The organism is Agrobacterium tumefaciens str. B6, from assembly GCF_001541315.1.
Lineage (GTDB): Bacteria > Pseudomonadota > Alphaproteobacteria > Rhizobiales > Rhizobiaceae > Agrobacterium > Agrobacterium radiobacter.
The window spans coordinates 1-57,671 of sequence record NZ_LMVK01000001.1 but is presented as its reverse complement, the minus strand read 5'-3'; the positions used below and the strand labels follow the sequence as shown (position 1 = coordinate 57,671).

The 57,671-nt window shown below is 59.3% G+C and carries 50 protein-coding genes, 1 tRNA gene, 1 other RNA gene and 1 riboswitch (1 of these 53 running past the window's edge); of the genes, 26 read left to right on the top strand and 26 right to left on the bottom strand.

Annotated features, from left to right (window positions below):
• From ASB65_RS00260 to polA, 5 genes are all read right to left on the bottom strand, one after another.
• Positions 1-369 carry the 5' end (the start) of a tripartite tricarboxylate transporter substrate-binding protein gene (locus ASB65_RS00260; protein ID WP_060723017.1) on the bottom strand. 615 nt of this gene lie to the left of the window's left edge, so only the first 369 of its 984 coding nucleotides appear in the window; the start codon lies at positions 367-369; its stop codon lies beyond the left edge, outside the window.
• A 197-nt stretch (positions 370-566) separates the two neighbouring features.
• Positions 567-1,913, bottom strand: coding sequence for a sigma-54-dependent transcriptional regulator (locus ASB65_RS00255; protein WP_003507208.1), 1,347 nt, complete (start codon positions 1,911-1,913; stop codon positions 567-569).
• A complete protein-coding gene (locus ASB65_RS00250) occupies positions 1,910-3,712 on the bottom strand; it encodes a sensor histidine kinase (RefSeq protein ID WP_060722720.1) in 1,803 nt (600 codons plus the stop codon). The genes ASB65_RS00255 and ASB65_RS00250 overlap by 4 nt, the downstream gene beginning before the upstream one ends.
• Before the next feature lie 186 nt (positions 3,713-3,898).
• The gene (gene rpmF, locus ASB65_RS00245) at positions 3,899-4,084 is read right to left on the bottom strand and encodes a 50S ribosomal protein L32 (RefSeq protein WP_003507205.1); all 186 of its coding nucleotides are present in this window, start codon (positions 4,082-4,084) and stop codon (positions 3,899-3,901) included.
• Between the two features lie 266 nt (positions 4,085-4,350).
• Positions 4,351-7,350, bottom strand: coding sequence for a DNA polymerase I (gene polA, locus ASB65_RS00240; protein ID WP_060722719.1), 3,000 nt, complete (start codon positions 7,348-7,350; stop codon positions 4,351-4,353).
• Positions 7,351-7,765: 415 nt separating this feature from the next.
• Here polA and ASB65_RS00235 point away from each other — a divergent pair, with 415 nt between their 5' ends.
• Both ASB65_RS00235 and ASB65_RS00230 read left to right on the top strand, forming a co-directional pair.
• On the top strand, positions 7,766-8,200 hold the full coding sequence (locus ASB65_RS00235; protein WP_035213110.1) for a MarR family winged helix-turn-helix transcriptional regulator: 435 nt from the start codon (positions 7,766-7,768) through the stop codon (positions 8,198-8,200).
• Positions 8,201-8,366: 166 nt separating this feature from the next.
• On the top strand, positions 8,367-9,758 hold the full coding sequence (locus tag ASB65_RS00230; protein WP_060722718.1) for a dipeptidase: 1,392 nt from the start codon (positions 8,367-8,369) through the stop codon (positions 9,756-9,758).
• Positions 9,759-10,158: 400 nt separating this feature from the next.
• On the opposite strand, the gene ASB65_RS00225 is transcribed toward ASB65_RS00230, so the two are convergent.
• Positions 10,159-10,368 (bottom strand): cold-shock protein, encoded by a 210-nt coding sequence (locus tag ASB65_RS00225; RefSeq protein ID WP_003492998.1) that lies wholly within the window; start codon positions 10,366-10,368, stop codon positions 10,159-10,161.
• 477 nt (positions 10,369-10,845) lie between these two features.
• On the opposite strand from ASB65_RS00225, the gene ASB65_RS00220 reads away from it, so the two are divergent.
• From ASB65_RS00220 to ASB65_RS00210, 3 genes are all read left to right on the top strand, one after another.
• Complete coding sequence (locus ASB65_RS00220; protein WP_003507196.1) at positions 10,846-11,304, top strand: YbaK/EbsC family protein; 459 nt, start codon at positions 10,846-10,848, stop codon at positions 11,302-11,304.
• A gap of 146 nt (positions 11,305-11,450) precedes the next feature.
• Positions 11,451-13,745, top strand: coding sequence for a transglycosylase domain-containing protein (locus ASB65_RS00215; RefSeq protein WP_060722717.1), 2,295 nt, complete (start codon positions 11,451-11,453; stop codon positions 13,743-13,745).
• Between the two features lie 290 nt (positions 13,746-14,035).
• A complete protein-coding gene (locus tag ASB65_RS00210; protein ID WP_003507192.1) occupies positions 14,036-14,764 on the top strand; it encodes a sugar transferase in 729 nt (242 codons plus the stop codon).
• A 96-nt stretch (positions 14,765-14,860) separates the two neighbouring features.
• Here ASB65_RS00210 and ASB65_RS00205 read toward each other — a convergent pair whose 3' ends face one another.
• Entirely contained in the window at positions 14,861-15,436 is a 576-nt protein-coding gene (locus ASB65_RS00205) for a c-type cytochrome (RefSeq protein ID WP_003507191.1), read from the bottom strand.
• 149 nt (positions 15,437-15,585) lie between these two features.
• Between ASB65_RS00205 and ASB65_RS00200 the strand changes: the two genes are divergently transcribed.
• Together ASB65_RS00200 and ASB65_RS00195 are read left to right on the top strand one after the other, a co-directional pair.
• Positions 15,586-16,341, top strand: a complete 756-nt coding sequence (locus ASB65_RS00200; RefSeq protein ID WP_003507189.1) for a 3-deoxy-manno-octulosonate cytidylyltransferase — start codon at positions 15,586-15,588, stop codon at positions 16,339-16,341.
• Positions 16,342-16,352: 11 nt separating this feature from the next.
• The gene (locus ASB65_RS00195; RefSeq protein WP_003507188.1) at positions 16,353-17,216 is read left to right on the top strand and encodes a prephenate dehydratase; all 864 of its coding nucleotides are present in this window, start codon (positions 16,353-16,355) and stop codon (positions 17,214-17,216) included.
• A 15-nt stretch (positions 17,217-17,231) separates the two neighbouring features.
• On the opposite strand, the gene nudC is transcribed toward ASB65_RS00195, so the two are convergent.
• Together nudC and ASB65_RS00185 are read right to left on the bottom strand one after the other, a co-directional pair.
• Positions 17,232-18,194, bottom strand: a complete 963-nt coding sequence (gene nudC / locus ASB65_RS00190) for an NAD(+) diphosphatase (RefSeq protein ID WP_003507186.1) — start codon at positions 18,192-18,194, stop codon at positions 17,232-17,234.
• Positions 18,194-18,622: an HIT domain-containing protein gene (locus ASB65_RS00185; protein ID WP_035213077.1), complete on the bottom strand. Its 429-nt coding sequence runs from the start codon at positions 18,620-18,622 to the stop codon at positions 18,194-18,196. Before ASB65_RS00185 ends, nudC begins: the two co-directional genes overlap by 1 nt.
• A gap of 65 nt (positions 18,623-18,687) precedes the next feature.
• Between ASB65_RS00185 and ffs the strand changes: the two genes are divergently transcribed.
• The 3 genes from ffs (at position 18,688) to ASB65_RS00170 (ending at position 21,089) form a co-directional block, all read left to right on the top strand.
• Positions 18,688-18,784, top strand: an RNA gene (gene ffs, locus ASB65_RS00180) — signal recognition particle sRNA small type.
• A gap of 79 nt (positions 18,785-18,863) precedes the next feature.
• Positions 18,864-20,741 (top strand): DNA polymerase III subunit gamma/tau, encoded by a 1,878-nt coding sequence (locus tag ASB65_RS00175; protein WP_060722716.1) that lies wholly within the window; start codon positions 18,864-18,866, stop codon positions 20,739-20,741.
• Positions 20,742-20,765: 24 nt separating this feature from the next.
• Positions 20,766-21,089, top strand: a complete 324-nt coding sequence (locus tag ASB65_RS00170; RefSeq protein WP_003507179.1) for a YbaB/EbfC family nucleoid-associated protein — start codon at positions 20,766-20,768, stop codon at positions 21,087-21,089.
• A 66-nt stretch (positions 21,090-21,155) separates the two neighbouring features.
• On the opposite strand, the gene ASB65_RS00165 is transcribed toward ASB65_RS00170, so the two are convergent.
• Entirely contained in the window at positions 21,156-21,791 is a 636-nt protein-coding gene (locus ASB65_RS00165) for an MOSC domain-containing protein (RefSeq protein ID WP_060722715.1), read from the bottom strand.
• A gap of 37 nt (positions 21,792-21,828) precedes the next feature.
• Between ASB65_RS00165 and recR the strand changes: the two genes are divergently transcribed.
• Together recR and ASB65_RS00155 are read left to right on the top strand one after the other, a co-directional pair.
• Complete coding sequence (gene recR, locus ASB65_RS00160; protein WP_003507177.1) at positions 21,829-22,434, top strand: recombination mediator RecR; 606 nt, start codon at positions 21,829-21,831, stop codon at positions 22,432-22,434.
• 38 nt (positions 22,435-22,472) lie between these two features.
• On the top strand, positions 22,473-23,738 hold the full coding sequence (locus tag ASB65_RS00155) for a lytic murein transglycosylase (protein WP_060722714.1): 1,266 nt from the start codon (positions 22,473-22,475) through the stop codon (positions 23,736-23,738).
• A gap of 159 nt (positions 23,739-23,897) precedes the next feature.
• On the opposite strand, the gene ASB65_RS00150 is transcribed toward ASB65_RS00155, so the two are convergent.
• Positions 23,898-25,526: an MFS transporter gene (locus ASB65_RS00150; protein ID WP_060722713.1), complete on the bottom strand. Its 1,629-nt coding sequence runs from the start codon at positions 25,524-25,526 to the stop codon at positions 23,898-23,900.
• Between the two features lie 287 nt (positions 25,527-25,813).
• Here ASB65_RS00150 and rimP point away from each other — a divergent pair, with 287 nt between their 5' ends.
• The 9 genes from rimP to ASB65_RS00105 all read left to right on the top strand — a co-directional run bounded on the left by rimP (position 25,814) and on the right by ASB65_RS00105 (position 37,034).
• On the top strand, positions 25,814-26,410 hold the full coding sequence (rimP, locus tag ASB65_RS00145; protein ID WP_003507173.1) for a ribosome maturation factor RimP: 597 nt from the start codon (positions 25,814-25,816) through the stop codon (positions 26,408-26,410).
• A 64-nt stretch (positions 26,411-26,474) separates the two neighbouring features.
• Positions 26,475-28,091: a transcription termination factor NusA gene (gene nusA, locus ASB65_RS00140; RefSeq protein WP_060722712.1), complete on the top strand. Its 1,617-nt coding sequence runs from the start codon at positions 26,475-26,477 to the stop codon at positions 28,089-28,091.
• Positions 28,088-28,789 carry an RNA-binding protein gene (locus ASB65_RS00135; protein ID WP_003507171.1) on the top strand — a complete coding sequence of 234 codons (702 nt, stop codon included), beginning with the start codon at positions 28,088-28,090 and terminating at the stop codon, positions 28,787-28,789. The genes nusA and ASB65_RS00135 overlap by 4 nt, the downstream gene beginning before the upstream one ends.
• A 102-nt stretch (positions 28,790-28,891) precedes the next feature.
• Complete coding sequence (infB, locus tag ASB65_RS00130) at positions 28,892-31,639, top strand: translation initiation factor IF-2 (protein ID WP_060722711.1); 2,748 nt, start codon at positions 28,892-28,894, stop codon at positions 31,637-31,639.
• A 75-nt stretch (positions 31,640-31,714) separates the two neighbouring features.
• Positions 31,715-32,131, top strand: a complete 417-nt coding sequence (gene rbfA, locus ASB65_RS00125; protein WP_003507167.1) for a 30S ribosome-binding factor RbfA — start codon at positions 31,715-31,717, stop codon at positions 32,129-32,131.
• A 3-nt stretch (positions 32,132-32,134) separates the two neighbouring features.
• Positions 32,135-33,082 (top strand): tRNA pseudouridine(55) synthase TruB, encoded by a 948-nt coding sequence (truB, locus tag ASB65_RS00120; protein ID WP_003507165.1) that lies wholly within the window; start codon positions 32,135-32,137, stop codon positions 33,080-33,082.
• Between the two features lie 163 nt (positions 33,083-33,245).
• On the top strand, positions 33,246-33,515 hold the full coding sequence (gene rpsO, locus ASB65_RS00115) for a 30S ribosomal protein S15 (protein WP_003492949.1): 270 nt from the start codon (positions 33,246-33,248) through the stop codon (positions 33,513-33,515).
• 279 nt (positions 33,516-33,794) lie between these two features.
• Positions 33,795-35,942, top strand: coding sequence for a polyribonucleotide nucleotidyltransferase (gene pnp / locus ASB65_RS00110; RefSeq protein ID WP_003507162.1), 2,148 nt, complete (start codon positions 33,795-33,797; stop codon positions 35,940-35,942).
• Positions 35,943-36,017: 75 nt separating this feature from the next.
• A complete protein-coding gene (locus ASB65_RS00105; protein WP_020812795.1) occupies positions 36,018-37,034 on the top strand; it encodes a class I SAM-dependent methyltransferase in 1,017 nt (338 codons plus the stop codon).
• 17 nt (positions 37,035-37,051) lie between these two features.
• Here ASB65_RS00105 and ASB65_RS00100 read toward each other — a convergent pair whose 3' ends face one another.
• Positions 37,052-37,996 carry an AEC family transporter gene (locus ASB65_RS00100; protein WP_060722710.1) on the bottom strand — a complete coding sequence of 315 codons (945 nt, stop codon included), beginning with the start codon at positions 37,994-37,996 and terminating at the stop codon, positions 37,052-37,054.
• 484 nt (positions 37,997-38,480) lie between these two features.
• Between ASB65_RS00100 and ASB65_RS00095 the strand changes: the two genes are divergently transcribed.
• Positions 38,481-39,473, top strand: coding sequence for an adenosine kinase (locus tag ASB65_RS00095; protein WP_003507158.1), 993 nt, complete (start codon positions 38,481-38,483; stop codon positions 39,471-39,473).
• Here the strand turns inward: ASB65_RS00095 and ASB65_RS00090 are convergent.
• Complete coding sequence (locus ASB65_RS00090) at positions 39,466-40,005, bottom strand: SH3 domain-containing protein (protein WP_003507156.1); 540 nt, start codon at positions 40,003-40,005, stop codon at positions 39,466-39,468. The genes ASB65_RS00095 and ASB65_RS00090 overlap by 8 nt on opposite strands.
• Positions 40,006-40,179: 174 nt before the next feature.
• Between ASB65_RS00090 and ASB65_RS00085 the strand changes: the two genes are divergently transcribed.
• Complete coding sequence (locus ASB65_RS00085; RefSeq protein WP_020812792.1) at positions 40,180-41,184, top strand: 2-hydroxyacid dehydrogenase; 1,005 nt, start codon at positions 40,180-40,182, stop codon at positions 41,182-41,184.
• A 45-nt stretch (positions 41,185-41,229) separates the two neighbouring features.
• Positions 41,230-41,919 carry a hypothetical protein gene (locus tag ASB65_RS00080; protein ID WP_060722709.1) on the top strand — a complete coding sequence of 230 codons (690 nt, stop codon included), beginning with the start codon at positions 41,230-41,232 and terminating at the stop codon, positions 41,917-41,919.
• Between the two features lie 64 nt (positions 41,920-41,983).
• Here ASB65_RS00080 and ASB65_RS00075 read toward each other — a convergent pair whose 3' ends face one another.
• The 3 genes from ASB65_RS00075 to recF are packed head-to-tail and all read right to left on the bottom strand — an operon-like array spanning position 41,984 to position 44,374.
• Complete coding sequence (locus ASB65_RS00075) at positions 41,984-42,460, bottom strand: GNAT family N-acetyltransferase (protein ID WP_060722708.1); 477 nt, start codon at positions 42,458-42,460, stop codon at positions 41,984-41,986.
• Positions 42,457-43,224, bottom strand: coding sequence for a molybdopterin-synthase adenylyltransferase MoeB (locus tag ASB65_RS00070; protein WP_060722707.1), 768 nt, complete (start codon positions 43,222-43,224; stop codon positions 42,457-42,459). The genes ASB65_RS00075 and ASB65_RS00070 overlap by 4 nt, the downstream gene beginning before the upstream one ends.
• Positions 43,225-43,246: 22 nt before the next feature.
• The gene (recF, locus tag ASB65_RS00065) at positions 43,247-44,374 is read right to left on the bottom strand and encodes a DNA replication/repair protein RecF (RefSeq protein ID WP_060722706.1); all 1,128 of its coding nucleotides are present in this window, start codon (positions 44,372-44,374) and stop codon (positions 43,247-43,249) included.
• 152 nt (positions 44,375-44,526) lie between these two features.
• Here recF and ASB65_RS00060 point away from each other — a divergent pair, with 152 nt between their 5' ends.
• Entirely contained in the window at positions 44,527-45,630 is a 1,104-nt protein-coding gene (locus ASB65_RS00060) for an alpha/beta hydrolase (RefSeq protein WP_003507145.1), read from the top strand.
• Positions 45,631-45,660: 30 nt separating this feature from the next.
• Here ASB65_RS00060 and nrdF read toward each other — a convergent pair whose 3' ends face one another.
• From nrdF to ASB65_RS00020, 8 genes are all read right to left on the bottom strand, one after another.
• Positions 45,661-46,635, bottom strand: coding sequence for a class 1b ribonucleoside-diphosphate reductase subunit beta (nrdF, locus tag ASB65_RS00055; protein WP_003507143.1), 975 nt, complete (start codon positions 46,633-46,635; stop codon positions 45,661-45,663).
• Between the two features lie 16 nt (positions 46,636-46,651).
• Complete coding sequence (nrdE, locus tag ASB65_RS00050; RefSeq protein ID WP_080868373.1) at positions 46,652-48,838, bottom strand: class 1b ribonucleoside-diphosphate reductase subunit alpha; 2,187 nt, start codon at positions 48,836-48,838, stop codon at positions 46,652-46,654.
• A complete protein-coding gene (nrdI, locus tag ASB65_RS00045) occupies positions 48,826-49,224 on the bottom strand; it encodes a class Ib ribonucleoside-diphosphate reductase assembly flavoprotein NrdI (protein WP_003507140.1) in 399 nt (132 codons plus the stop codon). The genes nrdE and nrdI overlap by 13 nt, the downstream gene beginning before the upstream one ends.
• A gap of 12 nt (positions 49,225-49,236) precedes the next feature.
• Complete coding sequence (nrdH, locus tag ASB65_RS00040; RefSeq protein WP_003507138.1) at positions 49,237-49,458, bottom strand: glutaredoxin-like protein NrdH; 222 nt, start codon at positions 49,456-49,458, stop codon at positions 49,237-49,239.
• 310 nt (positions 49,459-49,768) lie between these two features.
• Positions 49,769-49,993, bottom strand: a riboswitch (cobalamin riboswitch).
• A 133-nt stretch (positions 49,994-50,126) separates the two neighbouring features.
• Positions 50,127-50,756, bottom strand: a complete 630-nt coding sequence (locus ASB65_RS00035; RefSeq protein WP_060722705.1) for a nucleoside triphosphate hydrolase — start codon at positions 50,754-50,756, stop codon at positions 50,127-50,129.
• On the bottom strand, positions 50,753-51,535 hold the full coding sequence (locus ASB65_RS00030) for an ATP-binding cassette domain-containing protein (RefSeq protein WP_003507135.1): 783 nt from the start codon (positions 51,533-51,535) through the stop codon (positions 50,753-50,755). Before ASB65_RS00030 ends, ASB65_RS00035 begins: the two co-directional genes overlap by 4 nt.
• The gene (locus ASB65_RS00025; protein WP_060722704.1) at positions 51,535-52,617 is read right to left on the bottom strand and encodes an ABC transporter permease; all 1,083 of its coding nucleotides are present in this window, start codon (positions 52,615-52,617) and stop codon (positions 51,535-51,537) included. The genes ASB65_RS00030 and ASB65_RS00025 overlap by 1 nt, the downstream gene beginning before the upstream one ends.
• Before the next feature lie 228 nt (positions 52,618-52,845).
• A complete protein-coding gene (locus tag ASB65_RS00020) occupies positions 52,846-53,868 on the bottom strand; it encodes a sugar ABC transporter substrate-binding protein (RefSeq protein ID WP_003507133.1) in 1,023 nt (340 codons plus the stop codon).
• A 262-nt stretch (positions 53,869-54,130) separates the two neighbouring features.
• On the opposite strand from ASB65_RS00020, the gene ASB65_RS00015 reads away from it, so the two are divergent.
• Positions 54,131-55,363, top strand: a complete 1,233-nt coding sequence (locus ASB65_RS00015; RefSeq protein ID WP_060722703.1) for an ROK family transcriptional regulator — start codon at positions 54,131-54,133, stop codon at positions 55,361-55,363.
• 58 nt (positions 55,364-55,421) lie between these two features.
• Here ASB65_RS00015 and recQ read toward each other — a convergent pair whose 3' ends face one another.
• Together recQ and ASB65_RS00005 are read right to left on the bottom strand one after the other, a co-directional pair.
• On the bottom strand, positions 55,422-57,230 hold the full coding sequence (recQ, locus tag ASB65_RS00010) for a DNA helicase RecQ (RefSeq protein WP_060722702.1): 1,809 nt from the start codon (positions 57,228-57,230) through the stop codon (positions 55,422-55,424).
• A 219-nt stretch (positions 57,231-57,449) separates the two neighbouring features.
• Positions 57,450-57,526, bottom strand: a tRNA-Met gene (locus ASB65_RS00005).
• Positions 57,527-57,671: the final 145 nt, after the last annotated feature.

Here is a 57,671-nt window from a genome sequence, read left to right as displayed (position 1 = left end):
GGTGACGAGACCAACATATTCGAAGGCGTTCAGCGTGTCATAGGCGAGCTTGCGGTAGAGCGTGGCGCTGGTGGCCATGCCGATATGGTGGAGAAGGACGGTGTAACCGTCCGGATCGGACGATGCCACACGACCAGCACCCAGCGTGCCGCCTGCGCCGCCGACATTTTCGACGATGATCTGCTGACCGAGATCCTTGGACATGGATTCAGCAACAAGACGCGCGACCGTATCCGTCGGGCCGCCGGCTGCAAAGGGCACGACCATGGTGATGTTGCGCTCTGGATAGTTCTGAGCGGATGCGGACAGCGCAAAAAGGGAAACGGCAGCGGCGGCAGCAAGGCCGGTGACTGTCTTCAGTATTTTCATCGATTCCTCCCGGATGAAAATGTTCGCCACTTCAGCCGCGCATGCTCCTCCATGGCGACCGGGGTGACATATTTGCGATCCGGGATTGCCGTTCAGCAATGGCGGTATTGCACCGGGATGCGCTTTTATCGCTATCGCGAGAGGCAATGGGTGGATTTCGACCCATAAGCACCTATTCATGGGTGGAAATCCACCCACTACACCTCGGTCATGTGCCGGTGCAGCCCGTATTTCTGCATTTTTTCATAGAGCGTTTTGCGCGAAATGCCGAGCGCCTCATAGACGGATTTCAGATTTCCGCCGTGAGCGGCAATTGCATGTGCGATCAGGCTTTTTTCATAAGCCGCGACCCTTGCAGCAAGAGCCGCTTTTCCGTCAGCCTGAAACGGCAACGACCCTTCGGAAACATCGCTTTCCAGGCCGAGAACGAAACGGTCTGCGGCATTGCGCAATTCACGCACGTTGCCCGGCCACTCACGAAGGGAGACGGCCGAGAGCAGATTTTGCGGCACCTCCATGTCTTCCCGCCCGTAGCGCGCAGCAGCTTCCCGCACGAGATGCAGGAAGAGGAGCGGTATATCGGCACTGCGCTGCGAGAGAGATGGCACGAGAAGTGTAGCCACGTTGAGCCGATAAAGAAGATCGGCACGGAACCGGCCAGCCGCGACTTCCTGTTCCAGATCCACCTTGCTTGTGGCGATGAAGCGAACATCGAGTTCGACCGTTTCATTCGAGCCCAGACGGGTAATCACCCGTTCCTGCAGGACACGAAGGAAGCGGCCCTGCAATTCGAAGGGCATGGAGCCGATCTCGTCCAGCAGGATCGTGCCGCCGCGGGCATGTTCGAACTTGCCGTAGCGCGGGCGAAGCGCGCCGGGAAACGCACCCGCCTCATGACCGAACAATTCGCTTTCGATCAACGTCTGCGGGAGGGCGGCGCAATTGATCGCAACGAAGGGCCGGTTGCTTCTGGCACTGATATCGTGAAGCGCGCGCGCCACGACCTCCTTGCCCGCGCCGGTATCGCCAACGATCAGCGTATCGGCGTCCGTCGCGCCAATCGCGCGGATGCGGTATCGCAGATCGACCATGATCTGGGTTCTGCCGGGCAGACGTGTTTCGAGATCGTCGTGCTTGCCCGCCACCGCCTTGAGGCGGCGGTTTTCCAGCACCAGCGCCCGCCGGTCATTCGCCCTTTTGATGATGCCGGCGAGATATTGCGGCGTGAACGGCTTTTCGATGAAATCATAGGCGCCGTTGCGCATGGCGTTGACCGCAAGCTGCACATCACCATGGCCCGTCATCAGGATGACAGGTATTTCCGGATCGAGCTCGCGCACCTTCTGCAGCAACGTCATGCCATCCATGCCAGGCATCCTGATATCGCTGACCACGACGCCATCAAAGCTGTAACCGATGAGTTCGAGCGCATGCTCGGCACTCGCGAGCATGGTGACGGCAAAGCCGGAAAGCTCCAGCGCCTGCGCGGTGGAAAAGCGCAGCTCCTCCTCGTCATCAATCAACAGAACCCGCGACATGGTCATTCCGCAGCCGCCTCCACGCGCCAGGCGGCGGCTGGCAATTCGATCTCGAACTCCGCCCCGCCCTCTTCATGGTTTCTCACCCGCAGCTGACCGCCAAAATCCTTGATGATGTTGTAGGAGATGGACAGGCCAAGGCCCAGGCCGCGTCCCACACCCTTGGTGGTGAAGAAGGGATCAAAAATGCGCTCCGAAATCGCCGCCGGCACGCCGGGACCACGATCGCGGATGAAAATCGATACCATCTGGCCATGCTGGACGGCTTGCAGCGCAATATGGCGATCCTCGCGCCCTTCCACAGCATCGGCCGCGTTGGAGATGATGTTGACGAGCACCTGCTGCAATCTCACCGGGCCGGCTTTCACCGCAAGCTGCACCGGCCCGAGATCAACATCCAGCACCGCATCGGCGGCCTTCAACCGCGCACCGACAATTTCGAGCGTATCCCGAAGCACCGCCTCCAGACCCACCGCTGCCATTTTTTCGTTGGGCTTGCGGGCGAAATTCCTGAGATGCTTGCTGATCGACGCCATGCGGTCGATAAGGCCTGAAATACGCCTGAGGTTTTCCGTCACCTCTTCCAGCCGCCCGCGCTCCACGAGAAGCGAAGCATTTTCGGCATAGTTCTTGGCCGCGGCAAGCGGCTGGTTGAACTCATGCGACAGTGCCGCCGACATCTGCCCGAGGGCTGCAAGCTTGCCGGCCTGCACCAGATCGTTCTGCATCTTGCGCAGCTGTTTTTCCGTCTGGCGGCGTTCGGCGATTTCGTGTTCGATCTCCTGGTTCACCCGCGCCAGATCGGCAGTGCGCTCCTCCACCCGGCGTTCCAGTTCCGCCTGCGCCTCTGCCTGATGGATCAGCCGTTCGCGCAGACGCCGCCGTCTTTGCAGCATGGCCGCAATCACGGCGGCGGCCAGACACAGGCACAGGATTATCGCGATCATCGCGGTCTTGACCTGCGTCCTGAGCGAACCTGTATCCATCAGCACGCTGACCGTCCAACCGGCATCGGGCATGGGCTGTGACAGGAGCATATATTCCCTCTCGCCGTCGTCCTGGACGATCGTCATCAGCTGATGCGAACCGAAATTGCCGTTTTTCAGCGGCAGTTCCTTGAGGGTGGCATTGGCATACCGGCGGGAAGCCTCCGTTCGTGCCAGCCGTTCGGGCGTCAGCGGCATCAGACCGGAATAAAGCCATTGCGGCGTTCCGGTCATGAAGATGATGCCCTCAGGGTCCGAGACCAGAATTCGGTTCTCACCATCGCCGAATGAGGCCTCTATGCCTTCAATATCGACCTTGAAGACGATGACGCCCTTGATTTCCTCATTGAAGAGGATGGGCGCGGAAAAATAATAGCCGCGCTTATGGGAGGTGGTGCCAAGCGCGAAGAACCGCGACTGCAAGCCCTTCGCGGCATCCTGAAAATAAGGGCGGTAGCTGAAATTCTCACCAACGAAACTCGTCGGACCATCATAGTTGCTGGCGGCGATGGTCTCCCCGTCGAGCGTGATGATGTAGATATCGGAGGATTCCAGCAAGGTGTTAATAGATTTGAGGTAGACATTGGCGCGCTGGCGCAGTTCGGCATCCTTGGGATGTGCGACCAGTTCCTCAATGTCGTCGTGATCGGCGATCAAGGCGGGCAGCGGTTCGTAACGGTTCAAAAGCCCGCCGAGAGCGGAGACAGCCAACCGGAGGGTCGTGCGGCCCTGCTCGGACATTTCGCCGAAATAGCTTTCCGCAATGATGCCGCCGCCTCTCGTCACGGCGCCATAACCGAGACCGAAGCTGAGAAGCATCAACAAAATCCAGCGATATTTCACCGAAGCTCCCCTCCTGTTGCAGGCATCAAACCTGCTCTCCCTAAAAGAGTGTAGGTGGAGCGGCCGAATTTTCCAAGTGAGCGGAAAAGGCAGCCAGACAGTCCAAAAAACAAAAAACCGGCCACGAGGACCGGTTTTTTGCAAAGATGATTTCAGAAAAGCTTATGCGCTTTCCTTCGGCGTCAGAACCTGACGACCGCGATACATACCGGTCTTCAGATCGATATGGTGCGGACGGCGCAGTTCGCCGGAGTTCTTGTCTTCAACGTAGGTCGCAGACTTGAGACCGTCAGCCGAGCGGCGCATGCCACGCTTGGACGGGCTTGTTTTTCTTTTTGGTACAGCCATTTTTGTTACTCCACTTAAGCGGCGAAACAACGGAACCGGCCAGAACCAAAGGCCGAATGTCGGATGTCTCGATATCGGAAATTTGGCGCGCTTATACATGCCCAAACGGGCTTTGACCAGCCCTGACGCGCATTTTTTCCGATTCAGCGGAATAAGCGCAACAAGCGATCGTCAGGCATCGCAAATCATGGCTCACGTCTTATCGAAAATGACGCGCTCCTTGAAGTGGTTCATGTCCCGGAATTCACAGAAAGCCGGTTCGCCGATCAGTGCGCCTCATCCCAATTGTCGGCCGCGCGAGCATCCACTTTCAGCGGCACCTTCATCGAAATCGCCGGCATGGCCGCGTTTTCCATGACAGAGACGACGACGGGCAAGGTCTTTTCGATCTCCGCTTCCTCGACTTCGAAGATGAGTTCGTCATGCACCTGCAACAGCATGCGGGCGGAAAGTTTTTCCGCCTCCAGCGCGGGCTCGATGCGGACCATGGCACGGCGGATGATATCGGCAGCCGAGCCCTGGATCGGCGCGTTGATGGCCGCGCGCTCGTTGAATGCTTTTACCGAAGGATTGGAAGAGCGAATTTCCGGATAATGCGCGCGGCGGCCGAAAATCGTTTCGACATAACCGTTTTCGCGGGCGAAGGCCTTGGTCGCCTCCATGTAGTCGCGAATACCGGGAAAACGCTCGAAATATTTCTTGATATAGTCGCCTGCTTCGGAGCGGGCGATGCTGAGCTGATTGGCAAGGCCAAAAGCGGAAATGCCGTAGATGATGCCGAAGTTGATGGCCTTGGCGCGGCGGCGCACTTCCGACGGCATGCCTTCGACAGGCACGCCGAACATTTCCGATGCCGTCATCGCGTGAATGTCGATGCCGTTTTCGAAGGCGTTGCGAAGCTGCGGAATATCGGCGACATGAGCCAGCACGCGCAGTTCGATCTGGCTGTAATCGGCCGACAGAAGCTTGTGACCCGGCGTGGAGATGAAAGCCGTGCGGATCTTGCGCCCTTCGGCAGTGCGGACCGGGATGTTCTGAAGGTTCGGTTCCGAGGAGGACAGGCGTCCCGTGGTGGTGGAGGCGAGCGCATAGGATGTGTGCACCCGCTTCGTTTCGGGATGGATATATCCCGGCAGCGCATCCGTATAGGTCGATTTCAGCTTCGTCAGCTGCCGCCAGTCGACAATCTTGCGCGGCAGTTCGATACCTTCCGCCGCGAGATCTTCCAGAACCTGCGCCGATGTCGACCATTGGCCGGTCTTGGTTTTGGAACCACCCGGCAGGCCCATCTTGCCGAAAAGGATATCACCGAGCTGCTTTGGCGATCCGATATTGAAACGCTCGCCTGCCAGCTCGTAGATTTCCTCTTCGAAGGACGCAGCCTTCTGCGCGAGTTCGCCGGAAAGGCGCGAGAGGATCTGCCGGTCGACGGTGATGCCGCGCTCTTCCATATGTGCCAAAACCGGCACGAGCGGGCGCTCCAGCCGCTCATAGACGCTGGTCAGACGCTCGGCGGCGAGCCGCGGTTTCAGGGCTATCCAGAGCCGCAGCGTGACATCAGCGTCTTCCGCCGCGTAGGCTGTCGCCTTGTCGATATCCACAAAATCGAAGGTGACGCTCGACTTGCCCGATCCCGCCACGTCCTTATAGGCGATCGGCGTGTGGCCGAGCCAGCGCTCGGACAGCGAATCCATGCCATGCGTGGCTTTGCCGGCCTCGAGAACATAGGAAATCAGCATCGTGTCGTCGAAGCTCTGCATGACGACGCCGTGGCGTTTCATCAGCAGATAATCATATTTGAGGTTCTGGGCGACTTTCAGGACAGCTTCATCTTCGAGCAGGTCCTTCAGGCGCGCCAGCGCCTCGGCAAAGGGCACCTGCCCCTCCGCCATTCTGATGCCATCGCTGAAGAGATCGCCGCCGGAGCCGGTCTTGTGCGTCAAAGGAACATAAGCGGCCCGGATATCGGTGCCCGTGGCATCCTTGCCATTATCGGCAATGGCCAGCGAAAAACCGACAAATTCGGCCTGCATCGGATCGAGCGAGGTCGTTTCCGTATCGAAGGCGACAACGCCCGTCTCCCGGGCCGCCGCAATCCAGCGGTCGAGCGTCGGAAGATCCCTGATCGTTAGATAGGCTGTCGTATCGATCTTGGCGGCGGAAAAAAGCGCCTGTCGCGCTGCGGCCAGATCGGCGGGCGCGCTGCCCTCCCCCGTTACTTTTCTTGCCGGAGCGGCGGGCGAAGCCGCGGCGCCAGCGGTGTTAGTGGCCACTTCACCAGCCTGAACGGCAGGGGCTGGCGCATCAAGATCGGGACCATGGGCATCGGCACCCCATTGCACTGGCACATTGGCAGGGTCGATGGCAGAAGCGTCGGTTTCGGTCGCCTCGGCCACCCGGCGTGTCAGCGTCGTGAACTCCATCGCCTTCAGGAAGGCGATCAGTTTCGGCCCGTTCTGCGGTTCGAGCACCAGAGCTTCAAGCGACTGCTCCAGCGGCACATCAGTCCTGAGCGCCACAAGCTGTCTGGAAAGGCGGGCAAGTTCCGCATTGGCGATGATATTCTCCCGCCGCTTCTGCTGCTTGATTTCGCCAGCACGGGTCAGGAGGGTATCGAGATCGCCATATTCCTCCAGCAACTGCGCCGCCGTCTTCGGGCCGATGCCGGGAATGCCGGGCACATTGTCGGTGGAATCGCCGGTCATCGCCTGCAGGTCGATCATCTTTTCAGGGCCTACGCCCCACTTCTCGATGACATCAGGAATGCCGATCTGCTTGTCCTTCATGGCGTCGTACATGTGTACATTGGCCGTGACGAGCTGCATCAGATCCTTGTCGGAGGAGATGATGGTGACATCGGCGCCGATCGCTTCGGCCTGCCGGGCATAGGTGGCGATGATATCATCAGCCTCGAAGCCTTCCGTCTCGATGCAGGGAAGGTTGAAGGCCCGCGTCGCTTCGCGGATCAGGCCGAATTGCGGCACCAGATCTTCCGGCGGTGCGGTGCGGTTGGCCTTGTAGAGATCATAAAGCTCGTTGCGGAAGGTCTTCGATGAATAGTCGAAAATCACCGCGAAATGAGTAGGCGTCACGCCGACATCGGTATTGCGCGCATCCCTCAAGAGCTTCCACAACATGTTGCAGAAGCCGGAAACGGCGTTGACCGGCAGCCCGTCCGACTTGCGGTTCAGCGGCGGGATTGCATGGAAGGCCCGGAAAATGAAACCGGAACCGTCAACGAGGAAGAGATGATCGCCTTTTTTCATGGGTAGCATGGATAGCGCGGGGCCGTTTTGACGTCTACCGAAACTTCGCACAACGCACCGTAAAGAGCGGGGAATGGGGCTCCAGCACAGACCTGCAAAATTCACCTGAACGTTACCGATTTGTAATCCGCCCTTCCCTTGAAAAGCCGCATTTGCAGACACATTTCATAAGGGACGGCGCCTGATCACGCCGTAGTCTGATAGCTGGCTCGTCCCCCGCCGCGTCAGACCGGACAAAGGCCTTTCCCCCTCTCCGGGCCTTTGTCCTCCAATATGACCGCCATGGCCGACCCCTCCCGGCCATGGCGGTTTTATTTTATGCGCCGTTTCGGGCTGGCCTAAACATATCATGCGATATATATCGCGCTATTGAATTGCCGGGCTGAGCCGGCCGTGATGTTTTATGGGCGGAAAAATGGGTTTTTCCCGGGACGAATCGGCGATCTATCTCGCCTCGAAAATGGCGCGGGAATTCACCATGGCGCTGCAGAAAAGAGCCGCCGCCCTGGGTTTCTCGCCCGGACAATTCCCCATTCTCATCGAACTTTGGCATGAGGACGGCCTGACGCAGCGACAATTGCTTGATAGAATCGATGTCGAACAGGCGACGCTCGCCAATACGCTCTCACGCATGGAACGCGACGGGCTGATCATCCGCAAATCCCATCCAAGCGACCGCCGTGCCCAGATCATCGAGCTGACACAGCGCGGCAGGGATCTGGAAGCCAATGCCATTGCAGCTTCCGAAGCTACCGAAGATGCACTGCTCAAGGATTTCCGGCGTTTCGAGAGACAGCTTTTGCTGGAATATATGCGCCGGGCGATCGAAAGCGCCAAAAAAGCGAAATAGCATTTACAGCCCGAAACCACTTCGCACTTTCCCTGAACTGCTCTATCGTTCCGGCGGCCGCACGTTTGCCGATTCACGACGCGCCGGCCCCCTTGTTTCCCGCGATGCGCGATGCCCGGATGTTTCGTCTTATCGCCGGGTCACGACAGACATGACAGGATCAGCGATGACAGACGTTTCCCCCATTCTTTCCACCGCCGACGACAATCTCACCTCCAGCCTTGAGCGACTGTTCGAGCTCGTACGCATTCCGTCGATTTCGACGGACCCCGCCTACAAGGCGGAATGCCGCAAGGCGGCGGAGTGGCTGGTCAGGACGCTTTCAGCGCTCGGCTTTACGGCCTCCGTGCGCGATACGGCCGGCCACCCTATGGTGGTGGCGCATCATGATGCGGCCACCAAGGACGCGCCGCATGTGCTTTTTTACGGCCATTATGACGTGCAGCCGGTTGATCCGCTCGAGCTCTGGGAAAACGATCCGTTCGAACCCGCCGTAAAGGATATCGGCGCCGGCCGCCAGGTGATCACGGGACGTGGTACGGCAGACGACAAGGGCCAGCTGATGACCTTCGTCGAAGCCTGCCGCGCCTATAAGGCAGTGAATGGCGGCCTGCCGGTGCGTGTCACCATTCTTTTTGAAGGCGAAGAGGAATCCGGCTCGCCGTCGCTGAAGCCTTTCCTCGAAGCCAATGCGGAAGAACTGAAGGCCGATTATGCGCTGGTCTGCGATACCGGCATGTGGGACCGGGATACGCCAGCCATTGCTGCGGCCCTTCGCGGCCTGGTCGGCGAAGAAGTCGTCATCACAGCAGCCGACCGCGATCTGCATTCCGGTCTGTTCGGTGGGGCGGCGGCAAACCCCATCCACATCCTCACCGATATTCTCGCCGGCCTGCATGACGAGACCGGCCGGGTAACTCTTTCAGGCTTTTATGACGGCGTGGAAGAAACCCCAGCCAACATCAAGGCCTCCTGGGAAACGCTGGGCCGCACGGCCGAAGCCTTTCTCGGCGAAGTAGGCCTTTCGGTTCCCTCGGGCGAAAAGGGTCGCTCCGTGCTTGAGCAGACCTGGGCGCGGCCGACGGCGGAAGTCAACGGCATTATCGGCGGCTATACCGGCGATGGTTTCAAGACCGTGATCGCCGCGAAAGCCTCCGCCAAGGTGTCTTTCCGTCGCGTCGGTGAGCAGGACCCTGCGGCCATTCGCGAAAGCTTCCGGGGCTATGTGCGCTCGAAAATACCCGCCGACTGCTCCGTGGAGTTCCACGAACATGGCGGTTCACCCGCCATCCAGCTGTCCTACGACTCGCCCGTACTGACCAAAACCAAAAATGCGCTTTCGGAAGAGTGGCCAAAGCCCGCCGTCGTCATCGGCATGGGAGGCTCGATCCCGATCGTCGGCGATTTCCAGAAGATGCTGGGAATGGATTCGCTGCTTGTGGGCTTCGGACTTACCGATGACCGCATTCATTCGCCGAATGAAAAATACGACCTGCAGTCGTTCCACAAGGGCATCCGCTCCTGGGTCCGCATTCTCGACGCACTCGCGGCAAAATAATCCGGAAAAAGAGGAGGCGCCGAATATTCGGCACCTCCTCGGTACATAAACAAAAAGGCCGGGCAAGCCCGACCTTTCAATCCGTTTTTCGTCAATGCCAGTACATCCGTGGTCAAAGCGTTCAAACGGTCTGATGCTCCAGAGCGCGCCAAAGATATCGACGCTGCTTTCCGGCTCAGGATCGGCTGCTTTGGTTAATCTTTGGTTAACGCAACAGCAGCGGCACTTTTAAAAGCGCCATTCCCGGCAGTTCCGATCCGGAGCACTGTTGAACCCTATATTGGTATGTCGTCCGGCTTTTTCAAGAGTGGCCGGCCCAGTCCCTTCCTGCAAAAGAAAAAGGCCGGAAAAATCCGGCCTTTCCATTCATGCGAATGACCCTTTCGGGCCAAAGCGCTTATCAGGCAGCAACGAGGTTGCCTGCGGACATCTTGCCCGAGCGACGATCCTGCATCAGCTCGTAGGAGAGCTTCTGGCCGTCGTTGAGGGCGGTCAGACCAGCGCGCTCAACAGCGGAGATGTGAACGAATACGTCCTGCGAACCGTCGTCAGGCTGAATGAAGCCGTAGCCCTTGGTTGCGTTGAACCACTTTACTGTACCAGTCGCCATAACGATTTCCTTCCGTTGGCAATTGTATTTGCACTGCGAGCAGTGCGGACTTAGGTCGAATTTGAAGGAAAGATCGTCGTGTGCACCCAAAAAGGCGCCGAAGCTCTGGTCGTCAAACAAATATCGATGGCCGAACACCTAGGTTGGCAGGGGCGAAAAGTCAAGTTTCTTTGAAAAACGCGGCGATCTTTGTGAGCCGCCGGCCACCCAAATCCGTTGGAAACAGGGCCCTAAACAGCAAAAACCCGGCGCGGGAGGAGGTGCGCCGGGTTCTTGAAACTGACTGACAACTGGGAGGAGGAGTATTGTCAGTCCAATCGGGCGACGCTGGGAGGAGGAGTGCGTCGCTTCGATGGTTTGAAGATACAGGATATCAGCTTAAAAAACAGACGTTTCATCGCAGCGCAGCATTGCGCATAATGCATAGCTACTTCAGGGTGACTTGAAGCTTCTCCGCGTAACGCCTAATAAATACGCATGTCTATCGAATCCGTCAGAGCCTTCTTCACCGAAAAGTCGCCCGAAGTGACCGTGATTGAAACGGAAGCGAGTTCAGCGACGGTGGCGCTGGCCGCCGAAGCACACGGCGTCGACCCCGACCAGATTGCGAAAACGATCTGCCTGAAGGCGGGCGACACCATTCTTCTCGTCGTCGCCGCCGGCACGAAACGCCTCGACAACCGGAAATTCCGCGATCATTTCGGAGCAAAGCCGCGCATGCTTGGACCGGATGAGGTGGTTGCGGTGACCAGCCATCCCATCGGCGGGGTGTGCCCTTTCGGCCTGCCCTCGACCCTCCCGGTGTTTTGCGACATATCGCTGAAAAACTATCGTGAGGTAGTTCCCGCGGCCGGCGCCACCAATGCGGCGGTGAAGATTTCACCCGATGTGATGGCCGAACTGACGGACGCGGAGTGGGTCGACGTCTGCCAATGACGCTGATTTGATGCGGCCGGGACTTAACCCCGCCTTAAATTGCCGCATTTAAACTCTTCATCCTGGATTAAGGATCGCGCAGGCATAGAAGCCTGAAACCCGAATGGGATGCGCGCGGTTTCGCGAATAGGAGCGACTTCGGCTGGATGGCAGGCAAGGGTAAATCACGCGAACGGGTAGAACCTTCCTTCGGGGATTTCCATGAGTCCGGTGACGACCTGCGCCTTGACGCCAGCGAGCGCATCAGCGGAACCACAAAGCAGCAGGCCAGGAAACCGAAGCCGGCATCCGGCCGCACCAAATCCAGCAAAAAAGAAAAGCGCACCCGCAGTTCCGGCCGTGGCGCGACGGGCTTCCTCCGCTCCCTCGTTTATTGGTGTATCGTACTCGGCATCTGGGGCGGCATCGGCGTTGCCGGTCTTGTCCTCTATTATGGCGCGCGCATGCCGAGCGCCAGCAGCTGGTCCATTCCCGAACGCCCGCCGAATGTGAAGATCGTTTCGGTGAATGGCAGCGTGCTTGCCAATCGCGGCACCACCGGCGGCGAGGCGCTCGCGCTGGAGGACATGTCACCCTATATTCCGCAGGCCGTGATGGCGATCGAGGACCGGCGGTTCTATTCGCATTTCGGCGTCGATCCGCTGGGTCTTGGACGCGCTATCGTAACGAATGTCCTGACGGGGCGAACCGTGCAGGGCGGCTCGACGCTGACACAGCAGCTGGCAAAAAACCTGTTCCTCTCGCCGGATCGCACGCTGGAGCGCAAGGTTCAGGAAGTGCTGCTGTCTTTCTGGCTGGAGCATGAATTCACCAAGGACCAGATTCTCGCGATGTATCTCAATCGCGTCTATTTCGGCTCCAATGCCTATGGCGTCGAGGCGGCCTCGCGGCGCTACTTCAACAAATCCGCGCGCGACGTCAATCTGGGCGAAGCGGCAATGCGGGCCGGGCTTCTTAAAGCGCCCTCGCGCCTTTCGCCGGCGCGCGATCCGCAGGCGGCGGAAGAGCGGGCGCAGGTCGTGCTGCAATCCATGCGCGATGTCGGCTTCATCACGGACGACGAAATCAAGACCGCCATGTCGCAGCCGCCAACCAAGGCGAAACGTTTCTGGTCCGGCGCCGAACATTACGCCGCCGACATGGTGCTGGAGGAGGTGCGCAACCTGGTTGGCGAGGTGAAGCAGGATATCGTCGTCGACACGACGATCGATCCCAATCTCGAGCGCGATGCCGAAAAGGCGCTGACCCACGTGCTGCAGGGCGACGGCAAGAAACAGGGCGCCTCGCAAGCGGCCCTTGTTTCCATTGATGGCACGGGTGCAATCCGGGCCGTGGTAGGCGGGGCTGATTATGCCGAAAGCCAGTTCAACCGCGCCGCCAAGGCAAAACGGCAACCCGGCTCCGCATTCAAGCCCTTCGTTTACGTCGCCGCGCTCGAATCCGGGCTTACCCCCTATACCATCCGTAATGACGCGCCTGTTCGTATCGGCAACTGGACCCCGGAAAATTACGAGAAGAAATATCGAGGCGAAGTGACACTCGCCACCGCGCTCGCCAATTCGCTGAACACCATTGCCGCGCAGCTGGTGATGGAAGTGGGTCCTGATCGTGTGACCCAGGTGGCGCATCGCATGGGCATCGAATCCGAGCTGCAGAACAATGCCTCCATCGCGCTCGGCACCTCGGAAGTGTCGCTGATGGAGCTGACGGCCTCCTACGCCCCCTTCATGAATGGCGGCTACAAGGCGACGCCGCATATCGTCAAACGCATCACCGACGCCGATGGCAAAGTGCTTTACGAAAACAAATACGACAATCCGCCCCGCGTTCTGAGCGAAGAGATCGCCGCGACCATGAACAGCATGCTGTCGCGCGTCATCACCGAAGGTACCGGCAAGGCGGCAAGGCTGCAGGGCTGGCAGGCGGCTGGAAAATCCGGCACGACGCAGTCCTTCCGCGATGCACTTTTTGTCGGCTACACAAGCAACCTGACCACCGGTGTCTGGTTCGGCAATGACGACGGCACATCAATGAAAAAGGTCACCGGCGGCGGGCTTCCGGCAAAGGCGTGGAAAGATTTCATGACCGCCGCCCATTCGGGGCTTTCACCCTCGCCGCTCTTCGGGCTTGGCGCAGGCGGCGTGCCGCCGCTTGGGGAAATGCAGCAGCCGGCACCGGAAAACCCGCCCTCCTCCATCGGCGATATCATTTCCAATGCGCTCGGGGGCGGGACGCCGGATACGCGCGCCTATCCCCAAGCCCCCATTGCGCCGAACCCGAATCAGCCGGATGTGCCGATGCCGCCGGCAAATATCCCTTCCCGCGATATCGAGCCCGGCTATTCAGCCGGCAACGGGCCTGTACCACCCGCCGATATCGGCGGTCAGGCGCCATCCGGACCAAAGCAGACGACCCTGCTCGATATTCTGATGGGAAACTGACGGCATAGCGTGGCCGGCAGGCGCTGATCTCACGGCCGGTGACGATGACGTCATTGTCGCGCTAAATTCCCGATTTAGCAGGATTTGGCTCCATGGAGACTGGTCGTCTCGGCAGCTACGAGCGGAGAGGATGCTCGCCCTGCAACATCCGCGTGCAGTCGCATTAACCGTAGATTGCCATTTGCTCCGGAGCGGTTACATTTCGGATGACTTTTTACGGTAAATGAATTATTAATCGTTCATATAAATTAATTTTCTTCTATCAAAATAACTTTTCAGGGCTTTATATTATGCTGGGTACTAAAGGCTCATCGCATGCCGTTTTTTACGGTGCCTCCTATTCCGCAGCCACAACTTTCGAATCGTCGGAAACGCAACCTTCCTCTTCGGAAAAAACCGTCTCCGCATTTTTGCGCGGCCAGTTCGCGCTCAAAAGAACGATGGATATTGCAGGGGCGTCCATCGCCCTTGTCGCGCTCGCGCCGGTGTTGCTCACCGTAGCGGCTCTGGTCAAACTCGATAGCAAAGGGCCGGTCCTGTTTTCGCAGGTCCGCTGGGGTATGAACGGGCGGAAAATCCGTGTCTATAAATTCCGCTCCATGAGAACCGACCTTTGCGATGCCACCGGTGTGGCGCAAACGGTGAAGAACGATCCCAGAATAACCCGGATCGGCGCGATTCTTCGCCGCACGAATATCGACGAACTGCCGCAGCTTCTGAATGTGCTGAAAGGCGATATGTCGCTGGTCGGGCCCCGCTGCCATGCCATCGGCATGCTGGCGGCCGGCCGTCTTTATGAGGAACTGGTGCCGCACTACCATATGCGGCACCGGGTGCGGCCGGGCATTACCGGCCTCGCACAGATGCGGGGATTACGCGGCCCGACGGATCGCAGCGACAAGGCGCGCGCCCGAATCGTCTCCGATCTTTATTACGTCGACAATTTTTCGATCTGGCTTGATATCAGGATCATGGTCGGAACGGTGATTTCCGAATTGCGCGGCGGCAAGGGTTTCTGATTTTTCAGACGCCATTCCCGCAGCTGCAGTCCATCCGTTATAAAAACAAAAGCCCGGCAGCGATGCCGGGCTTTTATCATGAAATCATCATGACAATCAGTTTGTCGGCGCGGGAGCCGCTGCCGGATCCGGAAGCGGTGCCGGGTTTGCCGAAAGCGTGCGCAGATAAGCGATGAGATCGGCGCGTTCCGTCTCCTTCTTCACACCCGCAAAACCCATGGCCGTGCCGGGAACGTGTTTCTTGGGGGATTCGAGGAAGTAGCTGAGATGATCGTAGTCCCAATGCACGGAACCGCCCTTGGAGAAATCCTTCATCCCGGCGGAATAGCTGAAACCTTCATGGCTGGCGATCGGCCGGTTGACGATATCGAAGAGATTGGGGCCGACCTTGTTTGCACCACCACTCTCTCCGGTATGACAGCTCGTACACTTCTTGAAGACTGTTTCGCCCTTGGCGGCATCGGCGCTGGCAAGCAATTGCGCGATCGGCGTCGCCGCGGCAGCGGCTTCACCGCCACCCGCTTCGCCGCCGCTCTCTGCCGCAGCAATGGCGAAACCTTCCTTTTCGGGCGCAGGCGCATGGAAAATGCCCTCAGACGCAATCGACACCGACATCAGGACGAAAACCGTGCCAAGCAACGCCCCAACGCCCATATTTACATAAGAATTCATCTATATGCGCTCCCTCGCATCCGCTTGATATAACGGGCATCTTGAAATTGCTCGAAAGCTATGGCTTTTGCACAGCCTGCGCAACTTGAATAATGCTCCCCACACCGTGACGTTTTGACACTTTTCGGGCGGGATTTGAAGGGTGTCGGATGAAGAATCGGGAATTCGAGAAAGCTGTCGTCCTCATACCGGCGCGGATGGCATCCACACGCCTGCCAGGCAAGCCGCTCGCCGACATAGGCGGCAAGCCGATGATCGTGCAGGTTGCGCTGCGGGCACGCGAGGCCGGTGCGGAACGAATCGTTGTTGCCGTTGATGACGAACAGGTGTTTTCGGCCGTGCAAAATGCCGGTTTCGACGTGATGATGACCCGCGACGACCACCAGTCCGGCTCGGACCGCATTTTCGAAGCGCTGCAAAAGGCCGACCCCTATGGAAAGGCGGAATATGTCATCAATGTTCAGGGCGACCTGCCGACCATTGAGGCGGAAACGATCCGCGCTTCGCTGCGCCCACTGGAAAATACAGAGGTCGATATTGCGACACTGACGGTCGAAATCACCGACGAGGAAGAAAAAACCAATCCGAACGTGGTGAAAGTGGTGGGCAGCCCGCTTTCCGAGACGCGATTGCGCGCGCTTTATTTTACCCGCACCACCGCACCCTATGGCGATGGCCCGCTTTATCATCACATCGGGCTTTATACCTATCGCCGCTCTGCGCTCGAGACATTCGTGAGCCTGCCGCCCTCGCCGCTTGAAAAACGCGAACGGCTGGAACAGCTGCGCGCACTGGAAGCGGGGATGCGCATCGACGCTGAAATCGTCCGTTCCGTGCCGCTCGGCGTCGACACGCCGCACGATCTGGAAAAAGCCCGCAAAATTCTCGCAAGCAGAACCCTCTAACGGACAGTCCCATGACCTTGAGCACAAATCGTATTGCCTTCCAGGGCGAATTCGGCGCGAATTCCGACATGGCCTGCCGCGACATGTTCCCGGATATGGAGCCTTTGCCCTGCCCGACCTTCGAGGATGCCTTCAACGCCATTGAAAATGGCGAAGCTGATCTCGGTATGATCCCGATTGAAAATACACTGGCCGGCCGCGTTGCGGATATTCATCACCTGCTGCCGGAATCGCGTCTGCACATCATCGGTGAATATTTCATGCCGATCCGCTTCCAGCTGATGGTGATGCCAGGCGTGAAGAAGGACGAGATCCGCACCGTCCACAGCCACATTCACGCGCTTGGCCAATGCCGCAAGATCATTCGTTCCAACGGCTGGAAGCCCGTCATCGCCGGCGATACGGCAGGCTCCGCAAGGCTCGTGTCCGAACAGGGCGACCGCAGCATGGCGGCCCTTGCGCCACGTCTTGCCGCCAGCCTCTACGGTCTCGATATTCTCGCTGAAAATGTCGAGGATTCGGAAAACAACGTCACGCGCTTCGTGGTGCTTTCCCGCGATGAAAACTGGGCCAAGCGCCAGTCGAGCGATGAAATCGTCGTCACCACCTTCGTTTTCAACGTTCGCAATATTCCGGCAGCACTTTACAAGGCCATGGGCGGCTTTGCGACGAACGGCATCAACATGACGAAGCTCGAAAGCTACCAGCTCGGCGGCAAATTCGTGGCGACGCAGTTTTATGCCGATATTGAAGGCCACCCCGATGACGAGCCGGTGCGGCATGCGCTGGACGAGTTGCGTTTCTTCTCGGAAAAAGTCCGCATTCTCGGCGTCTACAACGGTCACGCGATGCGCGGCAAGCTCAACCAGAGCTGAGCCTGCCGCAGCCCATTATTTTAGCCATTCCACCCAGTCGCGCATCAGCCGATGCGCGATGGCTCCCATTGGCGGCGCGGAAAAACCTTCACCCGTCGGGGCCTCCAGCATCTTTGCGACCTCTTCCCGCGTGAACCAGCGGCAATCCTCAAGCTCGATCTCGTCACGCGCGATCTCAAAAGAGAGCGCCTCGGCATAACAGCCTATCATCAGCGTATGCGGCATCGGCCAGGGCTGGGAGGCGTGATACCGCACACGACCGATTTCAACGCCGGATTCCTCATGCGTTTCGCGGCGGACGGCCTGTTCGATGGTTTCGCCCGGCTCCACGAAGCCGGCAAGGCAGGAATACATGCCCGGCGCAAAATGCGCACCGCGGCCAAGCAGGCAGAGATCACGCTCGATATCGATGGTCATCATGATGACAACGGGATCGGTGCGCGGAAAAATAGTGTGGCTGCAGGCGCCGCAGATGCGCTTGTAGCCGCCGATTCGCAGCTCCATGGTTCCGCCGCACTTACCGCAAAAGCGATTGTCACCATTCCAGTGCGTCAGGCTGACTGCCTGCGCAACCTCGCTCAGCAGTTCCTCGTCGAGAAGATGATCGCGATAAAGCGTGCGGGCATCGGCCAGCTTGTAATGGCTCGCCAGCTGATCCTCGGCCACGGCGACCGGCACCGCAATTCTCGGCTCGCCGGTTTCGCGGTATCCGAGCAGCACGGCATTGTCGAAATCCGGCTGCAATTCGGCCAGCTCATAGGCGGAAAACAGGGGATCGATGACCTGCTCATCATGTTTCAGGACCAGCCGGTTGCCCGAGAAGGCAAAAATATGGGTGCCATCGACTTTCAGTGCATCGGCAACACACTCCTCCGTCCGCTTTTCGGCGAAACGGTCGAGGGCATTTTTGGAAAAGGCCGTCAGCAGGCTTGCTTCAGGATGGGGGGCAGTGGTTTCAAAAATTTTCATGGAAATCATCAGAGCGCGCCGGAGATTTTTTTCATCAAAGTTTCCTTTTCGCCCGCAGCATAGGGCACCGCCGTTCCGTAACCCCAGATGGGGCCGGGCCAGCAGGTGTCGCCTTCATTGCGGGCGATAATATGGACATGCAATTGCCGGACGATATTGCCCAAAGCACCGACATTTATCTTGGTGGCCCCCGTGATCTCCTTCAAGGCGGACGCGACGAGATTGGTCTCGAATGTCAGCACGGCCTGATCAAGCGGGGTGAGATCGAACAATTCGCTGACGCCGTCTCGCTGCGGCACCAGCACCAGCCAAGGCCAGCGACTGTCGTTTTGCAAACGCAGTTCACATAGCCCCAAACGCGTCACAAGCACACTGTCGCGCGCCAGCCTGTCGTCCAGCCGGAATGTCTCCAAGGTGTCCTCCATGTTTGTTTTCATCGTGATAGCAGTTTTTTGAAGGCTTGGCTTGCATTTGCTGTCGATATTGCCGATATGTGGCCCCGGGAGGTTGGTGGTGGACGAGCCACTCGCCAACCGGGTCAGGTCCGGAAGGAAGCAGCCCTAACGAGCCCGGCACGGGTCGCCGTGCCAGCCTCCCACCTTTTTAAAAGACGTGCTCAGCTTTCGCCGGGCCAGTTCAGCGCCCCAAGACAAACTGGCAAAACAAACTGGCGAGGCAATGAGCGATCCCGTACCCACCACAACAAGCGAATCCCAGGTCGGGACCGGCTACCGGGTACTGGCACGCAAATATCGCCCGAAAGATTTTTCCGATCTGATGGTCGGCCAGGAGCCGATGGTCCGCACGCTGACCAACGCGTTTGAGACCGGCCGCATTGCCCAGGCCTATATGCTGACCGGCGTTCGCGGCGTGGGCAAAACGACCACGGCACGCATTCTCGCCCGCGCGCTGAATTACAAGACCGACACCATCGACAAGCCGACCATCGACCTTCGGATCCCCGGCGAACATTGCCAGGCGATCATGGAAGGCCGGCATGTCGACGTGATCGAGATGGACGCCGCCTCCCATACCGGCATCGACGATATTCGCGAGATCATCGAACAGGTGCGCTATCGCCCGGTCTCGGCGCGCTACAAGGTCTATATCATCGACGAAGTGCACATGCTGTCGACGCAGGCGTTTAACGGTCTTCTGAAGACGCTGGAGGAGCCGCCGGAACATGTGAAATTCATCTTCGCGACCACCGAAATCCGCAAGGTTCCAATTACCGTTCTGTCGCGCTGCCAACGCTTCGACCTGCGCCGCATCAGCGCCGCTGATCTCGTCGGCCTGTTCACCGCCATTGCGGGCAAGGAAGGTTTCGAGGCCGATCCGCAGGCGCTGTCGATGATCGCCCGCGCTGCAGAGGGTTCCGCCCGTGACGGCCTTTCCCTGCTCGACCAGGCGATCGCCCATGGCGGCGGCCGGGTGGAGGCCGAAGCGGTGCGCGGCATGCTCGGCCTTGCCGACCGTGCGCGCATCGTCGATCTCTTCCAGCACGTCGTCAAAGGCGACGTCGCGGCCGCCCTTTCGGAATTCAACGGGCAATATGAGGCGGGCGCGGACCCTGTCGTCGTATTGAACGACCTTGCCGATTTCACCCATCTCGTCACCCGCATGAAATATGCGCCTGATGCGGCGGAAGACCCCTCGCTTTCGGAAATAGAACGCGTGCGTGGTGCGGAATTTGCCGAGACGATTGCGGTAACCGCACTGTCACGTATCTGGCAGATGCTGCTGAAGGGCATTCCAGAAACGGAAAACGCCTCGCGGCCTGCCGGTGCTGCCGAAATGGTTCTGATCCGGCTTTCGCACGCCGCCAATCTGCCCGCACCTGAAGATGCCGCGCGGCGCCTGCTCGAGCTTTCGAGCGGCGACGGCGGCGGTTACGCCAATGGCGGACCTTCGGGCGGCGGCAATGGCGGCGGTGCGCGCGCCTATTCGTCAGGACAGACCGTGGCCGCGGGAAGACCTGTCGATCTTCCCGCCCAGCGCCAGACGACGCCGCAGACCTCCGCCATGCTGCGCGCCGTTCCAGACAGCCGCCCGCAGGAGATGCAGGTCGTAGCACCCAAAACCGAGGAGCGGCCGGAGCCGAAGGTTCCCGTCAATTCGGTGCAGGATATTGCCGATCTCTGCCAGAAGAACCGCGATCCCGTCATGCGGGCAAAGGTGCGCAACTTTGTGCGGCTTGTGCGGCTGGAGCCCGGCCGGCTTGATATGCGCCTCGGCGAAGGTGCGCCCGGCTCTCTGCCCGGTGAGCTTGGCGTCAAGCTCAAGGAATGGACCGGTATCCACTGGATCATCAGCCTCAGCAAGGAGCAGGGGGAGCCGACCCTTGTCGAAGCCGAAGGCAATGCCCGGGATGCCCGCCTTGTCGATGCGCGTCAGGATCCTGACGTTGCCGCCATTCTGGCGCAGTTTCCCGGCGCAAAAATCACCGACGTGCGCATCCGTGCCGCCGCACAGGATGAGGCGGAGGATATCGCGCCGCCATCGGTTGCCGAATCGAGCGAAGGCGACATCCTTCCCGGCGACGACATCGAGTTTTAAACAAAAAGAACAGGAGATTGGCACATGCGTGACATCATGGGCATGATGGGCAAGGTCAAGGAAATGCAGTCCAAGATGGAGAAGGTGCAGGAAGAAATCGCCGCCCTCGAAGTCGAAGGCAGGGCCGGCGGCGGTCTGGTGACCGTCATTCTCAACGGCAAGGGCGAAATGCGCGGCCTGAAAATCGATCCTTCGCTGTTCAAGGAAGACGAGGTGGAAATCCTCGAGGACCTGATCGTGGCTGCCCATAAGGACGCCAAGGAAAAAGGCGAAGCGCAGGCACAGGAAAAGATGGCCGGCCTGACCGCGGGTCTGCCGCTGCCGCCCGGCATGAAATTCCCGTTCTGATATAATCAACCCGAAGAGGATGGCGACACGCATGGCGTGGTCGCCGTCCCTGTCTCGAGGCGAGATTCAGGCTTTCAGCATCGCACGGAACCGGCTTGCAAGCGGTGTTTCGAGATAGGTCCTGCGTTCGGCTGCGTCGAGCTGCATGGGGCGGAAGCGCTGCAGAATAGTTGGTATCGGCAGCTTCGTTCCCTGATAGGCTGCAAAGGCGATATCCTCCCCGGCAGCGAGCATTCCGCCCTTCAACACCCGGCAATAAAAACCCGGATGGCCTGCCTGCCGGAAGCGCGGTGCGAAATCGGGATCGCCGATCCGGGCCGACAGCGTGGCGCAGGGAATGCGGGCAGCGGTCACCTCCAGCAAGACTTCGCTTGCCGAGAACCTGTCACCCACATGGAGTTTCGCGCTGTCGACACCATCAAGCACGAGGTTCTCGCCGAAAAATCCGGGTTCGACCACGAAACCCAGAGCGCGGGACCAGAAGTCGAGATCAACGGAGCCCATCACGTAAATTGCCTGATCCGGCCCGCCGTGATGTTTGCGATTGCAGACGGCATCGCTGACGATACCTTCGGCATCCACCATGACCGGCCCGTTCACGGGATGCTTGAAGATGCCCGTCTTCGTCGTCTTTCCCGGCAGGCTTTTTGCCTCGCCCCGGCATACCGCCTGTATTTTCATGGCCTGCCCTTCGTGCTTCATGATTCCCGTTTCCCGTTTTATGCAGTAGAAAGCGCTCATGGCAAAACGAGTCACCGGTCCCGAAATTGAAAAACTCATCCAGCTTCTGGCAAAAGTGCCGGGGCTTGGGCCCCGCTCGGCGCGGCGGGCAGCGTTGCATCTCATTAAGAAGAAGGAGCAACTTCTCGGACCGCTAGGCCATGCCATGGGCGAGGCCTATGACAAGGTGAAGATCTGCTCCTGCTGCGGCAATGTCGATACCATCGATCCCTGCACCGTCTGCGCTGACGACCGGCGTGACCAGTCGGTCATCATCGTGGTGGAAGACGTGTCGGATCTCTGGGCGCTGGAGCGGACGGGCGCGATGAACACCGCCTACCACGTTCTCGGCGGCACGCTTTCGCCACTCGATGGCGTCGGGCCGGAGGACCTGAATATCAAGGGCCTGATCGACCGTGTCAGCGCGGGCGGCATTCGCGAGCTTATCATCGCCGTCAATGCGACGGTGGAGGGACAGGCAACCGCCCATTACATCACCGACCGCCTCTCCGGTCTCGACATCAAGATCACCCGGCTTGCGCATGGCGTGCCGGTGGGCGGTGAGCTCGATTATCTCGACGAGGGCACATTGACGGCGGCGCTTCGGGCGCGCACGACGATCTGAAGTCCCCCTCCCTCCCCGTCATTCAAAGAGGAGACCCAATGCGAAACCATTTTGCCCCGAAGGCACTGGCTGCACTTCTTTCCGTTTTTTCAGCAACGACAGCTCTAGCGCAGTCGGCACCGACAGGAGCAGCGGCAGCCCGATATGACGCTGAATTTAATGTCTGGCTGAAAAAGGAAATCTGGCCGGAGGCCCGCAAGGCCGGCATTTCGCAAAAGACGCTTGAAGCCACGCTCAATGGTCTCTCCATCAGCTGGAACCTGCCCGATCTCGTCATTCCCGGCCAGAAGCCGCCAAAGGAGCAGAGCCAGAGCCAGGCGGAATTTTCCTCACCCGGCGCCTATTTCTCCGAAAAGCGGCTGCAGGGGCTGGCCAGCACCGGCCGTTCGCTTGCAGCCACCCATGCGGCGACGCTGCGCAGAATCGAGGCGAAATACGGTGTGCCGGGTGATATCGTCGTTGCGATCTGGGGTCGCGAATCCGGGTTCGGCCGAGCAAAACTGCCGCATTCCGTGGTCGATGTACTCGCCACAAAAGCCTATATGTCGACCCGCAAGGAGATGTTCCGCGCCGAGCTGATCGATGCGCTGAAGATCGTCGAAAGCGGCGATATCGCGGCCTCGCGCATGATGGGTTCCTGGGCCGGCGCCCTCGGCCAGCCGCAATTCATGCCGTCGAGCTATCTCAAATATGCCGTGGATTTCGATGGCGACGGCCACCGCGATATCTGGAACTCAGTGCCGGATGCGCTGGCATCCATAGCAAACTATCTTTCCCAGCGCGGCTGGCAGCGCAATCGTGACTGGGGTTTTGAAGTCTCTATCCCCGCCAATGTCTCCTGCGCGCAGGAGGGCCCTGATCTTGCCCGGCCGGTGGCCGACTGGGCGAATATGGGCATTACCCGCATTTCCGGAAAAGCCTTTCCAGCCAACGACCTATCCGCCGACGGCATGATGCTGGTGCCGGCCGGGCGGCACGGGCCGGAATTTGTGGTGACGCCGAATTTTTACGTCATCAAGGAATATAACAATTCCGATCTCTACGCGCTCTTCATCGGCAATCTCGCCGACCGCATCACCCATGGAGCAGGACCGTTCAAGGGTGAATGGGGCAATGTCGGGTCGATGTTGCGCTCCGACGTTCTCGCCATGCAAAAGGCGCTGGTCGCCAAGGGTTATGATGTCGGCAAGGCCGATGGGCTGGCAGGCTTCAAGACGCGCCGCTCGCTCGGCGACTGGCAGGCGAAGAACGGGCTCGCTCCGACCTGCTTTCCCGATGCGACGCTGAAGGCGAAGCTGAAATAGCAGGTTGCTGGCGAAGCACAAACCTCTCCTCCGTCATGCTCGGGCCTTTCCCGAGCATCTGCAACTGATTGATTTGACGATACGTATCCTCGGGACAGGCCCGAGGATGACGGCACGTGGGGGGTAAAAGCCGCCACCACTCTCCCAGCGCATCGTCTTTCAGTGCTGATCGGTATGCGGCTTGTGAAAGATATCGTCGGTCGGCGGGATGGTCTGCCGCTCGATCATCCGGTGTACCCGCGGCCGCGTCTTGCCCCGGTGAAGCTCAAGCAGCCGGTCCCAGGCTTCCGCATCCGCCTGGGTGCGGCGGTGGTTGTGGCGGACATATTCCACCCATGTCGGCACATGGTAGCTTTCCGTCCAGATGTCGGGGTTTTCGAGATCGCGCATCAGGTTCCAGTTGCGCGCGCCGTCGCGCAGGCGGATACGGCGGCGCTCGGCCATCAGCGGCAGGAATTCGCCGAGGTCCTCGTCATGGATTTCATAATCGATGAGAATGGCGATGGGGCCGCTGCGCGGCTTGATGTCCAGTCTCAGCGGCGGTTCCACGAAACGGTTGAGCGGATCGAGATTGAGCGAGGCGAAGGCCGGCATTGCGAGTTTGAGGCCGACGACGACGCCGAGCAGCATCAGCACGCAGGAACAGAGAAGCGAATAGGAAATGCCGTAGTCTTCCGCCAACTCACCCCACAGCCAGCTGCCGACCGCAATGCCGCCGAAGGTCAGCGTCTGGTAAAGCGACAGTGCCCGACCCACCACCCAGCGCGGCGTGGAAAGCTGGACGATGGTGTTGAAGAGCGACAGCGCCAGAACCCAGCAGGCGCCAGCAACCGTCAGGACAAGCGAGGTGATGATCGCGCTCGTGCTCACCGCCGTCACGCCGGAGCTGAAAGCGAAGCCTAAAAAGGCGACGCGCACGATCCATTCGCTGGACAGGACCTCACGCAGTCTCGCACTGACCAGCGCGCCGGCTATCGCGCCGACACCGAATGCGCCGAGCATGACGCCGTAGGTCAGCGGACCGCCCTCGACCAGATCGCGAGCGACGATGGGCATCAGCGCCAGGATGGCGCTGGCGGAAAGGCCGAAGAGGAAACCGCGCACCAACACCTTGCCGATATTGGGCGACATCGCCACATAACGCATGCCGGCCGAAATGGCGGCCAGAAGCTGCTCGCGCGGCAATGTCGAGGCATATTTGGGCGGCTGCCAGCGAAACAGGGCGTAGATCAGGGTGAAATAGCTCAGCGCATTCACGAAAAACGCAGCGGCAGCACCGGCGGCGGCGACGATGATACCACCGATGGCCGGGCCGACGCTGCGGGTGATGTTGAAGCCGACGCTGTTCAGCGTCACGGCGGCGGGTAAATCCTCGCGCGGCACCATTTCGCCGACCGATGCCTGCCAGGACGGATTGTTGAGCGCCGTGCCGCAGCCGATCATGAAGGTGAAGAAGAGCAGAAGCCAGGGCGTGAGCCAGCCGGACCAGGCAAAAACCGTGAGCAGCACAGAGGCCGTCAGCATCAGCAGCTGCGCCGAAATCATGATGCGGCGGCGGTCGAAACTATCGGCCAGCGCGCCTGAAATCAGCGAGAACAGCATGATCGGCAAAGAGGTGGAGGCCTGCACCAGAGCGATCATGTTTTCCGAACTTGAGAGCGACGTCATCATCCATGCGGCGCCCACCGCCTGGATCAGTCCGCCGAAATTCGAGGCAAGGCTCGCGACCCAGATTCGTCTGTAAGTCAAATGCCTTAAAGGCGCGAGTGGCGATTTACGGTCAGGCACGCTCTGTCCACTTGATGCAACTGCGATTTGTCAAACGGCAACTATAGACAGTGCCGGTAATCATGCCAGCCTTTCCGACAAGGTAAGGGTGAAAATGTGGCGAAGGCAGTGGCCGAAGCGGAGGAGCCCGCTAAAACCTTGCAATCCTGCCCCGATGGGTCTATATGACCCCTGAAATTCTTGATCGCTTGATGAAGAGTGGGGCCGCAAGGCTCCGCTCTTTTTCGTTAGGCGAACCGGAAACCACGGGCAGAAAGCCCGGTGAAAATCAAAGACCGGAAGGCCAGATGGCAGACACCGCACAAGAACCGCGACTGATTACCGAAACAGGCATCGACCAGCGCATTGCCGAGATCATCGAGCCTGTTCTGACGGGCATGGGCTATCTTCTGGTGCGCGTGCGGCTCTCCAACCAGAACGGCATGACGCTGCAGGTGATGGCCGAGCGCGAAGACGGAACCATGACCGTTCAGGACTGCGAAGCCATTTCGATGGCGATTTCACCGGTTCTTGATGTGGAAGATCCGGTCGATAAAGCGTATCATCTCGAAGTTTCCTCGCCCGGCATCGACCGGCCGATGGTTCGCAAATCGGATTTCACCCGCTGGCAGGGCCATCTGGTGAAGGTCGAAACCTCCATTCTGGTCGAGAACCGCAAGCGGTTTCGCGGCAAGATCGTTGAGGTTAATGCTGACGGCTTCAAGCTGGAACGCGACCAGATCGCCTATGGCGAAGAGCCGACAGTCATCATTCCGTTCAGCGCGCTTTCCGATGCGAAGCTCATTCTGACGGACGACCTTATTCGTGATGCGCTGCGGGCAGACAAGGCCGCCAAGGCCGCCGCCGCAAACCAGAACGACGAAAACGAAGCAGACGAAGACTAATTCCAACGTAAAGCCCGAAAAAACGGGCGATCAACGCAATTATGCGACTTACGGAGATAGAAAAATGGCAGTGAGTGCTAACCGGCTTGAGCTTCTGCAGATCGCCGATGCTGTGGCGCGCGAAAAGGTCATCGACCGCGAAATCGTGCTTGCCGCAATGGCCGACGCTATCCAGAAAGCCGCCCGCTCGCGCTATGGTTCGGAAACCAACATTCGCGCCGACATCAACTCCAAGACCGGCGAAATTCGCCTGCAGCGTCTTCTCGAAGTTGTCGAAGCGGCCGAGGACTATTCGACCCAGATCCCGCTTGAGTTGGCCCGCGACCGCAACCCGGACGCCAAGCTCGGCGACTTCATCGCCGACCCACTGCCGCCGATGGATTTTGGCCGTATCGCCGCCCAGTCCGCCAAGCAGGTGATTGTGCAGAAGGTGCGCGAAGCCGAGCGTGACCGCCAGTATGACGAATTCAAGGACCGTATCGGCGAAATCGTCAACGGCACCGTCAAGCGCGTCGAATATGGCAATGTCATCGTCGATCTCGGCCGTGGCGAAGGCATCATCCGTCGTGACGAGATGATCCCGCGTGAAAACATGCGTTACGGCGATCGCGTGCGCGCTTACGTCTACGACGTTCGCCGCGAACAGCGCGGCCCGCAGATTTTCCTGTCGCGTACCCATCCGCAGTTCATGGTGAAGCTGTTCACCATGGAAGTTCCTGAGATCTACGACGGCATCATCCAGATCAAGTCGGTTGCCCGTGACCCCGGTTCGCGCGCCAAGATCGCCGTCATTTCGAACGACTCGTCGATCGATCCCGTCGGCGCCTGCGTCGGTATGCGCGGTTCGCGCGTTCAGGCCGTCGTCGGCGAACTCCAGGGCGAAAAGATCGACATCATTCCGTGGAGCCAGGAGCCGGCATCCTTCATCGTCAACGCCCTGCAGCCGGCAGAAGTCGCCAAGGTCGTTCTGGATGAAGAGTCCGAGCGCATCGAAGTGGTTGTTCCGGATGAGCAGCTGTCGCTCGCCATCGGCCGCCGTGGCCAGAACGTGCGTCTGGCATCGCAGCTGACAGGCTGGGATATCGACATCATGACCGAGCAGGAAGAATCCGAGCGCCGTCAGAAGGAATTCAACGAGCGTACGGCCCTCTTCATGGAAGCCCTCGATGTCGACGAAATGGTCGGTCAGGTTCTGGCTTCGGAAGGCTTCGCGCAGGTTGAAGAACTGGCCTATGTCGATCTCGACGAAATTTCGTCGATCGACGGCTTCGACGAAGACACCGCCGATGAAATCCAGACCCGCGCCCGCGAATATCTGGAGCGCCTGGAAGCCGAAATGGACGCCAAGCGCAAGGAACTCGGCGTTTCCGACGAGTTGCGCCAGATCGACGGCCTGACCTCGCAGATGATGGTCGCCCTCGGTGAAGAAGGCATCAAGACCATCGAGGACTTTGCCGGCTGTGCCGCAGACGACCTGGTCGGCTGGAGCGAGCGCAAGGACGGCGAGACGAAGAAGTTCGAAGGCATCTTCTCCAAGCTCGACGCTTCGCGCGTCGAAGCCGAGAACATGGTGGTGCAGGCCCGCCTTCTGGCAGGCTGGATCACCGCCGAAGAGCTCGCTTCTGAAGAGGAAGCCGATGCGGAAGCTGCCGAGGAGGCGGATACCGCCGAACAGGAATGACATCGCAGGCGCATGAGCCGGACGAGCTGCCCGAAACGGATGACGACGGGCGGCTCAAAGGCGACGTCAATGGACGTATGTGCATTGTGACACGGCAAAGCGGATCGCCGGATGAGCTGATCCGCTTCGTCGCAGGCCCGGACGGCAGCGTCGTGCCGGATCTGAAACGCCAATTGCCGGGGCGCGGTTGCTGGGTAACACCCGAGCGCGCCCTGATCGAGAAGGCCATCGCGAAGAAGCTCTTCGCGCGGGCGCTCAAACGTGACGTCAAGGCCGGACCCGAGCTTCTTGCTATTCTCGACCGGCTGATGGCGCAGCATGTGGCTGGTATGATGAACATGGCGCGCAAGGCGGGCCAGTTCATCAGTGGCGCGACGAAGGTCGATGCCGCCGTCCGGTCCGGGAACGCGATCGCCGTATTCCACGCGACCGATGCTGCGGCCGATGGCGTGAGAAAACTGGACCAGGCCCGCAAGGCCTGGGCGCTCGGCAGCGATGCCGGCAATGAAATTCCGTCCTTCCGGCTCTTTAGCGAAGCCGAAATGGACGAGTTGATGGGCCAGAATGCTTTTATCCATGCCTGCGCGCTTGCAGGGCAGGCGGGTGAAGGTGTAGTGAAGCGCGCAACGATGCTTGAGCAGTACCGCCTTGGCGGTCGATCTCAGGCGGAACGCGACGCTGCCCGGACAGAACAATGACGCGGTTGCCCGACATGAACGGTCGCCGCGTTCCGATGCAGCAATTGAACGACGAGACCTGATGAACGTCATCCGGTTCTCGTCCGAAGGAACGGGAACGGAATGACCGACAACAACGACGACAAGACACTCAATGCGCCGGCCAAGAAGACTCTTACCCTGAAACCGGGCGGGATGAATCAGGGCACCGTGCGGCAGGACATGGGTCGAGGTCGCACAAACGCGGTTGTCGTGGAAACACGCAAGCGCCGCCCCCTGCGCCCCGAAGACGAGAAGCCGGTTCAGCCTGTTGCGGCAGCACCAAGGCCGGTGGTAGCAGCCCCTGCGCCTTCGGCACCGCGTCCGCAGGCTCCCCAGCAGCGTATTCACCAGCCAGGCGGCCAGCAGCAGCGTCCGGGCTCTTCCCAGTCGCAGCAGCGTCCAGGCTCGTCCGCACCCCAGCAGCGCCAGCCTGACCGACCGCGCGGCAATGTTCTGCACGACCTTTCAGCAGGCGAGATGGAAGCCCGTCGCCGCGCGCTGATGGAAGCGCAGGCTCGTGACGTGGTGGAAGCCAAGCAGCGCGCGGAAGATGAAGCGCGCCGCAAGGTCGAGGAAGAACAGCGCATCGCAGCCGAAAAGGAAGAGGCGGCACGCCGCGCCGTCGAAGAGGCAGCGGCTGCAAAGGTGGCCGCAAGCCAGCCTGCCACTGAAGCAAAATCCGAACCGGCCGATGAAACGCCGGCTGCGGCCGCAGCACCTGCGCCACGAGCCGACGCCCGTCCTCAGCCTGCAGCCGCCGCTCCCCGTTCTGCTCCTACCACGCCTGACGCCGTCGCTCCGCGCGGACGTCGTACCGGTGGTGACGACGAGGACGATCGTAGTGCGCGCCGCGGTAGCAGCCTTCCGGCTCGCGGCAAGGTCGCGGCTCCGGTTCCGGCCAAGCCCGCTGCCCGCCTGAAGACGGAAGAAGAACGCCGTCGCGGCAAGCTGACCGTTACCTCGTCCAATCTGGATGAAGACGGAACGCCGCGTGGCCGCTCCATGGCATCCATGCGCCGCCGCCAGGAAAAATTCCGCCGCAGCCAGATGCAGGAAACCCGTGAAAAGGTCATGCGCGAAGTGATCCTGCCTGAGACCATTACCATTCAGGAACTGTCGCAGCGCATGTCCGAACGCGCCGTCGACGTCATCAAGTTCCTGATGAAGGAAGGCCAGATGATGAAGCCGGGCGACGTGATCGACGCCGATCTGGCGGAACTGATCGCGGTCGAATTCGGCCATACCGTCAAGCGCGTTTCCGAATCCGACGTTGAAGAAGGCATCTTCAACCAGGCCGACGACGCAGGCGAGATGGTTTCCCGTCCGCCGGTCGTGACGATCATGGGTCACGTCGACCACGGCAAGACCTCGCTGCTTGACGCCATTCGTCAGGCAAATGTTGTCGCTGGCGAAGCCGGTGGCATCACGCAGCATATCGGCGCCTATCAGGTCGAAAAGAACGGCCAGAAGATCACCTTCATCGATACCCCCGGCCACGCCGCCTTTACGGCCATGCGTGCCCGTGGCGCGCAGGCAACCGACATCGCCGTTCTGGTTGTCGCCGCTGACGACAGCGTGATGCCGCAGACGATCGAGTCGATCAACCATGCCAAGGCTGCCGGTGTTCCGATCGTCGTTGCGATCAACAAGATCGACAAGCACGAGGCAAACCCTGAAAAGGTGCGCCAGCAGCTGCTGCAGCACGAAGTTTTCGTGGAATCGATGGGTGGTGAAGTTCTTGACGTCGAAGTGTCGGCCAAGAACAAGCTCAATCTCGACAAGCTGCTCGAAGCGATCCTGCTTCAGGCGGAAATCCTCGATCTGAAGGCAGATCCAAGCCGCACCGCAGAAGGCACGGTCATCGAAGCCGAGCTGGACCGTGGACGCGGCGCCGTCGCCACGGTTCTCGTGCAGAAGGGTACGTTGAAGCCCGGCCAGATCATCGTTGCCGGCGACCAGTGGGGCCGCGTGCGCGCACTCGTCAACGACAAGGGCGAACACGTCAAGGAAGCCGGTCCGGCAATGCCGGTCGAGATTCTCGGCCTTTCCGGCACGCCTTCGGCCGGTGACCGTTTTGCGGTCGTCGAAAACGAAAGCCGCGCGAGAGAGATTTCCGAGTACCGCCAGCGTCTGGCCCGCGACAAGGCTGTCGCCCGTCAGACCGGCCAGCGCGGTTCGCTGGAACAGATGATGAGCCAGTTGCAGACTTCGGGATTGAAGGAATTCCCGCTGGTCATCAAGGCGGACGTGCAGGGTTCGGTCGAAGCCATTATCGCTTCGCTCGACAAGCTCGGCACAGACGAAGTCCGCGCTCGTGTCGTTCACTCTGGTGCTGGTGCCATCACGGAATCGGATATCTCGCTTGCCGAGGCATCGAACGCCGCGATCATCGGCTTCAACGTTCGCGCCAACGCACAGGCACGTACGGCGTCCGAACGCGCCGGTATAGAAATCCGCTACTACAACATCATCTACGATCTGGTGGATGACGTGAAGGCGGCGATGTCGGGTCTGCTTTCGCCGGAACGTCGCGAGACCTTCCTCGGCAATGCCGAAATTCTCGAGGTGTTCAACATCACCAAGGTCGGTAAGGTCGCAGGTTGCCGCGTCGTCGAGGGCAAGGTGGAACGTGGTGCGGGTGTGCGTCTGGTGCGCGACAACGTCGTTATCCACGAAGGCAAGCTCAAGACCCTCAAGCGCTTCAAGGACGAAGTCAACGAAGTGCCTGTTGGTCAGGAGTGCGGTATGGCATTCGAAAACTACGAAGACATCCGCGCCGGCGACACCATCGAGTGCTTCCGCGTCGAACACATCACGAGAACGCTCTAAGCGTTCTCGCCGCAAAACAGGAATTTACTGTCGGGCGCCGGCTTACCGGCGCTCGCTCCGTTTGAGGCATAACCAATGGCAAAAGCTACATCATCGGCCCCTTCGCAACGCATGCTGCGTGTTGGCGAACAGGTGCGCGCCGCCCTGACCCAGATTCTCCAGCGCGGTGAAGTCCGCGACGATCTGATCGAAGGCACCGTCATTTCCATTTCGGAAGTGCGCATGTCTCCCGATCTGAAGATCGCGACCGCCTATGTGACGCCGCTTGGCGTTGCCGATCACACCGACATCATCACGGCGCTCAACCGCCATGCCAAGTTCATGCGCGGCCGCCTCGGCCCGCAGCTGCGGCAGATGAAATACATGCCGGAACTGCGTTTCCGCGACGATACGAGTTTCGACAATTACCAGAAGATCGACGCCCTTCTGCGCTCGCCCGAAGTGCAGCGCGATCTTGGACCTTCAAACGAAAAAGACGACGAACAGAACTGAAGCATGTCCAAACCACGCAAACAGCAGAACCGCAAACCCAAGGGCCGCCCGATTTCCGGTTGGCTCATCCTCGACAAACCGCTCGATTTTGGCTCCACCGAGGCCGTTTCCAAGATCAAGTGGCTGTTCAATGCCCAGAAGGCGGGCCATGCCGGCACGCTCGATCCGTTGGCCTCCGGCATGCTGCCGATCGCGCTCGGCGACGCCACCAAAACCGTGCCTTACGTCATGGACGGTCGGAAAATCTACGAATTTACCGTCACCTGGGGTGAGCAGCGCACGACCGACGATCTGGAAGGCGAGGTGCTCGATTCCTCCGAGCAGCGCCCGGACGAACAGGCGATCCGCGATATTCTGCCCAACTATACCGGGGTGATCCTGCAGACGCCGCCGCAATTTTCGGCCATCAAGATCGCTGGCGAGCGCGCCTATGATCTGGCGCGCGAAGGCGAAACGGTGGAAATTCCCGCACGCGAGGTCGAAATCCATCGCCTGACGCTGCTTGCCTGCCCGGACGCCAATACGGCCCATTTCGAAGTGGAATGCGGCAAGGGCACCTATGTGCGGGCGCTGGCACGCGATATGGGCCGTGATCTCGGCTGTTTCGGCCATATTTCGGAACTGCGCCGCACCATGGTCGCCCCCTTCGGCGAGGACATGATGGTGCCGCTCGAAACCCTGACGGCACTGGAGGCCGTGGAGGACCGCGACGAACGGCTGGAGGCGCTGGACGCCTTCCTGATCGATACGGCCGAAGCGCTTTCCGCCCTTCCCCGCCTCATCATCAACGACGATCAGGCGCACCGGCTGAAGATGGGCAACCCAATCCTGCTTCGTGGGCGTGATGCACCGGCCAACCATCCGGAAGCCTATGCCACCGCACATGGCAAGCTTGTCGCTATCGGCGAGATCGGTGAAGGCGAGTTTCGGCCGAAGCGGGTTTTCGGCTGAGCCGGGCAGCGCGGGCGGGAATCAATCGCCTCTTTCCATTGCACCCGGAATAGTTTATAGGCAGCGCCAGCTTGGGCTTTGCCTATGCTGCTGAATGGCCTGAGCTGGACGACATCCCGGCTCAAGGCGTCCCATTTTTCCTTAAAACAGAAAGGATCGTCCGATGTCGATTACTGCAGAGCGCAAAGCCGCCCTCATCAAGGAATATGCCACGAAGGAAGGCGACACCGGTTCTCCGGAAGTTCAGGTCGCTATCCTGACCGAGCGGATCAACAACCTGACCGGTCACTTCAAGGACCACAAGAAGGACAACCACTCCCGTCGTGGCCTTCTGACGCTGGTTTCGAGCCGTCGTTCGCTTCTCGACTATCTGAAGAAGAAGGACGAAGCCCGTTACAGCAAGCTGATCGGTGCTCTCGGCATTCGCCGCTAATAACTTCTCCGGCGGGTTTCGCAACGATGCCCGCCGGTTTTTATATCCGGCCTTTCAAAGGCTATATGAATTTCCGGGCGTTTGCCGCAGATGTGGCCCCCGGACGATAAGGTAGACCCGGATGGGCCGGTGTCGCCTTTTCAACCGCAGACCTGTCATGGGGCAGGATTGCCGGATGCTTGCTTGTCGAAAGCCTCCCGCTGTCTTGCCCGTGATTGAGTCACCGCGTTGCCACCGCCGGCACGATGCTGGAGCGGCAGCCACAACCAAGGACAAGATATGTTCAATCAACACTCCGTGGAAATCGAATGGGCAGGCCGCCCGCTGAAGCTCGAGACCGGCAAGGTTGCCCGTCAGGCTGACGGCGCCGTCATCGCAACCTACGGCGAGACGATGGTTCTCGCGACAGTGGTTTCCGCAAAGTCTCCGAAGCCCGGCCAGGACTTCTTCCCGCTGACCGTCAACTACCAAGAAAAGACCTACGCGGCCGGCAAGATCCCCGGCGGCTACTTCAAGCGCGAAGGCCGTCCGAGCGAAAACGAAACTCTCGTTTCCCGCCTGATCGACCGTCCGATCCGCCCGCTCTTCCCGGAAGGCTACAAGAACGACACGCAGGTCGTCGTCACGGTTATCCAGCATGATCTGGAAAACAACCCGGACGTTCTGTCGATGGTTGCGGCTTCCGCAGCGCTTACGCTCTCTGGCATTCCCTTCATGGGCCCGGTTGGCGGCGCGCGCGTTGGCTACATCAACGGTGAGTATGTTCTTAACCCGCATCTGGACGAAATGGACGAGTCTGTTCTCGACCTCGTCGTTGCCGGTACGCAGGACGCTGTTTTGATGGTTGAGTCCGAGGCCAAGGAACTCAACGAAGAAATCATGCTCGGCGCCGTCATGTTCGGTCATCGCGGCTTCCAGCCGGTTATCGACGCGATCATCAAGCTCGCCGAAGTTGCCGCCAAGGAACCACGCGAATTCGAACCGGAAGACTTCTCCGCGCTCGAAAACGAAATGCTGGCGCTCGCCGAAGCCGAACTGCGCGACGCCTACAAGATCACTGAAAAGGCTGCCCGTTACGCCGCCGTCGACGCCGTGAAGGCGAAGGTCAAGGCGCACTTCCTGCCGGAAGAAGGCGAAGCCAAGTACTCGCCGGAAGAAATCGGCGCCGTCTTCAAGCACCTTCAGGCGAAGATCGTTCGCTGGAACGTTCTCGACACCAAGAGCCGCATCGACGGCCGCGACCTGTCGACCGTTCGTCCGATCGTTTCGGAAGTCGGCCTGCTGCCGCGCACCCACGGTTCGGCGCTGTTCACCCGCGGTGAAACCCAGGCGATCGTCGTTGCGACGCTCGGCACCGGCGAAGACGAACAGTATGTCGATAGCCTTACCGGCATGTACAAGGAACGCTTCCTGCTGCATTACAACTTCCCGCCCTACTCGGTCGGTGAAACAGGTCGCATGGGCTCCCCGGGCCGTCGCGAAATCGGTCACGGCAAGCTCGCATGGCGCGCTATCCGTCCGATGCTGCCGACTGCGGAACAGTTCCCCTATACGCTGCGCGTCGTTTCCGAAATCACCGAGTCCAACGGCTCCTCGTCGATGGCAACGGTCTGCGGCACCTCGCTTGCACTGATGGACGCCGGCGTTCCGCTGGCAAAGCCGGTTGCCGGTATCGCCATGGGCCTGATCCTCGAAGGCGAGCGCTTTGCGGTCCTCTCCGACATCCTGGGTGACGAAGATCACCTCGGCGACATGGACTTCAAGGTCGCCGGTACTGCCGACGGCATCACCTCGCTGCAGATGGACATCAAGATCGCCGGTATCACCGAAGAGATCATGAAGATCGCTCTGGAGCAGGCACAGGGTGGCCGCAAGCACATCCTCGGCGAAATGGCGAACGCCATCACCGAAAGCCGCGGCCAGCTCGGCGAATTCGCACCGCGCATCGAAGTGATGAACATTCCGGTCGACAAGATCCGTGAAGTCATCGGTTCCGGCGGCAAGGTCATTCGCGAAATCGTCGAAAAGACCGGCGCGAAGATCAACATCGAAGACGACGGCACCGTCAAGATCGCCTCCTCGTCCGGCAAGGAAATCGAAGCGGCCCGCAAGTGGATCCACTCGATCGTTGCGGAACCGGAAGTCGGCCAGATCTACGAAGGTACTGTTGTCAAGACCGCTGACTTCGGCGCTTTCGTCAACTTCTTCGGCGCCCGTGACGGCCTCGTTCACATCTCGCAGCTCGCTTCAGAGCGTGTCGCCAAGACCTCCGACGTCGTCAAGGAAGGCGACAAGGTCTGGGTCAAGCTGATGGGCTTCGACGAGCGTGGCAAGGTTCGCCTGTCCATGAAGGTTGTCGATCAGGCCACCGGCCAGGAAATCGCTGCCGACAAGAAGAAAGAAGACGGCGAAGCCGCTGCCGAGTAAGGCAGCGCCGCCAGACCCTATCGAGGCGCGGGTTTTGCCCGCGCCTTTTTTCTATTCTACCTTGAGGATGCTCCCATGAGCCGTGACGCTGTGAAAACCCTTTTCCACCCCTTTGCCTCGGAAATGCTTCCTATGCCGAAAGAGGGCGAGCGTGTTCTGTTTCTGGGAGCTGAGGCCGGTCCGCGCCTTGATGGTTTCGACGCCGAGATCGTCGCGGTTCAACATCTCCGGCCGCTCTACCGGGCCTTGCAGGCTCAGGGCGCAGAAGTCACCCCGGATGTTTCGGGCGAGGACTACGATGCGGCGCTTTTGCTGTGCGGCAAGCACCGTGGCGAAAACGAAAACCGCGTCGCCGAAGCACTTTCGCGCGTGAAGGCCGGCGGCCTGATCGTCGCGGCCGGATCGAAGGAAGACGGTATCGTGACACTGCGCAAGACGCTGGCGAAGCTTGGCATCGAGGCGGAATCGACACCGAAATATCACGGCGTCGCCCTCTGGTTCAAACGTCCGGACGATATTGCATCTGCCGTGTCGAAACTCGCCCAGAAACCGGCGACGGTGGAAGGCCGTTTCACCGCCCTGCCCGGCATGTTCTCGCATGACCGCGTGGATGATGGCTCAGAACTGCTCGCATCGCGCCTACCGACCGATTTTGACGGCAACGCCGCCGATTTCGGCGCGGGCTGGGGTTATCTCTCCGTCATGCTGGCCGAGAAATCGCCGCGCACGGCCCGTATCGATCTGTTTGAAGCAGACTGGAACGCGCTGGAATTTGCAAAGACCAATCTTCTCGAAAACAATCCGCGACTGACGGCGCGCTTCTTCTGGCAGGATCTGGCAAACGAGCCGCCGAAGGAAAAATACGACCTCATCATCATGAACCCGCCTTTCCATGCGGCGGGACAGGCAGCAGAACCTGCCCTCGGTCAGGCCTTCATCAAGGCCGCCGCCGGCGCACTGCGCAGCGGCGGCAAGCTGCTGATGGTCGCCAATCGCGGCATGCCCTATGAGCCGGTGCTCGCGGCTGAATTCCGCACCAGCACTGAAGTGTGCCGCAACGCCCGCTTCAAGATTCTGAGCGCCCAGAAGTAATCAACGCAGCAGAATAATCAGCTCAACAGCCATGCCCACAGCGACACGGAAAGAACACCGGTCGCTGTGGAAATGCTGATGGTGGAGGCGGCAACGCTGTGGCCGATGCCGAACCGGTTGGCGATAAGCCAGGCATTCACCCCCGTGGGCACCGAGGAGGTGAGCACGAGCGCCGCAGTCCATTCCCGGCTGAGACCGAGCGCATGACCCATTGCCCACACACAGGCGGGCAGAAGCAGCAGTTTGAACACCGTCATGGTGACGGCAATGCCCATATTGCCTCGGATGGTATATTTCGTCAGCGCCATGCCGAGTGAAATAAGCGCCGCCGGGCCCGCCATAGACGCAATCTGATCAACCACGGTTTTCAGAATGGGCGTCAACGCTACGCCGGAAACATTGGTCGAAAGCCCGATGACAAGGCCGATCACCAGCGGATTGGTGACGAGATTGCGGCCCACTTGCTTGAACACCGCAGCCATGCTGCGCTTTTCGCCGCCGACCGCCTTATGGGTGGCATTTTCCATCAGGATCGTTCCGGCGATCATCATCACAGGCAGATGGATGGCGAGCAGGATGGAGAGAGCGACCAGCCCCTCATCCCCCACGGACCGCCCAACCAGCGGCAGGCCGATGAAGATATTGTTCGCAAAGGCCGAGGAAATGCCGGCAATGACGGCGATGCGGACATCCTGCTTGAAGACATAACGGGTGACGATATGCCCAACCGTCCAGGTGACGGCTACGCCGGCGAAATAGGTGATCCACAGTCGGAAAGGCGAAGCACCGTGAAAATTCGCTTCGGCAAGCGTGCGGAAGATCAAGGTCGGCACGGCAATCTTGAACACGAAGTCGCTGAGGATATCGCCGGCATCGGCCCTGAACAGACCGGCCTTGACGGTGAGCCAACCGATCAGGATGAGAATGAAAATCGGGGCGACATTCGCGGCAACGGCAGACATGGAGGGAAAGCTTTCGCGGCTTTTGCGGGGAGATACTCCGCTTTAGAGCCTTTTCAGCGGGAATGGAATCACGAATACGCTTTCGCTCCGCGTTTTCGTCCGATGAGGTATGCCGTGAAGGGGAAGAACGCGTGGTGAGGCGCTTGGGCGGAAACGCCCTTAGTGGCCACGTGGTGCCATGGGCCGGCGTTCTCCAAAAAGCAAAAGCGGGGTCACCCCCGCCTTTTATGTCCGTTATATACCGCCAGTACATCCGTGGCGGAGATAACGGTGGAGCCAGAAGACCATCATGTCTTCCATTCCGGTACGCGTTCACACACCTTTTGCTCTGGTAGAAGGAATAGCTTAACCACATTACAGGCAGATGACGCGTTTTCGCCCCGTCCCGAGAACCGCATATTTTCTCTTTGGGCTTTTCTTGCCGCGAGAAATGTTTAAGACCTTTCGAAAAATATGCACACCCCGTGCGAAACGGATAGGGCCTATGACGAAATTCGACGTACTGACTGTCGGCAATGCCATCGTCGACATTATCTCCCGCTGCGATGATCGCTTTCTCAACGACAATGCCATTACCAAAGGTGCGATGAACCTCATCGACGCGGAACGCGCCGAGCTGCTTTATTCGCTTATGGGGCCGGCTCTTGAAGCCTCCGGCGGCAGCGCTGGCAACACGGCAGCAGGCGTAGCGAATTTCGGCGGTAAGGCCGCCTATTTCGGCAAGGTGGCGGAAGACCAGCTCGGAGAAATCTTCCAGCACGATATCCGCGCCCAGGGTGTCTATTTCGAAACGAAACCGGAAGGCACCTTCCCGCCGACCGCCCGCTCCATGATCTTCGTGACGGAAGACGGCGAGCGCTCGATGAACACCTATCTCGGCGCCTGCGTCGATCTCGGTCCGGAAGATGTGGAAGATGATGTGGTGGCGGATACGAAAGTCACCTACTTCGAGGGTTACCTGTGGGATCCGCCGCGCGCCAAGGACGCCATCCGCGAATGCGCCCGCATTGCCCATGAAAACGGCCGCGAAGTCTCCATGACGCTTTCCGACAGCTTCTGCGTCGGCCGCTACCGCGAAGAGTTTCTCGACCTGATGCGCTCCGGCACGGTGGACATCGTTTTCGCCAACAAGCAGGAAGCGCTGTCGCTCTACGAAACCGACGATTTCGAACTGGCGCTGACCAAAATCGCGGCCGACTGCAAGATCGCGGCGGTGACGATGAGCGAGGAAGGCGCCGTCATCCTGCGCGGCACGGAGCGTGTGAAGGTAGAAGCCTATCCGGTGCATGACGTGGTCGACACGACGGGTGCCGGCGATCTTTTCGCCGCCGGTTTCCTTTTCGGTTATACGCAGGACCGGTCGCTCGAAGATTGCGGCAAGCTCGGCTGCCTTGCGGCTGCCGCCGTCATTCAACAGATCGGCCCGCGCCCCATGTCATCGTTGAAGGCGCTTGGCGAAAAACACGGCCTTATTTAAAGGCTTCGCCCGGGTAAGCACCCCAGATTTCGCCCTGCGAAACCCAGCCCGAGGCCTGACCGGCCTCGGCGCGGCACCAGTCGCCATTGCATTCGCCGATCCTGAAGACGACGCCCGGCTCAAGCCGTGCAACAACGGAAGCGCCCGACTGCGCTTCGCGGCGCATGTTCACAAAGACTTCCTTGCCCTTGCCACGCATCCACGGAGCCGCAACGGCCGTGCGCTCACCTGACAGCAGGGCCTGATTGACCCAGCCTTCCGTGCCGTCGGCATCGCGGATACGCCGCCAGTTTTCATATTCCTGGATGATTTCGACGGGCATTCCCGATTTCAAATACATCCATGACACGGCATAATCCGTGCTCGGGCCGATGCGCATATTGACGCGCTTTGATTTCAGGCTGACAAAACGCGGCAGCGGCAGACCGCTTGCGCCTTTTGCGGCACCCTGCGCCATGGCTTCGCCGGCCGCACCGAGAAGGCCCAGAGACAATGCAATGCAAACGATAGAAACCACACTGCGTATGCCCATTTCCGTTTCCCGCCTTCTGCAAACCGGATGATATTTAAGGAGGCTCGTTTCCACATGCCTCAAGCTTCAGCGAGTTTTATTTGTCTTCGCCGGTGGGTCTGGTAGAAACGCCCTGATTGAAAGAAATTATCGCTCTTTCTGGTTAATGACTTCTGAACAAGGCAGCGGCAAACGATGACCCACAAGAAGAGACCGACAGTCTATATCACCCGCAAATTGCCAGACGTCGTCGAAACCAGAATGCGCGAACTCTTCGATGCCGAGCTGAATATCGATGATACGCCGCGCAGCGAAGCGGAGCTTGTCGCCGCCATGCAGCGAGTGGATGTGCTGGTGCCGACCGTCACTGACCGCATCACCGCCGCGATGATCGATCAGGCGGGGCCGCAGCTGAAGCTGATCGCCAGCTTTTCCAACGGTATCGACCATGTGGATGTGGATGCCGCAGCCCGCAAGGGCATTACAGTCACCAACACACCCAATGTGCTGACCGAAGACAGCGCCGATATCACCATGGCGCTGGTACTGGCCGTGCCGCGCCGCATGATCGAGGGCACACGCGTGCTCGCCAATGGCGCAGATGAATGGCTTGGCTGGTCACCGACTTGGATGCTGGGGCGGCGTATTTCCGGCAAGCGCATCGGCATTGTTGGCATGGGACGCATCGGAACGGCGGTTGCGCGGCGGGCAAAGGCATTCGGTCTTTCCATTCATTATCATAATCGCAAGCGCGTCAATCCGGCCACCGAGGCGGAGCTTGAGGCGACCTATTGGGACAGCCTCGACCAGATGCTGGCGCGGGTGGATATCGTTTCCGTCAATTGCCCCTCGACGCCTGCAACCTATCATCTGATCTCGGCGCGGCGGCTCGCGCTGATGCAGCCGACCAGCTACATCGTCAATACTGCGCGCGGCGATATCATCGATGAGGCGGCGATGATCCAGTGCCTGCGCGAAGGCAAGATCGCCGGCGCCGGTCTTGACGTCTATGAGAACGAGCCTGCGGTGAACCCCAAGCTCATCAAGCTCGCCAAGGAAGGTAAGGTCGTGCTGCTTCCGCACATGGGTTCCGCGACGATCGAAGGCCGCATCGAAATGGGCGACAAGGTCATCATCAACATCCGCACGCTGTTCGACGGCCATCGTCCCCCGAACCGGGTGCTGCCGGGGCGGAACTGAGCCGGCCCAGGCCACCGTCGTTCGATCATAGGGAGGGAAAGTTCAATGGGTATCCAGACGAAGTTCTTAACGTTGATCTCCATCCTGCTCATGCTGGTCGGCGGTTCGGCCCAGGCCGCTTCGCCCTCCCCTGAAGAGACTGCGGAACTCTATTATCGCGCCTGGCTGAATTTTGATCGCGCCAGCATGTCTCGTTTGAACAAGGAATGGGGATCCTCGGGTAGCAGCCCGCGCTACACGGATATGGAACTGGTTGCAGACCCGGTCGCCTGGCAACGCAAAAACAGAGGCATGCATTCACCCAAGGGGACAACGAAAGAACAATCGGAGCAATTCGCAAAGCTCTGGGTGGCGAGCACGGAGCGGGTGCGTTGCAAGGCGGAACCCGCACGTATCGGTGCAAAAACGCCCACGGGTGTTGTTGTGGCGCGGATCAAGATGAACTGCTCTCTGCCGGATGTCGCGCCGGCCTTCCAGCGGCTGAAGGCTGGTGCAAATGCGGACGAGATCGGCGACAGAACGCGCATGCCGTCCGCAAGACTGATGAATCAGATGGTGGAAGCGACAAAGGCGGCTCCTCTCACCCACAAGGTCAGCACGGAAATCCAGCTCTTCAGCGGGCAGGGGAAAGCTGTGTGGCGGGGCGGATCGGCAGAAAACCAGTCGCAGACCGGCATTGACCGCGTCTCCTCGGTATTTCTCTCCCAGATGGTGCAATCCGGCCTTTTGCAATAGGCTCTGTAATCGGCCAAGGAAGATAACTCCGGACTTTACGCAGCCGGATCGGCTGAAGACGATTTCAACCGAGGACCTTGGTCATCTCGATCGAGGTCGTGCGATCGTAACCGGCATGGGCGTTTTCAGCAGTCTTGACGAAACCCCAGGCGGCGAATCTGGCGTGATTGGTGATCAGCTCGATGCGGGTTTCCAGCCGCAGCGCCGGCAGCGCCAATTCGCGCGCCAACGCTTCGGACCTCTGCAGCAGCATCTTGCCTATGCCCTTTCCCTGCGCCTGGGGTGAGACGCACAGCTTTCCGACGTAAAGACAGGCGGGTGGCTCCGGCCGGCAGAACAGGCAGCCCAACAGTTCGCCTTCGTCCACCGCAACGAAAGCAATTTCCGCCCTCGCCTTTTCGGAGAGATTATCCAGCGTCAGGCGATGGGCCGAGGACGGTGGATCGATGACGCCGTCCATATAGGCGAAGGACGACATGATGATCGCCAGCAATTCCTGCCAGCGATCGAAGTCCTCTCCGATCTCGATAATCTCGGTCATGATTTCCCTCCCGTTGCCCGTCGCCTGTATCGCACGGTTTCGAAACGGGCCGACAGGGCATCATAAAGGAGCAGGCGGCCAATCAGCGGTTCGCCGGCACCGGTGATCACCTTGATCGCCTCCATGGCCATAAGCGTGCCGATAACCCCGGTCAGCGCGCCGACGATACCTGTTTCCGCGCAATTGGGAATAAGCCCCTGCGGAGGCGGCTCCGGAAACAGGTCACGATAGCCGGGCAGCAGAATGCCCTCGGCATTTGTCTCGTAGGGTTTCAACACCGTCACCGAGCCGTCAAAACGGCCGACAGCACCCGTTACCAGCGGTCTCCTGGCAGCCTCCGCCGCATCGGCGGCGGTATAACGCGTATCGAAATTGTCCGAGCCGTCGATAAGGAGATCGAAGGGTTGCAGATGGTCATGCGCCCAGACCTGCGAAAAGCGTTCCTCATAAACAAGAGTACGGACATACGGGTTGAGACGGGCGATGGCCTTGCGGGCACTTTCCGTTTTCAGCTCCCCAATCGTGCCAGTATCGTGGATCACCTGTCGCTGGAGGTTGGAGAGGGAAACCACATCGTCATCGATCATGCCGAGCGTGCCGACACCGGCGGCGGCAAGATAATGAAGCACGGGCGCACCAAGACCGCCCGCTCCGATCACCAGTACGCGCGCCGCCTTCAGCCGCTGCTGTCCGGCGCCGCCGATTTCCGGCAGCAGGATGTGACGCTTGTAGCGTTCGATTTCTTCCGGGCTCAGCGGGTCCATGTCGCACTCCATCTCTCTGCCGTCACGCCGTGATGCTCCCGTGGGAGACATTGAAGAACTGCGCCCGCTCACCAAGGGCCGAGAACATGGCCGCATCCGTTCCCGTCATGACGCTCTGGCCGCCAAGCGCGTGGATGAGATCGAACAGCGCCGCCCGCCTGCCCTCATCCAGATGGGCGGCGATCTCGTCCAGCAGCAGGACCGGCGCATGGCCGGTCATATTGGCGGTGAGCTGCGCCTGGGCAAGCACCAGCCCCCCCAGCAGCGCCTTCTGTTCCCCGGTTGAACAGCGTTCGGCCTCCATGTCCTTTTCCGCATGACGCCCGAAGAGATCGACGCGGTGCGGCCCATCCAGCGTACGGCCGGCAGCGGCGTCGCGATACCGGCCATCGCGCAACATAAGCCTGTATTCATCCTCCAGATCGACGGCAGGGCGGTTGAGCCCATCGTCCATGAAACCGGAGAGCGAGAGCGCTGCCGACGGGAAAGCGGCATTGCCCGCCCGCCCTTCGATCAGGCTCTTCAGAAGGCCGAGCATCTCATAACGGGCAACGGCCATGGATATGCCGAGTTCGGCCATCTGCTTTTCGATACCGTCCAGCCAGACCGGATCAAAGCGGCCTTCCGAAAGCAGGCGGTTGCGGCCGCGCATGGCCTTTTCAAAATCGCTTGCCCGCCGTCCATGAGCTGGATCGAGCGACAGCACCAGCCGGTCGAGGAAACGCCGGCGATCCGATGATGAGCCGGTAAAGAGGCCATCCATGGCGGGCGTCAGCCACAGCACCCGCAGATGGTCGGTCAATTCGTCGACGGATTTGACGGGCGTGCCATTTAGTCTCAGGCGACGCGACACCACCTCTCCGTCACCTTCGATCCCGGTGCCGATGGCGACTTCGCCATCCATGCCTTCGACATCGGCAAAAATCGAGAAACCGGCAGCCTCCGCCCCCACCCGTGTTACGTCGGATAAAGTGGCCCGGCGCAGGCCTCTTCCGGGTGAGAGAAAGGAGACAGCCTCAAGCAGATTGGTCTTGCCGGAACCATTGTCGCCCGTCAGCACCACATGGCGGTCATCGAGCGTGAGCGCAGCCGCCGCATAATTGCGGAAGTCCGTGAGTTTCAGCCGTAAAAGCGACACCTTGTTCGTCATCTTTACGGCCTAAAACGAACATGTCCGGATAGCAAGGTGGGGAATGCCTCTCCACATCGAAGACCACCGCAGCAGCGCAATTCATTCTCCAGTAGCAACTTTTTTGACGGCCGGTTATTTATCAGCCGTTCCTTGTCATCGGTAGCCCATTCATGCGCCTGATTTTTTCGCTCCTTCTCACCCTCAGCGTTCTTTCATCCTGCGCGGGCAGACCGGGGGCGGATGTGCTGCAGGCTGTGGACACCAGGGCCAAAGGCACCAAAATCGTAACCGCCTATGTGGCGAGTACACGCGAGAGAAACAAGGACGCAAAAAAGGGCTTCGGGACGGAACGGGCGGCCGAGCCGAATTATGCGCGCTTCGATATTTCCATTCCTCCTACCCATAAAAGCGGAAAAATCGAGTGGTCCAGCGGCAAGCCGGACCCGAAGAAGGACTTCGTTGTTACCAAGGCCGATATGTTGACGAAGACGGCCTTCAACGCCGATCTCGGCGATATTGCCCGCTCTGGCAAGCAGATCGCACTTTTTGTGCATGGCTATAATTACAGCTATCAGGAAGCCCTTTTCCGCGCGGCGCAAATGGCTGCCGATGCCAATATGAATGGCGTGCCATTAGTCTTTGCCTGGCCTTCGCAGGCCAATGTCACCGGCTACGTCGCCGACAAGGAATCGGCGACCTATTCGCGTGATGCGCTGGCCGCCCTATTGACCGACCTCACCCGGCAGACACCACGAAAAAGCGTCGTCGTATTCGGTCACAGCATGGGCGGCTGGCTGGTGATGGAAGCGTTGCGGCAATTGCGCTTCGAAGGCAGGAACGATGTCATCGCCAAGCTGCAGGTGGTGCTGGCTGCGCCCGATATCGACGCCGATGTCTTCCGCAAGCAGATCGAGGTCGTCGGCCGGCTCAATCCGCCACTCACCGTGCTGGTGTCCAAGGACGACCGGGCCTTAAAAGCATCCTCCATACTGGGTGCCGATGTCACCCGCATCGGTGCGCTTGACGTCACCGATCCGCAGGTTCAGGAAGCGGCCCTGAAAGAGGGCGTGCAATTCGTCGATATCTCCAATCTGGAGGCGTCGGACCCACTCAATCACGACCGTTATGCCGCGCTGGCCTCCATGGTTCCGCAACTGGAGGCAAGCAGGCGCGGCGGTGATATCAATAGTGCAGGAGCCTTCGTATTCGATGCGATCGGCGCAACGGTCTCCAGCCCCTTCCGCCTTGCGAGCCAGGTGGTGAACCCGCAATAGGCTTTGCGGGTTCCTGCTGACATCAGGGTTTCAGAAATCCCAGTCTTCATCTTCAGTCGCGACCGCCTTGCCGATGACATAGGACGAGCCGGAACCGGAGAAAAAGTCGTGGTTCTCGTCGGCATTGGGTGAGAGTGCCGACAGGATCGCTGGATTGACCCGGCAGGCCTCGGCGGGAAACAGCGCCTCGTAACCCAGATTCATAAGGGCCTTGTTGGCGTTGTAATGCAGGAACTGCTTGACATCCTCGGTCAGGCCAACGCCGTCATAGAGGTCTTCGGTATATTTCGCCTCGTTATCGTAAAGTTCGAGCAGGAGATCGAAGGCGAAGTCCTTGATCTCCTGTCTCTCCTTTTCGCCGAGGCGCTCCACCGCCCGCTGGAACTTGTAGCCGATATAATAGCCATGCACGGCCTCGTCGCGGATGATGAGGCGGATCAAATCCGCCGTATTGGTAAGCTTGGCGCGGCTTGACCAGAACATCGGCAGGTAGAAGCCGGAATAGAACAGAAAGCTTTCCAGGAAAACGCTGGCGATCTTCTTTTTCAGCGGATCGCCGCTGTCATATTCGCGCATGATCAGCGCGGATTTGCGTTGCAGGAACTCGTTTTCCTCAGACCAGCGATAGGCATCGTCGACATCAGGCGTGGAGCATAGCGTCGAGAAGATCGAGGAATAGGAGCGGGCGTGCACGGCCTCCATGAAGGAAATGTTGGAGAGCACGGCCTCCTCATGCGGCGTGGCCGAATCCGCCATCAGCCGCACGGCGCCGACGCCGTTCTGGATGGTGTCGAGCAATGTCAGCCCGGTGAAGACACGGATGGTCAGTTTCTGTTCTTCCGGCTTCAGCGTTCCCCAGGAGGGAATGTCGTTGGAGAGCGGCACTTTTTCCGGAAGCCAGAAATTCGAGGTCAGGCGGTTCCAGACTTCGAGATCCTTGTCGTCCTCGATGCGGTTCCAGTTGACCGCGCGAATGCGGGACGCGGGTTTTACGGCGATGTTCATTGTCTTGTCCCTCAATTCAGAGCGTGCAGGAAACGCAGCCCTGAACCTGCGTGCCTTCCAGCGCCATCTGGCGCAAACGGATGTAGTAGATCGTCTTGATGCCCTTCTTCCAGGCGTAGATCTGCGCCCGGTTGATATCGCGCGTCGTTGCCGTATCGCGGAAGAACAGCGTCAGAGACAGGCCCTGATCGACATGCTGGGTGGCCGCCGCATAGGTGTCGATGATCTTCTCAGGACCGATCTCATAGGCATCCTGATAATATTCGAGATTGTCGTTCGAGAGATAGGAAGCCGGGTAATAAACGCGGCCGATCTTGCCTTCCTTGCGGATTTCGATCTTCGAGACGATTGGATGAATGGAAGACGTCGAGTGGTTGATATAGGAGATCGAACCTGTCGGCGGCACGGCTTGTAGGTTCTGGTTATAAAGACCTGATGCCATGACGTCCTGCCTCAGCGCCTTCCAGTCCTCCTGCGTCGGAATGGCAATGCCGGCCTTTTCGAACAGTTCCTTCACCTTTTCGGTCGCGGGCAACCATTCCCGGTCGGTATATTTGTCGAAATAGTCACCCGAGGCATATTTCGAATTTTCAAAGCCCTTGAAGCTCTGGCCTCTTTCCACCGCCAGCCGGTTGCTGGCGCGGATGGCATGATAGGTCACGGTGTAGAAATAGATATTGGTGAAATCGACGCCCTCTTCGGAACCGTAGAAGATGCGTTCGCGCGCCAGATAGCCGTGCAGGTTCATCTGGCCGAGCCCGATGGCGTGGCTCGCATCATTGCCCTTTTCCACCGAGGGGACGGAGGAAATGTGGCTCATATCAGACACTGCTGTCAGCGCCCGGATGGAGGTCTCGATGGTCTTGCCGAAATCGGCCGAATCCATTGCAGCGGCAATGTTGAGCGAACCGAGATTGCAGGAAATATCCTTGCCCATATGGCTGTAGGACAGATCGGCATTGAATTCACTCGCTTCGCTGACCTGCAGGATTTCCGAGCAGAGATTGCTCATGCTGATGCGGCCGGCGATCGGATTGGCGCGGTTCACCGTGTCCTCGAACATGATGTAGGGGTAACCGCTCTCGAACTGGATTTCGGCGATCACCTGAAAGAATTCGCGCGCCTTGATCTTCTTCTTGCGGATGCGGCTGTCGGCGACCATTTCGTGATATTTTTCGCTGACCGAAATCTCGGTCAACGGCACGCCATAGACCCGCTCCACATCATAGGGCGAGAACAGATACATGTCCTCGTTGTTGCGGGCGAGTTCGAAGGTGATGTCGGGGATCACCACGCCGAGCGACAGCGTCTTGATGCGGATTTTTTCGTCGGCGTTTTCGCGCTTGGTATCAAGGAAGCGCATGATGTCAGGGTGATGGGCATGTAGATAGACCGCGCCAGCACCCTGGCGTGCGCCAAGCTGGTTGGCATAGGAAAAAGAATCTTCCAGCAGCTTCATCACGGGAATAACGCCGGAAGACTGGTTTTCGATCTGTTTGATCGGCGCTCCGAATTCGCGAATATTGGTCAAGGACAGCGCCACGCCGCCGCCGCGCTTGGAAAGCTGCAAGGCCGAATTGATGGAGCGGCCGATGCTTTCCATATTGTCTTCCACCCGCAGCAGAAAACACGAGACCAGCTCGCCGCGGCTCTTTTTGCCGGCATTGAGGAATGTCGGGGTGGCCGGCTGGAAGCGGCCTGAAATGATTTCATCGACCAGATTGCGGGCAAGCTGCTCATCACCACGCGCAAGGGCCAGCGCCACCATGCTGACGCGATCCTCATAACGCTCCAGATAACGTTTTCCGTCGAAGGTCTTCAGCGTATAGGAGGTGTAATATTTGAAGGCGCCGAGAAAGGTCGGGAAGCGGAATTTCCGGGCATAGGCCTCGTCGTAGAGGTCACGAACAAAATTGAAGGAATACTGGTCCAGCACCTCCTGCTCGTAATATCCCTCCGTCACCAGATAATCGAGCTTTTCCCTGAGGTTATGGAAAAATACCGTGTTCTGGTTGACGTGCTGGAGGAAATATTGCCGGGCGGCCAGCCGATCCTTGTCGAGCTGGATCTTCCCGTTCTCGTCGTAAAGGTTCAGCATCGCGTTCAGCGCGTGATAGTCCAGCCCCGCATCAAGCGGTTTCTGGCTTGCGGCTGCCGGCTGTTTGGCGTCCTTGCGCAGCGCGCTCGAGGTCAGCGTGTCCAAAATCGTTCCAATCCATGTTTGACGTTGGCGACGTCTTCTTCCGTGCCGAGAAGCTCGAAGCGATAGAGAAACGGCACCGCGCATTTGCGCGAGACGATATCTCCGGCGGATGCGAAAGCGGCGCCAAAATTCGTGTTTCCCGCCGCGATGACGCCGCGAATGAGATTTCGGTTGGAGGGCTCGTTCAAAAACCGGATGACGGGCTTAGGCACGGCCCCTTTGGTGCCGCCGCCCCCATAGGTGGGGGTGACCAGCACATAGGGTTCCGACACATGAGGCACGTCGTCCTCAGCGCCGAGCGGCAGGCGAAACAAACGCCGCCCCAGTTTCAGAAGGAAACGATGGGTGTTTTCAGAGCGGCTGGAATAATAGACGATCAGGCCCATCGCCTTACCGCCTCAGCTGATCGAGCCGATCATATCCGGCCGGAAACCCGCCCAATGGCGTTCGCCGGCGACGACCACGGGAACCTGCATGTAACCAAGACCCCGGACGTGATCGAGCGCATCCGCATCTTCGGAGATATCGATGATCTCATAGGGAACACCAATGCGGTCGAGCGCACGATAGGTGGCGGTGCACTGGACGCAGGCGGGTTTGCTGTAAACGGTGACGGTCATGATTTCCTCTCTCGAAGCCGATTTCGGACACGGCTCAACATTGCCGATTACAATCGCAATCGGGTGGCGGTGGATCTGTCATTCAGGTGAGGCGCGTAGCCCAGGCAACTCTTCGCATTTTCGGATGGAAACCGGGGTCCGGTTTTCCCAAAATGCTGCAAGCCGCACAAAATCACTCTCTACGCCGACGAGCGCAGCAACTTAAAGAAATGCACTGGCATGACTTCACCCCGAAGCTTGTTCTGGAGGGGGGCAGAAAAGGGCGCACGCAAATCATTTGCGTCAACACCTTCCTCCGGACACCCCGCCCGTGGACGTTTGCGCTCAAGGCAGGTCTCCTGACTTGCGGGTCACAACATCTATTCCGGCCTTCCCGGAGCTTTTGGCTCCAGTGACCCAAATCGGAACGATGCTCGCCGCTTACAGTTGCGGGGGCAGTTTCGGCCTTGTTCCGCCATGATGGCGTTACGCACCGAATTCCCGTCTTAGCTCCCAACCCTTGCGAATCGGAAGAACCTTGAACACCACATATAGTATATGAGGAAATTTTTACGTCAATGAATAGACACACAAAAGCCCCACCCTGTGGATCAAAAAGATTCAACACATGATCAACAAAGGCTTAACGGCAAACGCGCTTTGCCGGTAAAGAACTGGAAAGCGTTAATCTATTCCCAGATATCGATATGAATATCGGCTGGACGCGCGTTTTCGATCACCCTTTTTCCGTTGGGAAGATCGTTTTCGAAAAGCTTGGCATGGATCTGAGCGGCATCGAGACCATAACCCTGCCATCTGTTCCGCAGCCTCTCTTCCAGCACGGCGAAGGACGGACCCACGAAGATGGTGAGGTCAAAGCTCTCGGAAAGGCGTGTCCAGGGCGCTTCGTTCAGCAGCAGATAATTGCCTTCGGCAAGGACAAAGCGCGTTTCCGGCGCAATCGCCCGGGCGGACGCAATGGCAATTTCCCGGGAGCGGTCGAAAACCGGAACAAGCACCTCCTGCCCGCCCTTGCGGACGGCGGAGACGATATCCAGGAAGCCGCGCACGTCGAAAGTTTCAGGTGCGCCTTTTCGCGGCAGCAATCCCCGTTTCTCAAGAATGCCGTTATCCATATGGAAGCCATCCATGGGCAGGACGGCGGCCGTTTCGCCTCGCGCCCGCAAGGCCTCAAAAAGAGCATCCGCAAGCGTGGATTTGCCGGCCCCAGGGGGACCGGCAATGGCTATGATGAAACGGGATTGACCCTCTGCCCGCCGAAGAACGTCTTCGACGATCGTCTCAAGCTTCAGCGTCATGCGGCAAGCGTTTCCTTCGGCGCTTCCTTGGCGCCGGTCATGAAGGCGACGGCGTCGGACATGGAATAGTCCTTCGGATTGATGACGCACAGGCGCTTACCGAGCCGGTGGATATGGATGCGATCCGCAACCTCGAAAACATGCGGCATGTTATGCGAGATCAGGACAATCGGCAGACCGCGGGAGCGCACATCCAGAATAAGCTCGAGAACGCGACGGCTTTCCTTGACGCCGAGTGCCGCCGTCGGCTCGTCGAGGATGACGACCTTGGAGCCAAAGGCTGCCGCACGCGCCACCGCCACGCCCTGGCGCTGACCGCCGGAGAGGGTTTCCACCGCCTGATTGATGTTCTGGATCGTCATCAGGCCGAGTTCCGACAGTTTTTCGCGGGCGAATTTTTCCATGGCCGGGCGGTCGAGCGCCCGGAACAGGCTGCCCTGAATGCCGGGCTTGCGGATTTCACGGCCGAGAAACATATTGTCAGCTATGGACAATGCGGGAGACAGCGCAAGGTTCTGATAGACGGTTTCGATGCCCGCCTTGCGCGCCTCGATCGGCGAGCGGAACTGCACCGGCTTGCCTTCCAGCCTGATCTCCCCTTCATCGGGTGTCACCGCACCGGAAATCGCCTTGATGAGAGAGGATTTGCCGGCGCCGTTATCACCGATGACGGCAAGGATTTCGCCCGGATAAAGGTCGAAATCGGCATTGTCGAGGGCGGTCACACGACCGTAGCGTTTGACGAGATTGCGTGCTGTGAGGATAGGTTCTTTTGCCATCAGCCTGCTACCTTTCTGATCCACTGGTCGATTGCGACAGCCAAGATGATAAGGACGCCGATCAACAGATAGGTCCATTGCGGGTCTGTGCCGATAAGCCGGAGACCGAGTGAAAAGACGCCGACGATCAGCGCACCGAAAATCATGCCCATGATGGAGCCGCGTCCGCCGAACAGTGACAGGCCGCCGATAACCACCGCGGTGATGGATTCGATGTTGGCGAACTGGCCGGCGGTCGGCGAAACCGAGCCGATGCGGCCAATGAGAGCCCAGCCGGCAAAGGCGCAGATGAGGCCGGACAGGGTATAAACGGTGGTCAGCATACGCTTGACGTTGACGCCGGCGAGTTCTGCGGCATCCGGATCGTCACCCACGGCATAAAGATGGCGGCCCCAGGCGGTGCGGTTCAGCACATACCAGAGCAGGGCAACGAGCAGAACCATGGCAATGACGCCATAGGTGAAGACCGCGTTGCCGAAACGGATATTGGCGCCGAAGAACTGCAGGATCGGCGCCTGCTGGGCAATGTCCTGGGCGCGGATCGTCTCATTCGCGGAATAGAGGAAGTTGGTCGCAAGCACGATCTGCCACATGCCAAGCGTGACGATGAAAGGCGGCAGGCGCATGCGCGAAACCAGCACGCCGTTGATGAAGCCGCAAAATGCGCCGACGGCGAGACCACAGAGAATGGAAAGCTCCGCCGGAAGACCGTAACGGAAGGTAAACTGCCCCATGACGACGGAGGACAGACCCATGATCGCGCCGACCGAAAGGTCGATGCCCGCCGTCAGGATGACAAGCGATTGCGCGGCGCCAACGATGCCGACGATCGCAACCTGCTGCAGGATGAGGGTCAGCGAGAAGGCGGAGAAAAACTTGCCGCCTAGGAGCAGGCCGAAAATAACCAGCGACAGCACCAGGACGATAAGCGGTACGGCCGCCGGGCTGGAATGGAGAAAATGCTGGAATTTTTCCAGCGCACTCTTGTCGTGCGTATCGAAAGCGGCGACCTGCGTCGAACTTCCCGAAAGCACCTTTTCAAATTCATTATGCGGCTGAGCCCGCACCGGCTGATCGCTCATTGGATTTTCCTCCCGATCGCTCTATCGCATCAGCCCTGACACCTGGGTCTATCTCCAAAGAGAATGATGCGTAGATTTCAAAGTGTTGTGAAGCGGCCTGTGTCATCCCCGCAGGGGCGCGCAACGCGCTCGTTTATTCCTTTGTCCGATCCCCCGGATCGTGCCTGATATTCATTCTGGTCCAAGGGCGGGGGCACGAATGCCCCCGCGGGTTTCAACGTTGAGGCATCAGCCCCAGCACTTGTTGAGACCTTCCTTCGTATCGATCGAGTCGAGGCCCTTGACCGGCTTGTCGGTTACCAGCGTCACGCCGGTATCGACGAAGTTCTTGCCTTCGGTCGGCTTCGGCTTTTCGCCCGTATCGGCAAACTTCTTGACGGCTTCGACGCCGAGCGCCGCCATCAGCAGCGGATATTGCTGCGAGGTCGCGCCGATCACGCCTTCCGCTACGTTCTTGACGCCCGGGCAACCACCGTCGACGGATACGATCAGAACATCCTTTTCGCGGCCGACCGCCTTCAGCGCCTCATAAGCGCCGGCAGCTGCGGGCTCGTTGATGGTGTGGACGACGTTGATGGTGGGGTCCTTCTGCAGCAGATTTTCCATCGCTGCACGGCCGCCTTCTTCGTTACCATTGGTGACATCGTGACCGACGATACGCGGATCGCTCTCGTCGCCGATCTTGTTGATGTCCTTCACGTCGATGCCAAAGCCCTTCATGAAGCCCTGGTTGCGCAGCACATCAACCGTCGGCTGGGAGGGGGTGAGGTTGAGGAAGGCGATTTTCGCATCCTTGGCCTTGTCGCCGAGGCTGCCGGCAGCCCATTTGCCGATCAGTTCACCAGCGAGAAGATTGTCGGTGGCGAAGGTGGAATCGGCGGCATCAACGGGTTCGAGCGGTGTATCGAGGGCGATGACCAGAAGACCGGCGTCACGCGCCTTCTGCACGGCCGGAACGATGCCCTTGGTGTCCGATGCGGTGATCAGGATACCCTTGGCGCCATCGGCAATGCAGGTCTCGATGGCGGCGACCTGGCTTTCGGAATCGCCGTCGATCTTGCCGGCATAGGATTTCAGCGTCACGCCCAGCTCTTTGGCCTTGGCGGTCGCGCCTTCTTTCATCTTGACGAAGAAGGGATTGGTATCGGTTTTGGTGATGAGGCAAACCGAAGTATCGGCCGCAGACGCAACGGACGCGAAAGAAACGCCAAGCGCAAGCGCGCCCAAAAGAGCGGAAACAGTGGTCTTCATGAGATCCTCCCAATGGATATTTGAGCACCGTGACGGTTACCCGACGATCCCGTCTCCTCCGAGAACAATGATCGTTGACCCAGATGGAACCACCAAAGGAAACGGCTGTCAATAAATAAATCCGATTGAATTATTAATTCTCTATGGCATTCTAATAGGCGGCAGGGAGGAATATCGCGCGTCGTTTAACGTTGCGATAGCAAGATTGCCATAAAGCCTGCTGTATCGGTCGCGACGGATATTGCGGGCGGGAGGATGACATATGAGACAATCTGTCGAGACGACGCCGCCAGCGTCGCCCACCACCATGGATATAAGCAGCGGCGCCAACCAGATCGGGGTGCGCGCCTATAATGAGCGGCTCGTGCTGTCCCTCGTTCGTCGCCACGGCGGACTGTCAAAAGCCGAAATATCAAGACTTTGCGGCCTTTCGGCACAGACCGTCTCCGTCATCATGCGGTCGCTTGAAAAGGACGGGCTTCTCATTCGTGGTGAAAGACTGCGCGGCAAAGTCGGCCAACCTTCGACGCCGATGCGGCTTAATCCTGACGCCGTCTTTTCTTTTGGTGTGAAGATCGGCCGGCGCAGCGTCGATCTTGTGCTGATGGATTTTGTCGGCCGGATCAGGCTCAAGCTGCGCAGAACCTATCCCTATCCCATGCCGGAATGGATATTGCCATTTGTAATCGACGGCATAACGGAGCTCGAATCGAAGCTTTCGCCGGCCGAGCGAGAGAAAATTGCCGGCGTCGGCATCGCCGCGCCATTCGAATTGTGGAACTGGGCGCAGGAAGTGGGCGCTCCGCAGATTGAAATGGAGCGATGGCGGGGCGTGGATATCCGGTCGGAAATTGCCGAAAGCGTCAGCTATCCCGTTTTTCTGCAAAACGACGCGACCAGTGCCTGTGGCGCTGAACTGGTTTTTGGAACAGGCCAGCATTATCCGGATTTCCTCTACGTCTTCATCGGTTCCTTTATCGGCGGCGGCGTCGTTTTGAATTCGGCGCTGTTTTCCGGAAAGACCGGAACGGCCGGCGCTATCGGCCCCCTGCCGGTGCAGGGGCAGGACGGCAATACCGTCCAGCTTCTGAAAATCGCGTCGATCTTCGTTCTGGAAAACATGCTGCGAGAAAGGGGCATCGATCCTCGTCCCCTGTGGTTTTCTCCAGACGAGTGGATCGATTTCGGCGAGCCGCTGGAAAGCTGGATTCGAAAAACTGCTGCAGCTCTGGCGCAGGCCGTCATTGCCGCCGCCTCCATCATCGATTTTTCGAGCGTCATCATCGACGGCGGTTTTCCCGATTGGGTCAGAACAAGGATCGTAGCCGCCACCCGCCTTGCCCTTAAACACCACGATTTGCAGGGTGTCACGCTGCCTGACATCATCGAAGGTGCGGTGGGTAGCCAAGCGCGGGCAATCGGCGGTGCTAGCCTACCGCTGTTTTCGCGCTACCTCATCGATCAGAACGTTCTGTTCAAGGACACGACCGGCTGAGCCTTTGTCAGAGCCCACCGATTTTTGCTTACCCGGCTCTTCATTCGATTTCTGCCGATCACTCGCCAGCGGCGTGCTGCATGATCGCCGCCAGAAAGGCTGGCCCGTAGCGCTCCAGCTTGGTGTCTCCGACGCCGGGGATCCCAGCCATTTCCTTCGCGGAGACCGGTTTTGCCGTGGCAAGTTCTATCAGGGTCTTGTCGTGGAAAATCACATAGGGCGGAACGTTCTGCGCACGGGCAATTTCCATGCGCTTCGCACGCAGTGCCTCAAAAAGACTGCGATCAGCTTCAGGCAAACTCGTCGATACCGTGTTGCGGGGCGTCTGTTGCCGGGCGGAACGCGGAGCAGATGGTATCCTCAGCATCAACGCAGGTTTTTCGCGCAGGAAACGCCGTCCGTCCTCGGAAATGGACAGTCCACCATGCCCGGACAGATCCACTTCAATCATGCGTAACGCAACCAGTTGACGCAGAATGGCGCGCCAGGTGCGATTGTCATGTTCCTTGCCTATACCGTATGTCGTGATGCGATCATGTCCGAAGCGGGAAATCCGCTCATCCTCGACCCCCAGCAACACACGGATGACATAGGCTTGGCCAAAACGTTCACCGGTGCGATAAATACAGGACAGAAGCTTCTGTGCGGCGATGGCCCCGTCAAACAGGTCCGGCGGCTCGGCGCAGGTATCGCAATTACCGCAGGGCTGACACCGGTCGCCGAAATAGGACAGCAGAACCTGCCTGCGGCAGCTCGCGGTTTCCGCAAGGCCGAGCAGCGCGTCAAGCTTCTGGCGCTCCATATATTTGCGCTGGTCCGCAGCATCCGACTCTTCGATAAAGCGGTTGCGCAGGGCGATGTCTTCGTAACCGTAGAGCATGAGTACGTCCGATGGCAGACCATCGCGGCCGGCTCGGCCCGTTTCCTGATAATAGGCTTCGATGCTGCCGGGCAGATCAATATGAACGACGAAGCGCACATCGGGCTTGTCTATGCCCATGCCAAAAGCGACGGTCGCGACAATGATGACCGCCTCGCCGTGCTGGAAACGGGTCTGGTTCTCCTCGCGGGCGGCCTTGTCCATCCCAGCGTGATAGGGCAGTGCATCGCGCCCCTCCTCCCGCAGCCATGCGGCCGTTTCGTCCACCTTCCGTTTGGAAAGGCAATAGACGATCCCGCTTTCACTGTCGCGGTCCTTCAAAAAGCGCTTCAGCTGCGCGCGTGGATTATCCTTTTCCATGATCGCATAGCGGATATTGGGCCTATCGAAGCCGGCGATGAAGGCGTCATCCTCTTCGATTCCCAGGTGACCGAGAATTTCGGTGCGCGTAGGCCCATCGGCCGTTGCTGTCAGCGCCATGCGTGGCGTGTCGGGAAAACGCTCGATCAGCGTATCAAGCTGGCGGTAGGGTGGCCGGAAATCATGCCCCCATTGAGACAGACAATGGGCTTCGTCGATAGCGATCAACGACAGGGCAATGGGCTGGAGAGCGTCCAGGACATCCGGTTTGAGAAGGGTTTCCGGTGCGGCATAAAGAATATCCACTTTGCCTGCCCGCATATCCCGCCAAAGCGCACGCCGCTCTTCCGGAGAAAGATCGGAACTGAGAGCCTCGGCCCGCACGCCTGCCTGACGCAGGGCAGCGACCTGATCTACCATCAGCGCGATGAGCGGCGAGACGATCAGCCCCATGCCGTCGCGCGCAAGCGCTGGAATCTGGTAACAAAGCGACTTGCCACCACCTGTCGGCATCAGAACGAAAGCATTATTGCCCGCCACCACATGCCGGATGATTTCGGCCTGCCGCCCGCGAAACACATCGTAGCCATAGACGGTCTTGAGTATATGCAAGGGATCATCGGCCACGGCAGCTTTTATCCGAACAGGAATGACAGGGCATCATCACCGTTTTGGGGCCTATGGCAATCCCGAAGATGGAATTGCTCACGGAAGTGAGTGGCGGGATTGATTTTATGACCCGCAACCCTGTTTTGTACCTGACAGCGACGCGGTTCCGATTTTATGTTTGCGACGCCAAAAGGGCTCGGAGTTGTCTCGGAGCCCTTTGATATGTTTGGTGGGAATTGGTTGCGGGGGCAGGATTTGAACCTGCGGCCTTCAGGTTATGAGCCTGACGAGCTACCGGGCTGCTCCACCCCGCGGAATGATTTATTATAGCATAAAGGCCGCTTTTGGCGGCCTTTTGATTTGGGCTTGTTGCCCATTTTTGTGATTGAGAAGATTTTGTGTTGCGTTTTGCAGACCTGGCAGCGACCTACTCTCCCGCGTCTTGAGACGAAGTACCAT

Coding starts and splice junctions, on each gene's coding strand:
- nusA (WP_060722712.1), top strand. CDS start 26,475: ATGGCAGTGAGTGCTAACCGGCTTGAGCTTCTGCAGATCGCCGATGCT.
- ASB65_RS00035 (WP_060722705.1), bottom strand. CDS start 50,756: ATGACGCTGAAGCTTGAGACGATCGTCGAAGACGTTCTTCGGCGGGCA.
- ASB65_RS00250 (WP_060722720.1), bottom strand. CDS start 3,712: ATGCTTCTCAGCTTCGGTCTCGGTTATGGCGCCGTGACGAGAGGCGGC.
- ASB65_RS00090 (WP_003507156.1), bottom strand. CDS start 40,005: ATGGGCATACGCAGTGTGGTTTCTATCGTTTGCATTGCATTGTCTCTG.
- nudC (WP_003507186.1), bottom strand. CDS start 18,194: ATGATTTCCATGAAAATTTTTGAAACCACTGCCCCCCATCCTGAAGCA.
- pnp (WP_003507162.1), top strand. CDS start 33,795: ATGTTCAATCAACACTCCGTGGAAATCGAATGGGCAGGCCGCCCGCTG.
- nrdH (WP_003507138.1), bottom strand. CDS start 49,458: ATGACCGTCACCGTTTACAGCAAACCCGCCTGCGTCCAGTGCACCGCC.
- ASB65_RS00195 (WP_003507188.1), top strand. CDS start 16,353: ATGACCTTGAGCACAAATCGTATTGCCTTCCAGGGCGAATTCGGCGCG.
- nrdI (WP_003507140.1), bottom strand. CDS start 49,224: ATGGGCCTGATCGTCTATTATTCCAGCCGCTCTGAAAACACCCATCGT.
- ASB65_RS00200 (WP_003507189.1), top strand. CDS start 15,586: ATGAAGAATCGGGAATTCGAGAAAGCTGTCGTCCTCATACCGGCGCGG.
- ASB65_RS00170 (WP_003507179.1), top strand. CDS start 20,766: ATGCGTGACATCATGGGCATGATGGGCAAGGTCAAGGAAATGCAGTCC.
- ASB65_RS00205 (WP_003507191.1), bottom strand. CDS start 15,436: ATGAATTCTTATGTAAATATGGGCGTTGGGGCGTTGCTTGGCACGGTT.
- ASB65_RS00080 (WP_060722709.1), top strand. CDS start 41,230: ATGGGTATCCAGACGAAGTTCTTAACGTTGATCTCCATCCTGCTCATG.
- ASB65_RS00085 (WP_020812792.1), top strand. CDS start 40,180: ATGACCCACAAGAAGAGACCGACAGTCTATATCACCCGCAAATTGCCA.
- ASB65_RS00070 (WP_060722707.1), bottom strand. CDS start 43,224: ATGGACCCGCTGAGCCCGGAAGAAATCGAACGCTACAAGCGTCACATC.
- ASB65_RS00075 (WP_060722708.1), bottom strand. CDS start 42,460: ATGACCGAGATTATCGAGATCGGAGAGGACTTCGATCGCTGGCAGGAA.
- ASB65_RS00100 (WP_060722710.1), bottom strand. CDS start 37,996: ATGTCTGCCGTTGCCGCGAATGTCGCCCCGATTTTCATTCTCATCCTG.
- ASB65_RS00165 (WP_060722715.1), bottom strand. CDS start 21,791: ATGAAGCACGAAGGGCAGGCCATGAAAATACAGGCGGTATGCCGGGGC.
- ASB65_RS00025 (WP_060722704.1), bottom strand. CDS start 52,617: ATGAGCGATCAGCCGGTGCGGGCTCAGCCGCATAATGAATTTGAAAAG.
- rpsO (WP_003492949.1), top strand. CDS start 33,246: ATGTCGATTACTGCAGAGCGCAAAGCCGCCCTCATCAAGGAATATGCC.
- rpmF (WP_003507205.1), bottom strand. CDS start 4,084: ATGGCTGTACCAAAAAGAAAAACAAGCCCGTCCAAGCGTGGCATGCGC.
- recF (WP_060722706.1), bottom strand. CDS start 44,374: ATGACGAACAAGGTGTCGCTTTTACGGCTGAAACTCACGGACTTCCGC.
- ASB65_RS00220 (WP_003507196.1), top strand. CDS start 10,846: ATGTCTATCGAATCCGTCAGAGCCTTCTTCACCGAAAAGTCGCCCGAA.
- ASB65_RS00225 (WP_003492998.1), bottom strand. CDS start 10,368: ATGGCGACTGGTACAGTAAAGTGGTTCAACGCAACCAAGGGCTACGGC.
- rbfA (WP_003507167.1), top strand. CDS start 31,715: ATGGCAAAAGCTACATCATCGGCCCCTTCGCAACGCATGCTGCGTGTT.
- ASB65_RS00255 (WP_003507208.1), bottom strand. CDS start 1,913: ATGACCATGTCGCGGGTTCTGTTGATTGATGACGAGGAGGAGCTGCGC.
- recR (WP_003507177.1), top strand. CDS start 21,829: ATGGCAAAACGAGTCACCGGTCCCGAAATTGAAAAACTCATCCAGCTT.
- ASB65_RS00235 (WP_035213110.1), top strand. CDS start 7,766: ATGGGTTTTTCCCGGGACGAATCGGCGATCTATCTCGCCTCGAAAATG.
- ASB65_RS00095 (WP_003507158.1), top strand. CDS start 38,481: ATGACGAAATTCGACGTACTGACTGTCGGCAATGCCATCGTCGACATT.
- truB (WP_003507165.1), top strand. CDS start 32,135: ATGTCCAAACCACGCAAACAGCAGAACCGCAAACCCAAGGGCCGCCCG.
- polA (WP_060722719.1), bottom strand. CDS start 7,350: ATGAAAAAAGGCGATCATCTCTTCCTCGTTGACGGTTCCGGTTTCATT.
- rimP (WP_003507173.1), top strand. CDS start 25,814: ATGGCAGACACCGCACAAGAACCGCGACTGATTACCGAAACAGGCATC.
- ASB65_RS00060 (WP_003507145.1), top strand. CDS start 44,527: ATGCGCCTGATTTTTTCGCTCCTTCTCACCCTCAGCGTTCTTTCATCC.
- ASB65_RS00155 (WP_060722714.1), top strand. CDS start 22,473: ATGCGAAACCATTTTGCCCCGAAGGCACTGGCTGCACTTCTTTCCGTT.
- ASB65_RS00175 (WP_060722716.1), top strand. CDS start 18,864: ATGAGCGATCCCGTACCCACCACAACAAGCGAATCCCAGGTCGGGACC.
- ASB65_RS00230 (WP_060722718.1), top strand. CDS start 8,367: ATGACAGACGTTTCCCCCATTCTTTCCACCGCCGACGACAATCTCACC.
- ASB65_RS00020 (WP_003507133.1), bottom strand. CDS start 53,868: ATGAAGACCACTGTTTCCGCTCTTTTGGGCGCGCTTGCGCTTGGCGTT.
- ASB65_RS00215 (WP_060722717.1), top strand. CDS start 11,451: ATGGCAGGCAAGGGTAAATCACGCGAACGGGTAGAACCTTCCTTCGGG.
- nrdF (WP_003507143.1), bottom strand. CDS start 46,635: ATGAACATCGCCGTAAAACCCGCGTCCCGCATTCGCGCGGTCAACTGG.
- ASB65_RS00185 (WP_035213077.1), bottom strand. CDS start 18,622: ATGAAAACAAACATGGAGGACACCTTGGAGACATTCCGGCTGGACGAC.
- ASB65_RS00105 (WP_020812795.1), top strand. CDS start 36,018: ATGAGCCGTGACGCTGTGAAAACCCTTTTCCACCCCTTTGCCTCGGAA.
- ASB65_RS00135 (WP_003507171.1), top strand. CDS start 28,088: ATGACATCGCAGGCGCATGAGCCGGACGAGCTGCCCGAAACGGATGAC.
- infB (WP_060722711.1), top strand. CDS start 28,892: ATGACCGACAACAACGACGACAAGACACTCAATGCGCCGGCCAAGAAG.
- ASB65_RS00210 (WP_003507192.1), top strand. CDS start 14,036: ATGCTGGGTACTAAAGGCTCATCGCATGCCGTTTTTTACGGTGCCTCC.
- ASB65_RS00015 (WP_060722703.1), top strand. CDS start 54,131: ATGAGACAATCTGTCGAGACGACGCCGCCAGCGTCGCCCACCACCATG.
- ASB65_RS00030 (WP_003507135.1), bottom strand. CDS start 51,535: ATGGCAAAAGAACCTATCCTCACAGCACGCAATCTCGTCAAACGCTAC.